Source organism: Vogesella facilis (assembly GCF_042648525.1).
GTDB classification, from domain to species: Bacteria; Pseudomonadota; Gammaproteobacteria; order Burkholderiales; family Chromobacteriaceae; genus Vogesella; species Vogesella facilis.
Genome location: NZ_JBHRXN010000032.1, coordinates 193,128 through 246,176 on the forward strand (window position 1 = coordinate 193,128; position 53,049 = coordinate 246,176).

Annotated in this window: 61 protein-coding genes and 1 tRNA gene (2 of these 62 running past the window's edge); 20 read left to right on the top strand and 42 right to left on the bottom strand. The window is 66.3% G+C overall.

Annotation, left to right across the window (positions count from 1 at the left end; translation table 11 throughout):
• The 3 genes from rluB to ACFOLG_RS14530 all read right to left on the bottom strand — a co-directional run.
• Positions 1 to 687 carry the 5' portion of a 23S rRNA pseudouridine(2605) synthase RluB gene (rluB, locus tag ACFOLG_RS14520; protein ID WP_386093072.1) on the bottom strand. 582 nt of this gene lie to the left of the window's left edge, so 687 of the gene's 1,269 nt are visible here — the first part of the coding sequence; the start codon lies at positions 685 to 687; its stop codon lies beyond the left edge, outside the window.
• 64 nt (positions 688 to 751) lie between these two features.
• Entirely contained in the window at positions 752 to 1,354 is a 603-nt protein-coding gene (scpB, locus tag ACFOLG_RS14525) for an SMC-Scp complex subunit ScpB (RefSeq protein ID WP_386093073.1), read from the bottom strand.
• 104 nt (positions 1,355 to 1,458) lie between these two features.
• On the bottom strand, positions 1,459 to 1,779 hold the full coding sequence (locus tag ACFOLG_RS14530; RefSeq protein WP_386093075.1) for a YnfA family protein: 321 nt from the start codon (positions 1,777 to 1,779) through the stop codon (positions 1,459 to 1,461).
• Positions 1,780 to 2,207: 428 nt separating this feature from the next.
• Between ACFOLG_RS14530 and ACFOLG_RS14535 the strand changes: the two genes are divergently transcribed.
• The gene (locus tag ACFOLG_RS14535; protein ID WP_386093077.1) at positions 2,208 to 2,924 is read left to right on the top strand and encodes an FRG domain-containing protein; all 717 of its coding nucleotides are present in this window, start codon (positions 2,208 to 2,210) and stop codon (positions 2,922 to 2,924) included.
• Between the two features lie 182 nt (positions 2,925 to 3,106).
• Here the strand turns inward: ACFOLG_RS14535 and ACFOLG_RS14540 are convergent, their stop codons facing one another.
• From ACFOLG_RS14540 to ACFOLG_RS14580, 9 genes are all read right to left on the bottom strand, one after another.
• A complete protein-coding gene (locus ACFOLG_RS14540; protein WP_386093079.1) occupies positions 3,107 to 3,928 on the bottom strand; it encodes a segregation and condensation protein A in 822 nt (273 codons plus the stop codon).
• 65 nt (positions 3,929 to 3,993) lie between these two features.
• Positions 3,994 to 5,190 carry a tryptophan--tRNA ligase gene (locus tag ACFOLG_RS14545; RefSeq protein ID WP_386093081.1) on the bottom strand — a complete coding sequence of 399 codons (1,197 nt, stop codon included), beginning with the start codon at positions 5,188 to 5,190 and terminating at the stop codon, positions 3,994 to 3,996.
• A gap of 27 nt (positions 5,191 to 5,217) precedes the next feature.
• Positions 5,218 to 5,856, bottom strand: coding sequence for a site-2 protease family protein (locus ACFOLG_RS14550; RefSeq protein WP_386093083.1), 639 nt, complete (start codon positions 5,854 to 5,856; stop codon positions 5,218 to 5,220).
• Positions 5,857 to 5,869: 13 nt separating this feature from the next.
• Positions 5,870 to 6,490 (bottom strand): L-threonylcarbamoyladenylate synthase, encoded by a 621-nt coding sequence (locus tag ACFOLG_RS14555; RefSeq protein WP_386093085.1) that lies wholly within the window; start codon positions 6,488 to 6,490, stop codon positions 5,870 to 5,872.
• 2 nt (positions 6,491 to 6,492) lie between these two features.
• Complete coding sequence (locus ACFOLG_RS14560) at positions 6,493 to 7,368, bottom strand: 3',5'-nucleoside bisphosphate phosphatase (RefSeq protein WP_386093087.1); 876 nt, start codon at positions 7,366 to 7,368, stop codon at positions 6,493 to 6,495.
• A 1-nt stretch (position 7,369) separates the two neighbouring features.
• Positions 7,370 to 7,573, bottom strand: a complete 204-nt coding sequence (locus tag ACFOLG_RS14565) for an oxidoreductase-like domain-containing protein (protein ID WP_386093089.1) — start codon at positions 7,571 to 7,573, stop codon at positions 7,370 to 7,372.
• Positions 7,570 to 7,788 carry an RNA-binding S4 domain-containing protein gene (locus ACFOLG_RS14570; protein ID WP_386093091.1) on the bottom strand — a complete coding sequence of 73 codons (219 nt, stop codon included), beginning with the start codon at positions 7,786 to 7,788 and terminating at the stop codon, positions 7,570 to 7,572. The genes ACFOLG_RS14565 and ACFOLG_RS14570 overlap by 4 nt, the downstream gene beginning before the upstream one ends.
• Positions 7,789 to 8,010: 222 nt before the next feature.
• Positions 8,011 to 8,568, bottom strand: coding sequence for an AAA family ATPase (locus tag ACFOLG_RS14575; protein ID WP_386093093.1), 558 nt, complete (start codon positions 8,566 to 8,568; stop codon positions 8,011 to 8,013).
• 273 nt (positions 8,569 to 8,841) lie between these two features.
• The gene (locus ACFOLG_RS14580; RefSeq protein WP_386093095.1) at positions 8,842 to 9,837 is read right to left on the bottom strand and encodes an asparaginase; all 996 of its coding nucleotides are present in this window, start codon (positions 9,835 to 9,837) and stop codon (positions 8,842 to 8,844) included.
• 261 nt (positions 9,838 to 10,098) lie between these two features.
• Between ACFOLG_RS14580 and ACFOLG_RS14585 the strand changes: the two genes are divergently transcribed.
• A tRNA-Gly gene (locus ACFOLG_RS14585) sits at positions 10,099 to 10,172 on the top strand.
• Between the two features lie 130 nt (positions 10,173 to 10,302).
• Positions 10,303 to 12,492, top strand: a complete 2,190-nt coding sequence (locus tag ACFOLG_RS14590) for an AsmA family protein (RefSeq protein WP_386093097.1) — start codon at positions 10,303 to 10,305, stop codon at positions 12,490 to 12,492.
• Between the two features lie 69 nt (positions 12,493 to 12,561).
• Here ACFOLG_RS14590 and ACFOLG_RS14595 read toward each other — a convergent pair whose 3' ends face one another.
• Positions 12,562 to 14,532 carry a cation:proton antiporter domain-containing protein gene (locus ACFOLG_RS14595; RefSeq protein WP_386093098.1) on the bottom strand — a complete coding sequence of 657 codons (1,971 nt, stop codon included), beginning with the start codon at positions 14,530 to 14,532 and terminating at the stop codon, positions 12,562 to 12,564.
• A 93-nt stretch (positions 14,533 to 14,625) separates the two neighbouring features.
• On the opposite strand from ACFOLG_RS14595, the gene ACFOLG_RS14600 reads away from it, so the two are divergent.
• The 15 genes from ACFOLG_RS14600 (at position 14,626) to ACFOLG_RS14670 (ending at position 26,016) form a co-directional block, all read left to right on the top strand.
• A complete protein-coding gene (locus ACFOLG_RS14600) occupies positions 14,626 to 15,606 on the top strand; it encodes a KpsF/GutQ family sugar-phosphate isomerase (protein WP_386093100.1) in 981 nt (326 codons plus the stop codon).
• A gap of 8 nt (positions 15,607 to 15,614) precedes the next feature.
• A complete protein-coding gene (gene kdsC, locus ACFOLG_RS14605) occupies positions 15,615 to 16,139 on the top strand; it encodes a 3-deoxy-manno-octulosonate-8-phosphatase KdsC (RefSeq protein ID WP_386093102.1) in 525 nt (174 codons plus the stop codon).
• Positions 16,136 to 16,702, top strand: a complete 567-nt coding sequence (gene lptC, locus ACFOLG_RS14610) for an LPS export ABC transporter periplasmic protein LptC (protein WP_386093104.1) — start codon at positions 16,136 to 16,138, stop codon at positions 16,700 to 16,702. The genes kdsC and lptC overlap by 4 nt, the downstream gene beginning before the upstream one ends.
• Positions 16,692 to 17,204 carry a lipopolysaccharide transport periplasmic protein LptA gene (lptA, locus tag ACFOLG_RS14615; protein ID WP_386093106.1) on the top strand — a complete coding sequence of 171 codons (513 nt, stop codon included), beginning with the start codon at positions 16,692 to 16,694 and terminating at the stop codon, positions 17,202 to 17,204. The genes lptC and lptA overlap by 11 nt, the downstream gene beginning before the upstream one ends.
• Positions 17,201 to 17,929 carry an LPS export ABC transporter ATP-binding protein gene (lptB, locus tag ACFOLG_RS14620; protein WP_386093108.1) on the top strand — a complete coding sequence of 243 codons (729 nt, stop codon included), beginning with the start codon at positions 17,201 to 17,203 and terminating at the stop codon, positions 17,927 to 17,929. Before lptA ends, lptB begins: the two co-directional genes overlap by 4 nt.
• Before the next feature lie 6 nt (positions 17,930 to 17,935).
• Positions 17,936 to 19,366, top strand: a complete 1,431-nt coding sequence (locus ACFOLG_RS14625) for an RNA polymerase factor sigma-54 (protein WP_386093110.1) — start codon at positions 17,936 to 17,938, stop codon at positions 19,364 to 19,366.
• A gap of 65 nt (positions 19,367 to 19,431) precedes the next feature.
• Complete coding sequence (gene hpf / locus ACFOLG_RS14630) at positions 19,432 to 19,761, top strand: ribosome hibernation-promoting factor, HPF/YfiA family (RefSeq protein WP_386093112.1); 330 nt, start codon at positions 19,432 to 19,434, stop codon at positions 19,759 to 19,761.
• Positions 19,762 to 19,892: 131 nt separating this feature from the next.
• A complete protein-coding gene (locus ACFOLG_RS14635) occupies positions 19,893 to 20,351 on the top strand; it encodes a PTS sugar transporter subunit IIA (protein ID WP_349589653.1) in 459 nt (152 codons plus the stop codon).
• Entirely contained in the window at positions 20,344 to 21,300 is a 957-nt protein-coding gene (gene hprK, locus ACFOLG_RS14640) for an HPr(Ser) kinase/phosphatase (RefSeq protein ID WP_386093114.1), read from the top strand. The genes ACFOLG_RS14635 and hprK overlap by 8 nt, the downstream gene beginning before the upstream one ends.
• Positions 21,281 to 22,138, top strand: coding sequence for an RNase adapter RapZ (rapZ, locus tag ACFOLG_RS14645; RefSeq protein WP_386093116.1), 858 nt, complete (start codon positions 21,281 to 21,283; stop codon positions 22,136 to 22,138). The genes hprK and rapZ overlap by 20 nt, the downstream gene beginning before the upstream one ends.
• Positions 22,135 to 22,512: a NusG domain II-containing protein gene (locus ACFOLG_RS14650; protein WP_386093118.1), complete on the top strand. Its 378-nt coding sequence runs from the start codon at positions 22,135 to 22,137 to the stop codon at positions 22,510 to 22,512. The genes rapZ and ACFOLG_RS14650 overlap by 4 nt, the downstream gene beginning before the upstream one ends.
• A complete protein-coding gene (locus ACFOLG_RS14655; RefSeq protein WP_386093120.1) occupies positions 22,493 to 23,026 on the top strand; it encodes a Gx transporter family protein in 534 nt (177 codons plus the stop codon). Before ACFOLG_RS14650 ends, ACFOLG_RS14655 begins: the two co-directional genes overlap by 20 nt.
• On the top strand, positions 23,016 to 23,630 hold the full coding sequence (locus ACFOLG_RS14660) for a flavin prenyltransferase UbiX (protein WP_386093122.1): 615 nt from the start codon (positions 23,016 to 23,018) through the stop codon (positions 23,628 to 23,630). Before ACFOLG_RS14655 ends, ACFOLG_RS14660 begins: the two co-directional genes overlap by 11 nt.
• Entirely contained in the window at positions 23,627 to 25,114 is a 1,488-nt protein-coding gene (locus ACFOLG_RS14665; RefSeq protein ID WP_386093123.1) for an NAD(P)H-hydrate dehydratase, read from the top strand. Before ACFOLG_RS14660 ends, ACFOLG_RS14665 begins: the two co-directional genes overlap by 4 nt.
• On the top strand, positions 25,111 to 26,016 hold the full coding sequence (locus ACFOLG_RS14670) for a DMT family transporter (protein WP_386093125.1): 906 nt from the start codon (positions 25,111 to 25,113) through the stop codon (positions 26,014 to 26,016). The genes ACFOLG_RS14665 and ACFOLG_RS14670 overlap by 4 nt, the downstream gene beginning before the upstream one ends.
• Before the next feature lie 72 nt (positions 26,017 to 26,088).
• Here the strand turns inward: ACFOLG_RS14670 and ispH are convergent, their stop codons facing one another.
• The 8 genes from ispH to ACFOLG_RS14710 all read right to left on the bottom strand — a co-directional run bounded on the left by ispH (position 26,089) and on the right by ACFOLG_RS14710 (position 35,250).
• Entirely contained in the window at positions 26,089 to 27,039 is a 951-nt protein-coding gene (ispH, locus tag ACFOLG_RS14675; protein ID WP_386093127.1) for a 4-hydroxy-3-methylbut-2-enyl diphosphate reductase, read from the bottom strand.
• A gap of 47 nt (positions 27,040 to 27,086) precedes the next feature.
• Positions 27,087 to 27,599, bottom strand: coding sequence for a signal peptidase II (gene lspA / locus ACFOLG_RS14680; protein WP_386093129.1), 513 nt, complete (start codon positions 27,597 to 27,599; stop codon positions 27,087 to 27,089).
• Positions 27,592 to 30,375 carry an isoleucine--tRNA ligase gene (gene ileS, locus ACFOLG_RS14685; protein WP_386093131.1) on the bottom strand — a complete coding sequence of 928 codons (2,784 nt, stop codon included), beginning with the start codon at positions 30,373 to 30,375 and terminating at the stop codon, positions 27,592 to 27,594. Before ileS ends, lspA begins: the two co-directional genes overlap by 8 nt.
• A complete protein-coding gene (locus ACFOLG_RS14690) occupies positions 30,372 to 31,307 on the bottom strand; it encodes a bifunctional riboflavin kinase/FAD synthetase (protein ID WP_386093133.1) in 936 nt (311 codons plus the stop codon). Before ACFOLG_RS14690 ends, ileS begins: the two co-directional genes overlap by 4 nt.
• 125 nt (positions 31,308 to 31,432) lie before the next feature.
• Positions 31,433 to 32,092, bottom strand: coding sequence for an OmpA family protein (locus ACFOLG_RS14695; RefSeq protein ID WP_386093135.1), 660 nt, complete (start codon positions 32,090 to 32,092; stop codon positions 31,433 to 31,435).
• A gap of 253 nt (positions 32,093 to 32,345) precedes the next feature.
• Positions 32,346 to 32,843, bottom strand: coding sequence for a DUF934 domain-containing protein (locus ACFOLG_RS14700; protein ID WP_386093137.1), 498 nt, complete (start codon positions 32,841 to 32,843; stop codon positions 32,346 to 32,348).
• Complete coding sequence (locus ACFOLG_RS14705; protein ID WP_386093139.1) at positions 32,827 to 34,485, bottom strand: nitrite/sulfite reductase; 1,659 nt, start codon at positions 34,483 to 34,485, stop codon at positions 32,827 to 32,829. Before ACFOLG_RS14705 ends, ACFOLG_RS14700 begins: the two co-directional genes overlap by 17 nt.
• 60 nt (positions 34,486 to 34,545) lie before the next feature.
• Positions 34,546 to 35,250: a phosphoadenylyl-sulfate reductase gene (locus ACFOLG_RS14710; RefSeq protein ID WP_386093141.1), complete on the bottom strand. Its 705-nt coding sequence runs from the start codon at positions 35,248 to 35,250 to the stop codon at positions 34,546 to 34,548.
• A 110-nt stretch (positions 35,251 to 35,360) separates the two neighbouring features.
• On the opposite strand from ACFOLG_RS14710, the gene cysB reads away from it, so the two are divergent.
• Positions 35,361 to 36,299, top strand: coding sequence for an HTH-type transcriptional regulator CysB (cysB, locus tag ACFOLG_RS14715; protein WP_386093143.1), 939 nt, complete (start codon positions 35,361 to 35,363; stop codon positions 36,297 to 36,299).
• Here cysB and ACFOLG_RS14720 read toward each other — a convergent pair whose 3' ends face one another.
• The 13 genes from ACFOLG_RS14720 to flgB form a co-directional block, all read right to left on the bottom strand.
• The gene (locus ACFOLG_RS14720) at positions 36,300 to 36,860 is read right to left on the bottom strand and encodes a hypothetical protein (protein WP_386093145.1); all 561 of its coding nucleotides are present in this window, start codon (positions 36,858 to 36,860) and stop codon (positions 36,300 to 36,302) included.
• Between the two features lie 17 nt (positions 36,861 to 36,877).
• A complete protein-coding gene (locus ACFOLG_RS14725; protein ID WP_386093146.1) occupies positions 36,878 to 37,903 on the bottom strand; it encodes a hypothetical protein in 1,026 nt (341 codons plus the stop codon).
• Between the two features lie 18 nt (positions 37,904 to 37,921).
• Positions 37,922 to 38,836: a flagellin N-terminal helical domain-containing protein gene (locus ACFOLG_RS14730; RefSeq protein ID WP_386093148.1), complete on the bottom strand. Its 915-nt coding sequence runs from the start codon at positions 38,834 to 38,836 to the stop codon at positions 37,922 to 37,924.
• A gap of 10 nt (positions 38,837 to 38,846) precedes the next feature.
• Positions 38,847 to 40,223 carry a flagellar hook-associated protein FlgK gene (gene flgK, locus ACFOLG_RS14735; RefSeq protein WP_386093150.1) on the bottom strand — a complete coding sequence of 459 codons (1,377 nt, stop codon included), beginning with the start codon at positions 40,221 to 40,223 and terminating at the stop codon, positions 38,847 to 38,849.
• Positions 40,224 to 40,287: 64 nt separating this feature from the next.
• Complete coding sequence (locus ACFOLG_RS14740; protein ID WP_386093152.1) at positions 40,288 to 40,629, bottom strand: rod-binding protein; 342 nt, start codon at positions 40,627 to 40,629, stop codon at positions 40,288 to 40,290.
• Entirely contained in the window at positions 40,629 to 41,735 is a 1,107-nt protein-coding gene (locus ACFOLG_RS14745) for a flagellar basal body P-ring protein FlgI (RefSeq protein ID WP_386093153.1), read from the bottom strand. The genes ACFOLG_RS14740 and ACFOLG_RS14745 overlap by 1 nt, the downstream gene beginning before the upstream one ends.
• Before the next feature lie 37 nt (positions 41,736 to 41,772).
• Complete coding sequence (gene flgH, locus ACFOLG_RS14750) at positions 41,773 to 42,426, bottom strand: flagellar basal body L-ring protein FlgH (protein ID WP_386093155.1); 654 nt, start codon at positions 42,424 to 42,426, stop codon at positions 41,773 to 41,775.
• Positions 42,423 to 43,211, bottom strand: a complete 789-nt coding sequence (gene flgG, locus ACFOLG_RS14755) for a flagellar basal-body rod protein FlgG (RefSeq protein WP_386093157.1) — start codon at positions 43,209 to 43,211, stop codon at positions 42,423 to 42,425. Before flgG ends, flgH begins: the two co-directional genes overlap by 4 nt.
• Before the next feature lie 9 nt (positions 43,212 to 43,220).
• A complete protein-coding gene (locus tag ACFOLG_RS14760) occupies positions 43,221 to 43,946 on the bottom strand; it encodes a flagellar basal body rod protein FlgF (protein ID WP_386093159.1) in 726 nt (241 codons plus the stop codon).
• A 3-nt stretch (positions 43,947 to 43,949) separates the two neighbouring features.
• Positions 43,950 to 45,137: a flagellar hook protein FlgE gene (locus ACFOLG_RS14765; protein WP_386093161.1), complete on the bottom strand. Its 1,188-nt coding sequence runs from the start codon at positions 45,135 to 45,137 to the stop codon at positions 43,950 to 43,952.
• Between the two features lie 11 nt (positions 45,138 to 45,148).
• Positions 45,149 to 45,817, bottom strand: a complete 669-nt coding sequence (locus ACFOLG_RS14770) for a flagellar hook capping FlgD N-terminal domain-containing protein (protein WP_386093163.1) — start codon at positions 45,815 to 45,817, stop codon at positions 45,149 to 45,151.
• A complete protein-coding gene (flgC, locus tag ACFOLG_RS14775) occupies positions 45,817 to 46,242 on the bottom strand; it encodes a flagellar basal body rod protein FlgC (RefSeq protein WP_349589724.1) in 426 nt (141 codons plus the stop codon). The genes ACFOLG_RS14770 and flgC overlap by 1 nt, the downstream gene beginning before the upstream one ends.
• Positions 46,243 to 46,257: 15 nt before the next feature.
• Complete coding sequence (gene flgB, locus ACFOLG_RS14780) at positions 46,258 to 46,626, bottom strand: flagellar basal body rod protein FlgB (RefSeq protein ID WP_386093165.1); 369 nt, start codon at positions 46,624 to 46,626, stop codon at positions 46,258 to 46,260.
• A 99-nt stretch (positions 46,627 to 46,725) separates the two neighbouring features.
• Here flgB and flgA point away from each other — a divergent pair, with 99 nt between their 5' ends.
• Positions 46,726 to 47,436, top strand: coding sequence for a flagellar basal body P-ring formation chaperone FlgA (gene flgA / locus ACFOLG_RS14785; protein ID WP_386093167.1), 711 nt, complete (start codon positions 46,726 to 46,728; stop codon positions 47,434 to 47,436).
• 11 nt (positions 47,437 to 47,447) lie between these two features.
• Here flgA and flgJ read toward each other — a convergent pair whose 3' ends face one another.
• From flgJ to ACFOLG_RS14825, 8 genes are all read right to left on the bottom strand, one after another.
• Entirely contained in the window at positions 47,448 to 48,146 is a 699-nt protein-coding gene (gene flgJ, locus ACFOLG_RS14790) for a flagellar assembly peptidoglycan hydrolase FlgJ (protein ID WP_386093169.1), read from the bottom strand.
• Positions 48,133 to 48,558 carry a flagellar export chaperone FlgN gene (flgN, locus tag ACFOLG_RS14795; RefSeq protein WP_386093171.1) on the bottom strand — a complete coding sequence of 142 codons (426 nt, stop codon included), beginning with the start codon at positions 48,556 to 48,558 and terminating at the stop codon, positions 48,133 to 48,135. Before flgN ends, flgJ begins: the two co-directional genes overlap by 14 nt.
• Positions 48,555 to 48,836, bottom strand: coding sequence for a flagellar biosynthesis anti-sigma factor FlgM (flgM, locus tag ACFOLG_RS14800; RefSeq protein ID WP_386093173.1), 282 nt, complete (start codon positions 48,834 to 48,836; stop codon positions 48,555 to 48,557). Before flgM ends, flgN begins: the two co-directional genes overlap by 4 nt.
• A 77-nt stretch (positions 48,837 to 48,913) precedes the next feature.
• Positions 48,914 to 49,888 (bottom strand): flagellar motor protein MotB, encoded by a 975-nt coding sequence (locus tag ACFOLG_RS14805; protein ID WP_386093175.1) that lies wholly within the window; start codon positions 49,886 to 49,888, stop codon positions 48,914 to 48,916.
• A 3-nt stretch (positions 49,889 to 49,891) separates the two neighbouring features.
• Entirely contained in the window at positions 49,892 to 50,755 is an 864-nt protein-coding gene (gene motA / locus ACFOLG_RS14810) for a flagellar motor stator protein MotA (RefSeq protein ID WP_386093177.1), read from the bottom strand.
• Between the two features lie 29 nt (positions 50,756 to 50,784).
• On the bottom strand, positions 50,785 to 51,492 hold the full coding sequence (gene fliA, locus ACFOLG_RS14815) for an RNA polymerase sigma factor FliA (protein ID WP_386093179.1): 708 nt from the start codon (positions 51,490 to 51,492) through the stop codon (positions 50,785 to 50,787).
• A gap of 3 nt (positions 51,493 to 51,495) precedes the next feature.
• The gene (locus tag ACFOLG_RS14820; protein ID WP_386093181.1) at positions 51,496 to 51,948 is read right to left on the bottom strand and encodes a flagellar basal body-associated FliL family protein; all 453 of its coding nucleotides are present in this window, start codon (positions 51,946 to 51,948) and stop codon (positions 51,496 to 51,498) included.
• Positions 51,949 to 51,980: 32 nt separating this feature from the next.
• Positions 51,981 to 53,049: the 3' portion of a flagellar hook-length control protein FliK gene (locus ACFOLG_RS14825; protein ID WP_386093183.1), read on the bottom strand. The gene runs 2 nt beyond the window's last position; the window shows 1,069 of its 1,071 coding nt (coding positions 3-1,071); only part of the start codon is in view: it crosses the right edge, with 1 base visible at position 53,049; it ends in the stop codon at positions 51,981 to 51,983.

Below are 53,049 nucleotides of genomic sequence, written 5' to 3' on the forward strand. Positions count from 1 at the left end.
CATGATCACGCGCGGCAGGCGGTCGGCCCACTTCAGCTTGATGTTGTCGCCCTTCACCATCACGCGGTCGCGCGGGCCGACCTTGTCGCCCAGGCTGGCCTTCTTGCCGTTGACGGTGACGAAGCCGGCCTCGATCCATTCTTCCATCTCGCGGCGCGAGCCCACGCCGGAGGCGGCCAGCGCCTTCTGCAGGCGTACCGGCTCGATATCGTCCATATCGACGCGGGTTTCGCGCAGACGCTGCGAGCGATCGACCACTTGCTGGTTCGGCGCGCGCAGCGCCAGTTTCTTGGCGCGCGGCACCTTGCCGCGCGGCTTGGCATTGCTCGGAGTATCGCCGGGGCTGCGACGAGCCTGGCCGAACTCGCGGCCCGGCTGTTCGCCGGCGGCGGCCGGCATGGCGGCATTCTTGTTGCCGAAACGGCGTTCGTGCTGCAGCGGAGCAGGCGCGGTGGCGCCATCGGCGCTGCGACGCTTGGCCGCCGGCGCGGCATTGCGGCGGCTATCGCCGTGGGCCGCAGCGCGGTCAACGTTGGCCGCAGGCTTGGCGCGCGGCGCGGCCGGGGCGTTCAACGAACTGAGACCACGCGGGCCACGCGGCGGCTGCGGATTGCGGGACTGGCCGGATTCCTGGCCACGGACACGCGCCAGCGGCTGGCGCGAATTGTTGCGTTGTCCTTTAGACATAATGCTTGCTTCTTCCTGATGTAGGGGGTGGCGCATGCCTGCGCGGCCAACCATAACGGGCCGCTCACTCCACCCGGGGCGCCTCATCCACGAGGGGCTCTTCTTCGTCCCTTGCTGCCGGCGCCTCGGCGATCACCAGCGTCGACAGTTCCGCCAGTGGCGGCAGGTCGCGCAGGGTGGCAAAGCCGAGGTCATCCAGAAACTTGTGCGTGGTCGCATACAGACCGGGACGTCCGGGCACATCCTTGTGCCCGATTACTTCGATCCAGCCCCGCTCCAGCAGGGTCTGCATCACACTGGTGGACACCGATACGCCACGAATGGCCTCGATGTCGCCGCGCGTTACCGGCTGTTTATAGGCAATGATGGCCAGCGTTTCCATCACTGCCCGCGAGTAACGCGGCGGTTTTTCCGGCGTCAGCCGGTTCAGGTAGGGGGTGAACTCGGCGCGCGCCCGAAAGCGCCAGCCGGAAGCCAGCTTCACCAGCTCGATACCCCTGCCCTTCCACGCCTGCTGCACTTCATCGAGGATGTCGTTGATCAACGCCGCCTTCACGTCCTCGGTGAACAGCTTCTTCAGCTGATGCACCGTCAGCGGCTCCTGCGCGGTCAGCAGCGCAGTTTCCAGCACGATCTTGAGATAGGCGAGGTCGGTAATGGTCGGCATGACAGCCCCGAAACGGGCACAGCAAAACGGAAGGCGCGGATTTTACACGATTTTTTGCCGGCCAGTACGGCTTTGCAGCTACGCCGCGGACGGTACAGCCACGCTCAGCTGCGCGGCGCCAGCATGATCACCGCCATGCCGGCCAGACACAGCCCGACGCCGGCCATATCCCACCACGTTGGCCGCACGCCATCCACCGCCCACAGCCACGCCAGCGCCACACTGACATACACCCCGCCATACGCCGCGTAGATACGGCCGGAGGCATCCGGATGCAGCGTCAGCAGCCAGGCAAACAACGCCAAGCTGGCCACCGCCGGCAGCAACAGCCACGGCGAACCGCCTTTCTTCAGCCACAGCCATGGCAGGTAGCAGCCGAGGATTTCGGCCAGCGCGGTCAGCACGAACAGGCCGAGAGTGTGCATAGGAAGCCTTTTACTTATTAGATATTTAGTGCGGGAGCGATAGCTAACATGGCGAGAGGTTTGCGGCCAAGTTTTCTCTGCCATCTATTTTATCCGCTGCGGACAAGATGATGCCAGGCGAGAAGGAGACTGATGTGAGGGCTAAAGCTGGCCGCTTACTAGCTGGTCACTCGGCCGGACACCATGAAAATTTAAATTAAGCCAATTTACTCATACAGCATTTTACATTATGATTTATGGATCATTCGCCTTCGGGATGGCTTGTCTCCATCGAATGCCATGCATTGCGGTAATTTTTCAAAAGCCACATGCAACATGCGATTGATGTTGCGTAGCAATACAAATGACATACCCATGTCTTGCACATTACCTACCCACAGTATTCATATTTGCTGTGAATATATTCCACGCTTGATTCTTGAGGTCACATGGACGCTTGGCTTGAATTTTACCGACAAATCTCAGCTGCTATCGAATCGGCCGGAGACATTATGTTTTTTCGTGGGCATCGCGATGCTTCGTGGAGTCTGCTGCCAACCCTAGCGAGGGTACAAGTTCAGAATTCTTCCGAGTTGGAAAAGGTAGTCTATTTTGACTTTCAGACACGAGCAGGGTCGCTGCTTCCTGCAAACAATTCGTGCTGGAATAATGCATTTGCCATGCAGCATCATGGCCTTCCGACTCGGCTTTTGGATTGGACTGAGAATTTTGCTACTGCCCTCTATTTCGCCCTGAAGGAAGCGACTGGCGAGTGCTGCGTATGGATGCTCGATCCCTTTGCATTAAACGCAGAAGCAATAAACCAAGCGGCTCTTCTTCGACCAGAAGACCTTAATGGAACTTACGACGATTACTTTATTTCCGACCGTAAAAAACTCGAAGCGCAGGCAATTGCTATTTCCCCACTACGACATCACCCAAGGGTATTTCATCAACGAGCTGGCTTTACTGTGCATGACGATCTGAAAGCATCACTAGATACGATATATCCAGATGCTTTCAAAAAATTTGTCATTCCTGAAGATGCTCATGATAGTGCACGTCAATTTTTGAAGTTAGTCGGAATATCTGAGTTCACGTTATTTCCTGATCTTGATGGACTAGGAAGAGAACTCAACTATGAACATTTCCGCAAACGAAGCTAACTCTATCGTCCCCTGAACGCTGTGCAATAAAACCGCGCAGATCGGTAGGTTCAATACGGTAGGCTGGATTGAATGAAATGAAACTCAACGTTTACCGCGTCTCCAGATATACACCACGTCCGATGCAATCGGCGATTGCTAGGTAAACATTAGGCTTCACCGGCTCACTCCAACCTACGTCGCTACACCAACGCTAACCTTACATAAATCGGCTGGAACGGCTCGTCCTGGCTGACGCGGATCATGCCCTCTTTCACCAGCTCCAGCACGGCGATGAAGTTCACCACCAGGTGCGCCACGCCCTTGTGCAGGTCGAACAGTTCCTCGAACGCCACGTAGTCGCGGCCGTCGAGGTAGCGCACGATCCAGCTCATCTGCTCGCGCACCGACAGCTCGTCCTTTTCCACCTTGTGATGGCGGTGGTGTTTGGCGCGCGACAGGATCGCCAGCCAGGCCTGGCGCAAGTCCAGCGCGCTGACTTCCGGCAGCCGCTGCTCCGCCGACTGCTCCACCAGCACCGCCAGCCAGGCGAAATCGCGGTCGGCCTGCGGCAGCTGGTCCAGCTCCAGCGCCGCCAGTTTCATCTGCTCGTATTCCAGCAGCCGGCGCACCAGCTCGGCGCGCGGGTCGTCCGGATCTTCCGCCCCGTCTTCCAGCGGCGGGCGCGGCAGCAGCAGCCGCGACTTGATCTCGATCAGCAGCGCCGCCATCAGCAGGTATTCCGCCGCCAGCTCCAGCCGCCCATCGCGCATGGCGTCGATATAGCCCATGTACTGCGCGGTGACCTCGGCCATCGGGATGTTGAGCACATCCAGGTTCTGCTTGCGGATCAGGTACAGCAGCAGATCGAGCGGGCCTTCGAAGCTCTCCAGGATCACCTGCAGCGCATCCGGCGGAATGAACAGATCCTGCGGCACTTCCAGCACCGGCTGGCCGAACACGTGCGCGATCGGCACACCGGCAGGCAGTTCGGGCGGAGTGAGCTGGAAGTCGGGATCGGTCATGGTGTCTCGATAAAAAAGGTTGGCCGCAGCGCATGCGGCCAACCCTGGTCAGGCAAGCAACCGGCTTAGTAGCCCAGCCCGATCGCTGCGCGCACGTCGTCCATGGTGGCGCGCGCCACTTTCTCGGCGCGGGCGTTGCCTTCGGCCAGGATGTCGCGCACCAGCTGCGGGTTGGTCAGGTACTTCTCGGCACGTTCGAACATCGGCTGCTGCTCGCGCACCACCGCCTCGATCACCGGTTGCTTGCAGTCCAGGCAGCCGATGCCGGCGCTGGTACAGCCGGCCTTCACCCATTGCTTGGTCTCGCCGTCGCTGTATACCTCGTGCAGCTGCCATACCGGGCATTTTTCCGGGTTGCCGGCGTCGGTGCGGCGCACGCGCGCCGGGTCGGTGGGCATGGCGCGGATTTTCTTCGACACCGCCTCCGGCGCTTCGCGCATGGTGATGGTGTTGCCGTAGGACTTGGACATCTTCTGGCCGTCGAGGCCCGGCATCTTGGAGGCGGCGGTGAGCTTGGCCTCGCACTCCGGCAGGATGGTCTTGCCCTTGTTTTCCAGCCAGCCCAGCAGCCGCTCGCGGTCGGCGGCGCCCAGGTTCTGGCTGGCGGCCAGGATCTCGTGCGCCTGTGCCAGTGCCTCGGCATTGCCGTCCTGCAGGTAGGCGGTGCGCAGCTGCTCGAACTGTTTGCCGGCCTTGCCGATCTTCTTCACCGCTGCCTTTGCCAGCTCCTCGAAGTTCGGCTCGCGGCCGAACATGTGGTTGAAGCGGCGTGCCACTTCGCGGGTCAGCTCGATGTGCGGTACCTGGTCTTCGCCCACCGGCACCAGGCCGGCCTTGTAGATCAGGATGTCGGCGGCCTGCAGCAGTGGGTAGCCGAGGAAGCCGTAGGTGGTCAGGTCCTTGTGGCTGAGCTTCTCCAGCTGGTCCTTGTAGGTGGGCACCCGTTCCAGCCAGCCCAGCGGGGTAACCATCGACAGCGCCAGGTGCAGCTCGGCGTGCTGCGGCACCTTGGACTGCACGAAGATGGTGGATTTTTCCGGGTCCACGCCGGAGGCCAGCCAGTCGATCACCATTTCGTTGATGGACTTGCCGATGATGGACACGTCGTCAAAGTTGGTGGTCAGCGCATGCCAGTCGGCCACCATGAAGAAGCATTCATGGCTGTGCTGCAGTTCTACCCAGTTCTTGATCACGCCGTGGTAGTGGCCAAGGTGCAGGCTGCCGGTGGGGCGCATGCCGGAGAGGATACGGTTGGCAAACATGAAGATGGTTCCGCTTGATGGTTGGTCTCAGAGCAGTTGCCCGAGCAGATTGAACACGAGATTGGTAAACGGCCGCAGGATCGGCGACAGCAGGCCGGTGAACACCAGCGCCAGCAGAATCCACATGCCGTAGGGCTCCAGCTTGGAAAAGCTGTAGGCCTGGCGCGGCGGCAGCAGGCTTTCCACGATGCGGCCGCCGTCCAGCGGCAGGATCGGCATCAGGTTGAGCACCATCAGCACCACGTTGATGCCGATGCCGGCCTGGCTCATCAGCGCCAGCGGCTCGCTGTAGCTGTTGTCCATCACGATGGCCAGCTTGAACAGCAGTACCCAGATGATGGCCATCAGCAGGTTGGCCGCAGGGCCGGCGGCGGCCACCAGGCGCATGCCGCTGCGCGGTTTGCGCAGGTTGCCGAAGCGTACCGGCACCGGCTTGGCCCAGCCGAACAGGAAGCCGCCCAGCACCAGGCTCAACAGCGGCAGCAGCACGGTACCCACCGGGTCGATGTGGCGCAGCGGGTTCAGCGACACGCGGCCCATGCGCTCGGCGGTGTCGTCGCCGCACAGCTTGGCCACGTAGCCGTGCGCCGCTTCGTGCAGGGTGATGGCGAACAGCACCGGCAGTGCGTACACCGAGATTTTCTGAATCAGGTTGAGGTCGTCCAAGTGAGTTTCCTTTTTACAGGCCAAGCAGGGCCGGGTCGCCCTTGCCACGGCGCAGCAGTTCCACGCCGTCGGTCATGTCGATCACGGTGGTGGGCTCGGTGCCGCACCAGCCTCCATCGATCACCAAGTCCACCTGTTGTTCCAGCCGCTCGCGGATTTCGTACGGGTCGGTCAGCGCTTCCGCGTCGCCCGGCAGCAGCAGGGTACAGGACAGGATCGGTTCGCCCAGCTCCGCCAGCAGCGCCAGCGTCACTGCGTGATCCGGCACGCGCAGGCCGATGGTGGCGCGCTTGGGGTGCAGGGTGCGCTTGGGCACTTCGCGGCTGGCTTCCAGGATGAAGGTGAAGCTGCCGGGGGTGGCTGCCTTCAGCTGGCGGAACTGCGCATTGTCGACGCGGGCGTAGGTGGCCAGCGACGACAGATCGGCGCACACCAGGGTCAGATGGTGCTTGAGGTCGATCTGGCGGATGGCCAGCAGCCGCTCCATCGCCTTCTTGTCGCCCAGGTGGCAGCCCAGCGCGTAGCAGGAGTCGGTGGGGTACACCACCACGCCGCCGTCGCGGATGATCTTGGCCGCTTCGCGGATCAGCCGCTGCTGCGGGTTGTCCGGGTGGATCATGAAAAACTGCGCCATGCTCAGTCTCCCGTGGCCGGTGCCGCCGGCTGCAGAATGCGCGCCGCCAACGGTTCCCAGATCGGTTTGCAGATCGGCGGCAGCGCCTCGGTATAGCCGACATCGCGGCCGCCCTCGCCCGGCGCGTGGAAGTCGCTGCCGGCGCTGGCGTACAGGCCGAACTTCTGCGCCACCAGCGCGAACTTCAGCATGTCGTCCAGGCTGTGGCTGCCGCTGGCCACTTCGATGCCCTCGCCGCCGGCGGCCTTGAACTCGGTCACCAGCCGCTCGATCAGCGTGCGGCCCATGTCGTAGCGCCCCGGGTGGGCGATCACCGCCATGCCGCCGGCGGCGCGGATCCACGCCACCGCGTCCGGCAGGCTGGCCCAGCGGTGCGGCACATAGCCGGGCTTGCCCTTGGCCAGATACTTGCGGAACACGCCCTTCACGTCCTTCACTACCCCGCTTTGCACCAGGAAACGGGCAAAGTGGGTGCGGCTGATCATCTCCGGGTTGGCCGCCAGCTGCATGGCGCCATCGAAAGCGCCGCTGATACCGACCTTTTCCAGCGCCGCGGACATCAGCCGCGCGCGCTCGATGCGGCCGTTGCGGATGGAGTGCAGGCCGGCGCTCAGCGTCGGATCGTCCGGGTCGATGCCCAGACCGACGATGTGCACGGTGTGGTTGTCGTTCCAGCTCACCGACACCTCCACCCCGGCCAGGAACGGCAGGCCGCAGGCCGCGGCGGTGGCCGCCGCCTGCGCGATGCCGGCGGTGCCGTCGTGGTCGGTCAGCGCCACCAGGCTGGCGCCGCGCTCGGCGGCGCGGCGGATCACCTCATCCGGCGGCAGGCCGCCATCGGAGGCGGTGGAATGAAAATGCAGATCAACGGTGGCCATGTCAGCCTTCCTGCCGCGCGTTACGCGCAGCCTCGCGCAGTTGCCAGTCCGCCAGCTTGCGGCGGTAGTCCTGCACCGCGGCGTTGTAGACGTCCCACACGCACGGGTCGCAGCCGCTGCCGCAGCACATGTCGTCGCTCGGCGCCTCCGGCGCTTCCGGCATCGGGTCGAAGTCGTCGTCGCCGACGATCAGCGCTTCGCTCACGCCGCCACCACGGTGATTTCGAAGCCGTCGCCGCTCACCAGCTGGCCGGCGCGGATCTTGTTGGTCTTGCGCAGCTCCTGCTGGCCATCCACCAGCACATTGCCGTCGGCAATGAAGTGCTTGGCCTGGCCGCCGGTGTCGCAGACGCCGCAGGTTTTTAGCAGATCGCACAGCGGAATGTAGTCGCCGTGCAGCGCGTAGGTTTCTTTAAGCATGGTTGTTCACATGGTTTCCAGGCTGCGGCCAACGTTTTTCACAACGTCTTTTGACAGCCTTGTGAGCCGCTTGTGGACAAGGCACACAAGCCGCTGATTCATCATCGTTTTTTTCGATTGCTCAAAAAACAGGCAACCGCGTTTTACTTTCCACATCCGGGCTGGACAGCCTTGTGAGCCGTCTGTGGACAAGTTGTCCAAGTACTTGAGACAACGGCACAATCAGCTCGTTGCACAAAAAACAGGCAATTGCGGCAGCAAACGGCGCAGCGCCGGCCAGGCTGCGGCCAACCTTTGCTGCCGGCTGCCGGCCAGCACGCAGTAATCCACCGCCGCCGCGTCCAGCGCCGCGCGATACAGGCCGAACAGCCAGTCGCGCTGCGCCGGGTGGCTGCGCAGCGGGTCGTACTGCCAGGGGATGTCCGCCGCCGCCAGCAAGGTCAGCGCGTAATCCTGCGGCCGGTTCAGCGCCAGCAGTGCCGGCTCGGCGACACCAAACGCCACCTCGGCCCAGATGCGGCAGGTCAGCACCGTGCTGTCGCACAGCAAGACCTGCGCCTGGCCCGCCAGCGCCGCCTCCGCCGCCAGCTGGCCGCGGGCGATGGCCAGCACGTCGGCCGGCGCGGGCAGGTATTCACGGTTGGCGTAGTAGTCGCGGGCGAATTCCGGCACCACCGCCACCGCCACGCCGTGCGCTTGCAGTGCGACGGCCAGATCGGCGGCCAGGGTGCTTTTGCCGCAGGATTCCGGGCCGACGATGGCAATGCGCAGGGCTGACATAGCCGCACATTATAGCGCGCGCAGCCTGCGCCACGGCGCTTGTCCACACCGGAAGGCAAAACGCCCACATCCTGTGGGTGCAAGGATGTGGGCGCGTTGTGGACAAGCGGGCTAAATGCTTGATCTGCAAGGGCGGCCAAACTGCTGCTTATTTTTTGCGCAGCGCGCGACAGATTATCCCGCCGCGTTTTGCATAGCACTGTGCGCCGCTTGTGGATAAGCGCGGCAAGTGGCTGACGCGGCAGGGCAAAACCGCTACCGCCTATTTTTTAATCAGTCGAGTGTGATTTCGCCCACCTGGTCGCGGGCAAACGCGGCGCGGATTTCGGCCGCGGCCAGGCCCTGCGACAGCAACAACAGCAGCTTGGCCTGCGCGGCCTCCGGCGTCATGTCGCCGGCGCTGACCGCACCGGCCTGCGCCAGCGGCTGGCTGGCAGCATAGGCGCCCACCTCCACCGCGCCGCGCGGGCACTGCGTCAGGTTCAGCACCACGCAGCCGGCGGCGCTGGCGGCGCGGATGCCGTCCAGCAGCGCCGGCTCGGCCGGGGTGTTGCCGTTGCCGTAGGAGAACAGCAGCGCGCCGTGCGGCACGTCGGCGGCCAACCAGCGGCCAAAGGCCGCCGCCATGCCGCCGGGCAGCAGGAAGCCGCTGCGGATGTCCAGTGCCTGCGGCAGCACGGCGCGGAATTCGCCGCTGCCGCGTCGCCACAGGCTGCGCTGCCAGTGCGCGGCAATGCCGAAGCGCGCCAGCGGCGCGGCATTCGGGCTGTCGAAGCCGGCGAAGCTGGTGGCGTCCACCTTGCGCGCCCGGCAGCCGCGCAGCAGCACGTTGTCGAAGGCGATCGCCACTTCGTGCAGCTCCGGCTGGCAGGCGGCCTCGATCGCCACGCCGACATTGCTCCAGCCGTCGCTGCGCGGATGCACCAGCGGCAGCTGCGAGCCGGTGACGATCACCGGTTTCTGCAGGTTCTGCAGCGCGAACGCCAGCACGCTGGCGGTATAGGCCATGGTGTCGGTGCCGTGGATCACCACGAAACCGTCGTAGCGGTCATAGGCGGCGGCGATGTCGGCCACCAGCTGGCGCCAGTGCGCGATGGTGATGGCGGAGGAATCGATCAGCTGCGGGTACTCCACCACGTCCCAGCTGACGCCGTCGCGCGCCAGCCGCGACAGCTGGCGCGGCAGGTAGCCGGGCACCGGCGCCAGGCCCTCCGGGGTATGGTTCATGCCGATGGTGCCACCGGTATACAGAATCAGCAGTTTGCTCATGCGTGCTCCAGGGTAAGGCCACAGACGCCACGAAACGGCAGCCAGCTACCGTTTCGTGGTGCGGGTGGCACTGCGGCGGTGCCGGCGGGCGACACTGCCGCAAGAAAATAAGGGGGACGTGCCGTGCGGCGTTGCGGCCAACCTTGACCGCGCGCCGCAGCAACACATTGCCGGCAATATACAATATTTGCCCGGCCGTTCCGTAGCGGCGGCCACGTTGCGCGCGCCCCCCGCCATGCGTATACTCGCGCTTCACCTGACGCGGGTGTAGCTCAATGGTAGAGCAGAAGCTTCCCAAGCTTACGACGAGGGTTCGATTCCCTTCACCCGCTCCACCCCGCCTTGCACGTCTATTCCGCCGCCAATACACCGCACCCCGCTGCGCGGTTTCTCCGTTGCACTTGCCGGTCGCGTCGTGCGCGGGCCAGACGCCATATGCATTCACACCGGGACGGACACTGCACAATGAAATGGAATTCCGGCCGCCTGTGGCTGAAAGTGTCGGTATACACCCTGTTGCTGCTGGGCAGCCTGCTGGTGCTGGCGCTGACGCTGTTCTTCCTGCGCTTTGACAGCCAGAGCGTGCGCACCAACCTGCAGCGTTCGCTGGCCGACACCCACCGCACCATCACCATCAACGGCTCGGTGTCGCCGATGCTGTTCCCGTCGCCGGGGCTGGCCCTGGGCGATGTCAGCGTCAGCGAGCCCGGCGGCCGCGACGAATTCGCCCGTGTCGGCGAAATCCAGGCGCGGCTGGCCTGGCTGCCGCTGCTGTTCGGCGACCTGGAAATCACCCACCTGTCGCTGCGCGACAGCACCGTCAAGGTGGTGCGCGCCAGCGACGGCAGCCTCAACTTTGCCGACCTGCTGCGCCGCCGCAAGCCCAGCCGCTTCAAACTCAACCTGGACACCATGGCGCTGCGCGGCAGCACCATCCTGCTGTCCGACCGCGTCAACGGCCGCAACAGCAAGCTGGAAGAAGGCAGCCTCGATGTCGAGGGCCTGCGCAGCGATGCCAGCCTGTCGTTCGGCGGCCGCCTGCTGGCCGGCAACCAGGTCGTCAGCCTGGCGATGCAGGCACCGTTCACCCGCCAGGACGACCAGGTCAATATCGAGCACCTGTCGGCGCTGGCGATCAGCAGCACCGACAAGCTGGGCGAGCTGCGGCTGAAGGCCGAGGGCAAGCTCAAGCTCAACTTCGGCACCCTGCTGGCCAGCGGCGAGAACATCAAGCTGACGCTGGACAGCTCGCTGCCCAAGAGCCATGCCGAGGCGCTGCTGCCGTCGGTCAGCGCCAGCCTGTCCGAGCTGACCACCCCGGCGGCCAGCGTCAACGGCCAGATGGACTACGCGCGCACCCAGTACCGCTTCAACAGCCAGCTGGCCGAGCTGCGCCTGAACCGCGACGGCGCCTTCGCCAGCCAGCTGCAGAGCCAGCTGTCCTGGCTGGTGGGCTCGCATTCACTGAATATGACGCTGCGCGCGCCGCTGAACCTGGCCGGCTACAACCTGCTGCGGCTGGAGCCGCTGACGCTGACCACCCAGCTGAAAACCCCGGCGCTGCCACGCGGCCAACTGCAGGCGTCGCTGAGCGGCGCGCTGGATGGCGACCTCAACGACAGCCGCCTCAACCTGCGCGTGGCCGGCCAGCTGGACGGCGCGGCGCTGTCCGCCACCGCCACCCAGTACGGTTTCCTGTCGCCGCGGCAGGAAGTCACCCTGTCGCTGGGCAAGCTGGACCTGAACCGCTACCTACCGGAAAACCAGGCGCAGCAAGCGGTGGCGCTGTTCCAGAACGGCACGCCGTTCCGCCTCGACTGGATGGACTTCCTCGACCTGGACGGCAAGCTGGCCATCGGCGAGCTGGCCGTCGGCCGCTTCCGCATCAAGGACATCGCCGCCGACGTGACCGCGCGGCCGGAAAGCCTGGCGCTGGACAACCTCAGCGCCGCCATCTACGGCGGCGCGCTGAAAGGCTCGCTGCACCTGCTGCGCGACAAGGAGCCGCGGCTGGAGCTGTCGCAGCAACTGCTGGGCATGCAGATCCGCCCGCTGATGCAGGATCTGTTCGACGTTGGCCGCGTGGAAGGCGCCGGCAATGGCTGGGTGCAGCTGACCGCGCACGGCAATTCGCTGGCGGCGCTGCGCAACACGCTGAACGGCAAGGTGGCGGTACGACTGGAAAAAGGCGCCCTCAACGGCATCGACCTGGTGTCGGCGCTGCGCGACCTGCCGGGCGAGCTGAAAGACTGGAACAGCAGCAGCATGCCGGCCAAACCGGACCAGAAAACCACCTTCTCGGCCATGGCCGCCGCCTTCGAGCTGCAGAACGGCGTGGCACGCAGCCAGGATCTGCAGCTGGCATCGTCGCTGGTGAACGTGAACGGCAGCGGCAAGGTGGATCTGGTGCAGAACATCGTCGATTACACGCTGAACGTGCGCGCCAACCCGAAAGCCTTCACCCGCCTGGGCGGCGTCAACATCCCGCTGAAGATTACCGGCCCGCTGAACCAGCCGGTGTATGCGCTGGACTTCAACTCCATCGTCAAGGGCAAGAAAACCGAAGGCGAGAAGCAGCAGGCGCTGAAGCAGGAACTGAAGAAGCAGATCACCACCATCCTGCCGCAGTCCGGGCTGCGCGAGCACGCCAAGTAAGCGGCGGCGCCATAAAACAGTACGGCCAGGCTGTCCGCAGCCTGGCCGTTCGTGTTACTGCCGACGCGCTCAGGCGCCCTGCAGCAACAGGCTCTCCGCCTGCGACAACGGCGCCGGTCTGCCCAGCAGCACCAGCACATCGTCCTCTTCCAGCTCGAAATCGCGCGTCAGCTCGGTGTAGCGGGCGCTGCCGCGCCGCAGCGCCTTGATCTGCACCCCCAGCTCCGCCAGCGGCAGGTTGCCCAGGTGCATGCCGATGGCGTTGGCGCCCGGCAGCAACTGCACGCTCAGCAACCGTTCCAGCTGCGCATCGTCGATGCCGTCCACCTCGTCGGAAGCGCCGCGGAAGAAGCCCTTGAACAGGTCGTAGCGCGCCTCGCGCACGGTGCGGATGCGGCGCAGCACACGGTTCAGCGGCACGCCCAGCACCATCAGCGCGTGCGAGGCCAGCATCAGGCTGCCCTCCATCACCTCGGACACCACCTCGTCGGCGCCGGCGGCGCGCAGCTGCGCCATGTCGGAGTCGTCGATGGTGCGCACGATCACCGGCAGGTCGCGCCGCTGCTGCCGCACCACGTCGATGATGCGCTCGGAGGCGTGGGTATCGGCAAAGGTGATCACCACCGCCTTGGCGCGCATCACCCCGGCCGCCATCAGCACCTCGCGCTTGCCGGCATCGCCGAACACCACCGAGTCGCCGGCCTCGCCGGCCTCGCGCACCCGCTCCGGGTCCAGGTCCAGCGCAAAGAACGGGATGTCCTCGCTTTCCAGCAGCCGCGCCAGGTACTGGCCGCTGCGGCCGTAGCCGCAGACGATGACGTGCTCGTTCTTCAGCATGCTCTGCACTAGGATCTGGTGCAGGTCCAGCGACTGCATGGTCCAGTCCTGCTTGAACAGCCGCGTGACAATCTTGTCGGCGTTCTGGATCAGGAACGGTGCGGCCAACATGGAGAGCAGGATGCCGGCGATGGCCGCCTGCTCCATCACCGGTGGCAGCAGCTGCAGGTTGCCGGACAGCGACAGCAGCACGAAACCGAACTCGCCGCCCTGCGCCAGCGCCAGCGCCGCCTTGAAAGCATCCTTGTTGCGCTGGCCGAAGGCGCGCGCCAGCAGCCAGACGATCAGCAGCTTCAGCGGAATCAGCAGGAACAGCATCAGCAGGATGCTGCCGGATTCGGCAAACAGCACGCCCACGTCCAGGCGCATGCCGACGGTGATGAAGAAGAAGCCGAGCAGGATGTCGCGGAACGGCTTGATGTCCTCTTCCACCTGGAAGCGGTACTCGGTTTCCGAGATCAGCATGCCGGCGACGAAGGCGCCCAGCGCCAGCGACAGCCCAGCCAGCTGGGTAATCAGCGCCACCCCCAGCGTCACCAGCAGCACGTTGATCATGAACAGCTCGCCGGAGCGCTGCCGCGCCACCAGGTGGAACCAGCGCCGCATCAGCTTCTGGCCGAACACCAGCAGGAGGCTGAGCACCAGCCCCACTTTCAGCAGCGCCAGGCCCAGGTCCTGCCACAGGCTGCTGGAGTTGGCCGCAAACGCCGGCAGCAGGATCAGCAGCGGCACCACGGCGATGTCCTGGAACAGCAGCACCCCCATCGCCAGCTGGCCATGAGCCTGCGGCAGCTCCAGCCGCTCCGACAGCAGCTTGCTGACGATGGCGGTGGACGACATCACCAGCGCGGCGGCCACGGCAAAGCCGCTCAGCGCGCTGCTGTTCATGATGCCGATCACGCCGCCCACCAGCAGCATGGTCAGCAGCACCTGCGCCAGCCCCAGGCCGAACACCAGGTGGCGCATCGCCTTGAGCTTGGCCAGCGAGAACTCTAGGCCGATGGAGAACATCATGAACACGATGCCGATTTCGCCGAGGAACTCGGTCTCCGGCCCTTCCGGCACCAGATGCATCACCCCGGGGCCGGCCAGAAAGCCCACCACCAGATAGCCCAGCATCGCGGGCACACGCAATTTTCGGCAGGCGGTGACGGCCAGCACGGCCACCAGCAACACCATTACAACGGGAAACAAGGAATGCATCGTGTCGGGAAACTCCTGGCGCTGTAACGCGCCCAAGCAAAAATTGCACCTGCGGGATTAGTGCCCGATTATAAGCTGATATAATTACCGGCTATGGATATTGCGCTCAAACAACAGCGTCTTGCGCTGGCACGCGAGGTGTTGCACACCGAAGCCGACGCCATCATCGCCCTGTCGGACCGACTCGGCGACGACTTTCTCGCCGCAGTGGAACTGGTGCTGCAGTGCCAGGGCCGCGTGGTGGTCACCGGCATCGGCAAGTCCGGCCATATCGGCAACAAGATTGCCGCCACGCTGGCCAGCACCGGCACGCCGTCGTTCTTCATGCACCCGGCCGAAGCCGCGCATGGCGACCTGGGCATGATCACCGAACGCGACATCATGCTGGCGCTGTCGAACTCCGGCGAAAGCGCGGAAGTGGTCGCGCTGCTGCCGGCGGTGAAACGCAAGGGCATCCCCATCATCTCGCTGACCGGCCGGCCTCAGTCCACGCTGGCGCGCGAATCCACCGTACACCTGGATGCCGCGGTGGAAAAAGAGGCCTGCACCCTGGGGCTGGCGCCCACCACCAGCACCACTGCCGCGCTGGCGCTGGGCGATGCGCTGGCGGTGACGCTGCTGGATGCGCGCAATTTCAAACCGGAAGACTTCGCGCTGTCGCACCCCGGCGGCAGCCTGGGGCGGCGCCTGCTGGTGCACATCAGCGACCTGATGCACAGCGGCGATGCGCTGCCGCGCGTCGCCAGCGGCACCTCGCTGAAAGACGCGCTGCTGGAGATGACGCGCAAGGGCCTGGGCATGACCGCGGTAGTGGACGCCGCCGGCAGCCTGCTCGGCATCTTTACCGATGGCGATCTACGCCGCACGCTGGATCGCACGCTGGATCTGGCCGGCCTCGCCATCGACGACGTGATGACCGCCAAGCCACGCACCATTGCGGCCAACCTGCTGGCGGTGGAGGCGGTGAAGGAAATGGAACAGCGCAAGATCAACGGCCTGCTGGTGGTAGACCAGCAGGGGCGCCTGGTGGGCGCACTCAACATGCACGACCTGCTGAAGGCAGGCGTGGTATAGGACTAGCCATGCAACCGATTACCGAACTGGCCAAACAGATCAAGCTGCTGATCATGGACGTGGACGGCGTGCTGACCGACGGCCGCATCTTCATCACCGCCAGCGGCGAAGAGCTGAAAGCCTTCAACACCCTGGACGGCCACGGCCTGAAGATGCTGCAGTCCACCGGCGTGCAGCTGGCCATCATCACCGGCCGCGCCGCCGCCGGCGTCGCCCACCGCGCCCGCGGCCTGGGCATCGACCATTACTACGAAGGCGTGCACGACAAGCGTGGCGTGTTCGCCGAGCTGCTGCAGAAAACCGGTCTGACCGCCAGCCAGTGCGCCTACATCGGCGACGACGTGGTGGACCTGCCGGTGATGTCGCGCGTCGGCTTCGCGGTGGCGGTGCCGGATGCGCCCAGCTTCGTGCGCCAGCACGCCCACTTCGTCACCGGCTGCCAGGGCGGCAGCGGCGCGGTGCGCGAGCTGTGCGAGCTGATCCTGCAGGCGCAGGGCAACTACGAACGGCTGATGGCGGCCTACCTGGCATGAAAACCCGTGCCGGCAAACTGTTCCCGCTGGGCCTGCTGCTGGGCATGGGCCTGATCGCGTCCTGGCTGAATGTGCTGACCCAATGGCAGCAGCCGGTGCAGCGCGAGCTCAACCCGGACAAGCCGGAATACACCATCGAGGAAGTCAGCGCCAAGCGCTTCGACGAACAGGGCCGCCCGTGGCAGCAGCTTACCGCCACCCAGATGTGGAAGCTGCCCAAGGTCAACACGGTGTACTTTACCGAGCCGGAGCTGCAGCAGTTCAGCCAGGGCCAGGTGGACTACCGCATTACCGCCGACAATGGCCGCTATAACAAACCACAGGACGTCGCCGATTTTTCCGGCCGCGTGCATCTGCAGCGCGCACCGCAGGCCGGCAAGCCGGCCATGCACCTGCAAACGCCGTCGCTGCGGCTGGACAACCGCAGCCAGACCGCCAGTAACCATGCGCCGTTCGTCATGGACTACGGCAGCTCGCAGATCCGTGCGGTGGGCTTTATCTACAATCACCAAGCCGGGCAGCTGAAACTGCTGTCCCAAGTAAGGATGCACTATGCGCCATAGCCTGATTGCACTGGCCCTGTGCTGTGCTGCGGCCAACGTTTACGCCGAAAAGGCCGACAGCAGCAAACCCATCGAACTGGCGGCGGACCGCGGCTCGCTGGACCAGAAACAGGGCATCAACATCCTGGAGGGCAATGTGGTCGCCACCCAGGGCACGCTCAGCATGCGTGCCGACAAGACCATCGTCACCCGCGACGCGCAGGGCAACCAGACGCTGCAGGCCTTCGGCAACCAGGCGCAGTTCCGCCAGAAGCTGGACGGCAAGAACGAGTACATCGAGGGCCAGGCCAACCGCGTCGACTACACCAGTGCCAGCAACCAGGTAGTGCTGACCGGCAAGGCGCGCGTGAAGCGCGGCGCCGACCTGGTGACCGGCGAGCAGATCACCTACAACACCGTGACCGAGATCTACCAGGTGCTGGGCGGCAGCCCGGCCGCCAGCGGTGGCAACAAGGGCCGCGTGACCGTGATCATCCAGCCCAAGCCGCAGGACAAGCCATGACGCAAAGCCGCCTGACCATCCAGCACCTGAAAAAGACCTTCAAGAAGCGCACCGTGGTGCAGGACGTGTCGATGGACATCGCCAGCGGCGAAGTCATCGGCCTGCTGGGCCCCAACGGCGCCGGCAAGACCACCAGCTTCTATATGGTGGTGGGCCTGATCGCCGCCGACGCCGGTGACATCACCCTCAACGGCGACACCATCACCCACCTGCCCATTCACAAGCGCGCGCGCCTGGGGCTGGGCTACCTGCCGCAGGAAGCCTCCATCTTCCGCAAGATGACGGTGGAGGAGAACATCCTGGCGGTGCTGGAAGTGGCCGGCTACCGCGGCGAACAGCTGGAAAACGAGCTGCAACTGCTGCTGGACGACCTGCATATCGACCACCTGCGCGACAGCAATGCCATGGCGCTGTCCGGTGGTGAGCGCCGCCGGGTGGAGATCGCCCGCGTCCTGGCCACCCGCCCGCGCTTCATCCTGCTGGACGAACCGTTTGCCGGCGTCGACCCGATCGCGGTGATCGACATCCAGAAGATCATTTCCTTCCTCAAGGAACGCGGCATCGGCGTGCTGATCACCGATCACAACGTGCGCGAAACCCTGCGCATCTGCGACCGCGCCTACATCATCTCCGAAGGGCGCGTGCTGGCTTCCGGCCTGCCCGCCGAGCTGGTCAGCAACGAGCAGGTGCGCCAGGTGTACCTTGGCGAGCACTTCCACCTGTAAAGCGGCATGAAACAGTCCCTGCAGCTCAAAGTCAGCCAGCACCTGACCCTGACCCCGCAATTGCAGCAGTCGATCAAGCTGCTGCAAATGTCCACGCTCGACCTCTCCACCGAGCTGGAGCGCTACCTGCTGGAAAACCCGCTGCTGGAGCGCGCCGACGGCGACAGCCAGGCCGAGCACGAGCCGATGGAGGCTCCCGGCAGCAGCGAGACGCCCGGTGACGTCCGCGAGGAAGCCCCGCAGGAACGCGAGCGCGAGCGCGACGAAATGGAGCTCGGCGACTGGGGCAGCGGCAGCGGTTCCGGCAGTGGCAGCCGCGATGACGACGACGAGTTCGACCCCATTCTCAACACCCCGTGCCGCCCCACCCTGCGCGAGCACCTGGCGGCGCAGATCGGCGAAATGCCGCTGAGCCGCCGCGACAGCGCGCTGCTGACGCTGCTGATCGAAGAGCTGGACGAAGACGGCTATCTCACCACGCCGCTGGACGAGTTTGCCGCCAGCCTGCCGCTGGAGCTGGAGGTCGAAACCGACGAGCTGGAATACCTGCGCAAGCTGCTGCTGCAGTTCGAACCGGTCGGCATCGGCAGCCTGCACCTGTCCGAGTTCCTGCAACGACAGTTGGCCGCACTGCCGGCGGCCACGCCGTCGCGCGAGCTGGCGCTCACCCTGGTGCGCGACCACCTGGCCCTACTGGGCAACCGCGATTTCGTGCGCCTGAAGAAGCTGCTGAACGTGGGCGAGGCCGAGCTGCGCGCCGCGCACCAGCTGATTTCCACCCTGCGGCCCCGTCCGACCAGCGGCTTCGACCAGGGCGAGACCCACTACGTGGTACCGGACATCCACGTCGTACGCCGCCGCGGCCGCTGGGTCGCCCAGCTCAACCGCGGGGTACTGCCGAAACTGCAGGTCAACCAGCTGTATGCCGGCATGCTGCAGCAACGCGACAGCAGCCATAATCTCAGCGGCCAATTGCAGGAGGCGCGCTGGCTGGTGAAAAACATCCAGCAGCGATTTGACACCATTCTGAAAGTGTCGGAAGCTATCGTTGACAGGCAACAGGCGTTCTTTGAACACGGTGAAGTGGCAATGCGGTCCCTGATTCTGCGTGACATCGCGGATGAACTGGGCCTGCATGAGTCGACAATTTCCAGGGTCACTACCCAGAAATACCTGCTGTGCAGCCGAGGCCTGTTCGAGCTCAAGTATTTCTTCGGCAATGCGCTGGAAACCGATAGCGGCGGCGAATGCTCCGCCACGGCAATCAAGGCGCATATCCGCCAGATTATCGACGGCGAAGACAGCAAGAAACCGCTATCCGACAGTGCCATCGCCGACCGCCTCACGGCACAGGGCATACAGGTTGCCAGGCGCACCGTAGCCAAGTATCGTGAAGCTATGCAGATACCGCCAGTTAACCTTCGCAAAGCACTTTAAAGAAAAGTGCGACGAAAACCCGGTACGGCCAGCCCGACCGTATCGTTAACAGAAGGAGTCAGGGTATGAACCTCAAAATTACCGGTCTACACCTCGAAGTTACCCCGTCCCTGCGCGAGTTCATCGAGAGCAAACTGGAACGCATCACCCGCCATGTCGATAACGTGATCGGCATCACCGTGACGCTGTCCGTGGATAAACTGGTACAAAAAGCGGAGGTCAATGTGCATCTGGCCGGCAAGGACATCCATGTCGAGGCAAACGATTCCGACATGTACGCCGCCATTGATTCCCTGATGGACAAGCTGGACCGTCAGGTACTGAAGTTCAAGGAAAAACAGGGGGAGCATCGTAGTATTGCGCCACAGGCGGACGCCGCCGACGCGGCACTGTAAACCAGTCGCCAGCACAAATAACAACGGGAGCCACAGGCTCCCGTTTTTGCTGGCTCTCGGATACGCTGTTGCTATGGAAAACGGCGGACTCAGCGTAGAATGGCCGACGTTTTTCCGCCCCTAAAGACATCATGAGCTTGATCGGCAAGATTCTTCCCCAGTCGCACGTACTGGCGGACCTGGAGATCTCCAGCAAGAAGCGCCTGTTCGAACAGATCGGCCTCTTGGTTGAAAACAGTTTCGGCATTGCGCGCAGCGACGTGTTCGACAGCCTGTTCGCCCGCGAAAAGCTGGGCTCCACCGGCCTGGGCCAGGGCGTGGCGATACCGCATGGCCGCATCAAGGGCCTGAAGGATGCCACCGGCTTCTTCGTGCGTCTGAAGACCCCGATTCCGTTCGAGGCGCCGGACGGCAAGCCGGTGAACCTGCTGTTCGTACTGCTGGTACCGGAACAGGCCACCGACCTGCACCTGCAGGTACTGTCGGAACTGGCGCAGCTGTTCTCCAGCCGCAGCCTGCGCGAGAAAATGTGCTGCGCCGACAACCTCACCCTGCACGCCCTGCTTTGCGAAGACAGCCACCATGCCTAATGTCAGTGTCCGCCGCCTGTTCCAGGACAATCAGCACAAACTCAATCTGAGCTGGATCGCCGGCAAGGCCGGTTCCGACAACCTGATTTCCAACGACGAACAGCGGCCGACGCAGGCGCTGGTCGGCCACCTCAACTTCATCCACCCCAACCGGGTGCAGGTGCTGGGTCTGGCCGAAGTGGAGTACCTGGACAAGCTGGAGCAGGCGGCGGCACGCACCGCGCTCGACCAGCTGTTCCACAAGACCATGGCGGTGGTGATCGTCGCCAACGCCCAGACCGTGCCCAAGCTGCTGCAGGACTACTGCCACAGCCACAGCGTACCCTTGATGAGCACGCCGCTGGAAAGCCCCTACCTGATGGACGTGCTGCGCATCTACCTGGCGCGCGCACTGGCGGTGTCCACCGTGATGCACGGCGTATTCCTCGACGTGCTGGAGATCGGCGTGCTGATCATGGGCGACTCGGCGATGGGCAAGAGCGAACTGGCACTGGAGCTGATTTCGCGCGGCCACGGTCTGGTGGCCGACGACGCGGTGGAGCTGTACCGCATCGGCCCGGAAACGCTGGAGGGGCGCTGCCCGCCGCTGTTGCGCGACTTCCTGGAAGTACGCGGCCTCGGCATCCTCAACATCCGCACCATCTTCGGTGAAACCGCGGTGCGGCCGAAGAAGGTACTGAAGCTGATCATCCAGCTGATCAAGGCCAACGACCAGGCGATGCAGGCGCTGGACCGCCTCAATATCCAGTCGGAAACCCAGGACATCCTCGGCGTCACCGTGCGCAAGGTGATCCTGCCGGTAGCCGCCGGCCGCAACCTGGCGGTGCTGGTAGAGGCCGCGGTGCGCAACTACATCCTGCAGCTGCGCGGCATCGACAGCACCCGCGAATTCATCGACCGCCACACCAACCTGCTCCGGGACCAGGAACATGCAGCTGATTCTGATTAGCGGCCTGTCCGGCTCCGGCAAGTCGGTGGCGCTGCGCGTGCTGGAAGACCTCGGCTACTACTGCGTGGACAACCTGCCGGCCACCATGCTAATGGACGCGCTCAAGCTGTACAGCCAGTTCGGCTACCAGCACATCGCCATCAGCGTCGACACCCGCTCCGCCCCAACGTTGGCCGCACTGCCGAAAGCCATCAGCGAGCTGAAAAGCTTCGTCTCCGACGTGCGGCTGATCTACCTGGAGGCCACCAGCGAAGTACTGGTGAAGCGCTTCTCCGAGACCCGCCGCCGCCACCCGCTGTCCGGCAACGCGCTGACGGTGGAAGAATGCATCCGGCTGGAGCGCGAAATGCTAGAACACGTGGTGGATCTGGGCCACCGCATCGACACCAGCAACCTGTCCGCCAACGCGCTGCGCAGCTACGTCAAGGTAATGGCCGAGGCCGACAGCAGCCGGCTGACGCTGGTATTCGAATCCTTCGGCTTCAAGCACGGCATTCCGCTGGACGCCGATTTCGTGTTCGACGTGCGCTGCCTGCCCAACCCCTATTACGACGAAACACTGCGCCCGCTCACCGGCCGCGACCAGCCCATCTGCGACTTTTTCGCCGGCGAGGCGGAGGTCGGCCAGATGCAGCAGGACATCGCCGGCTTCCTGCAGCGCTGGCTACCGCGCTTCAAGCAGGACAACCGCAGCTACGTCACCGTCGCCATCGGCTGTACCGGCGGCCAGCACCGCTCGGTGTTCCTGGCCGAGCAGCTGGCCGCAGGCTTTGCCGACGAACAGGTACTGCTGCGCCACCGCCAGCTGGACGGCCGCAGCGGCGACAGCCACAAATGAGCGGCCGCTGGCCACGCTTGCTGGCCGGCGACTGGCTGCTGCTGTTGCTGTTGCTACTGGCTTGTGGCGCCAGCTTTCGCTGGCTATGGTGGCAACAGGGTGATGCCGGCGAACTGGTGCTGAGCGCCGGCGGCCAGGTTGTTAGCCGCTGGCCGCTGCGGCTGGATCAGCGCTTTGAACTCCCCGGCCCCTTGGGCATCACCGTGGTGGAAGTCCGCGCCGGCCGTGCCCGCATCGCCAGCGATCCCAGCCCGCGCCAGTATTGCGTGCAACAAGGCTGGCTGAGCCGCGCCGGCGAAATCGCACTGTGCCTGCCCAACCGCACCGCCATCAGCATCGGCGGTCAGCGCCAAGATGACTCACTGGCATTCTGACTCCCGCCAGCTGAGCGCTGGCAGCCACGACCACCAGCTGGCCCGCCTGGCAGCCTGCGGCATCGTGCTGGCGCTGCTGGATGCGGCGCTGCCCAGCCCCTTGCCCGGCATCAAGCCCGGCCTGGCCAATATCGTCACACTGTATGCGCTGGCCACCCTGGGCTGGCACGCCGCGGTCTGGGTCAGCCTGCTGCGCATCGCCGGCGCCGGCCTGCTGCTGGGCAGCCTGTTTACCCCCGGCTTCTGGCTGAGCCTGGCCGGCGGCGGCGGCGCCCTGCTGCTGTTGGCCGCCGCGCAGCTGCTGCCCGCACGCTGCTTCAGCGTGGTCAGCCGCAGCCTGCTGGCGGCCGGCGGCCATCTTGCCGGACAATTGCTGCTGGCGCGCGGCTGGCTGATTCCGCACGACGGCGTGTGGCTGCTGCTGCCGCCGCTGCTCACCGCCGCCACCGTCACCGGCCTCGCCAACGGCCTGTTTACCCTGAAACTGCTGGAGTCCGCCAAGGATGAAACCTGACACCGTTACCGTCGCCCTCACCGGCGCCTCCGGCCTGCCCTACGGCCTGCGCCTGATCGACTGCCTGCTCGCCGCCGGCGTGCGGGTGTGGGTGCTGTACTCGCAGGCAGCGCAAGTGGTGGCGCAGCAGGAGATGAACCTCACCCTGCCGTCGCGCCCGGCCGAACTGCAACAATGGTTGGCCGCACGCTACCAGCCGGCGGATGGCCAGCTGCGGGTGTTCGGCCGCGAGGAATGGTTCGCGCCGCCGGCCTCCGGCTCCAACCCGGCGGACGCCATGGTGATCTGCCCATGCTCGATGGGCACGCTGGCGGCGGTGGCGCAGGGCATGAGCGACAACCTGATCGAACGCGCCGCCGACGTAACGATCAAGGAAGGCCGCAAGCTGGTGCTGGTGCCGCGTGAAACCCCGCTGTCCGCCATCCACCTGGAAAACATGCTCAAGCTGGCACGCCTCGGCGTGTGCATCCTGCCGCCCTCGCCCGGTTTCTACACCCACCCGCAAACGGTGCAGGACATGGTGGATTTCGTGGTCGCCCGCATTCTCGACCAGCTGCGCGTGCCACAGCAGCTGCTGCCGCGCTGGGGCGAGCAACGCGCATGAACCCGCACACCGACATCCTCGACCTGCCCGCCCTGCGCCAGCTGGAGCTGGCCGCCGACGCCGCCGGTCTGGCGCTGATGCAGCGCGCCGCCGACAGCATCGCTACCTGGGTGAGCAAACACTACCCGCCGGCCAGCCGCATCCTGGCGGCGGTCGGCCCCGGCAACAACGGCGGCGACGCGCTGTTCGCCGCCTGCCGCCTGCGCCGCGCCGGTTACGCAGTGGAGGTGCTGCTGCCGGCGCCCGGCAACGCCGCGGTACAGGCGGCACTGGCCGAGTGGCAGGCACTGGGCGGCAGCGTGCGGCCAACCTTGCCCGCCAGCAGCCGCGCCCAGTCGCCGGAACTGCTGCTGGACGGGCTGTTCGGCGTCGGGCTGAGCCGCCCGCTGCAGGACGACTGGCGCGAGCTGGTGGCAGCGCTGGACCGCCTGCCCTGCCGCAAGCTGGCCATCGACGTGCCCAGCGGGCTGGACGCCTACAGCGGCCAGCCGCAGGGCGCGGCGCTGCATGCCGACGTGACGCTGAGCCTGCTGTGCCCCAAGCCCGGCCTGTACACCGCCGCCGGGCCAGACCACTGCGGTGAAGTGCTCATCGACGAACTGGGCTGCCCGGCCACGCTGTACCCGCCGGCCGCCGGCACCCTGGCGCTGCCGGATGCCGCCCCGCTGCGCCGCCGCCGCGACTCGCACAAGGGCAGCCACGGCGTGCTCAGCATCATCGGCGGCGCCGCCGGCATGACCGGCGCCGCGCTGCTGGCCGGCCGCGCCGCGCTGGCGATGGGCGCCGGCAAGATCTTCGTGCATCCGCTGGATCGCGCGCTGACGCTGGACCCGCTGTGCCCGGAGCTGATGCTGCGCCCGTGGCAGCACAATCTGCGGATTCCGGAGCAGCACCAGCTGGTGGTGGGGCCGGGGCTGGGGCTGAGCGACCAGGCGCACGCCGCGCTGGCGCGCGCACTGCAGCACCCCGGCGCCCTGCTGCTGGATGCCGACGGCCTCAATCTGCTGGCCGCCGACCATGCGCTGCAGCAGCTGCTATTGCAGCGCAGCGGCGCCACCATTCTCACCCCGCACCCCACCGAGGCCGCGCGGCTGCTGGACAGCGACACCGCCAGCGTGCAGGCCGACCGCGTCGGCGCGGTGCGCGAGCTGTCGCAACGCTTCGGCTGCGTGGTGCTGCTCAAGGGTTGTGGTACCCTGCTGGCCCGTTACGGCCAACCCTACCGTCTGCTGCAGCGCGGCAGCCCGTCGCTGGCGGTGGCCGGCCAGGGCGATGTGCTGGCCGGCGCCATTGCCGCACTGCTGGCACAGGGTCTGGCGCCGCTGGATGCCGCCCACCTGGCCGCCGACGTGCACGCCAGCGCCGGCGAGCACTACAGCACCCAGGCCGGCGGCCCGATCGGCCTTACCAGCCATACCCTACTGCCGCTGATGACGCAGGAGCTGAATCGCCGCGTTTCGAATTCCGGAGTTCCACCGTTTTGAAGCAACAAAGTAAAGCCTATCTGTTTGGCCTGTCTGCCGTTCTGGCCTGGTCCACCATCGCCACCGCGTTCAAAATCAGCCTGCAGCACCTGAGCCCGGCACAGCTGCTGCTGTATGCCAGCGTGTTCTCGCTGCTGTCTCTGCTCACCATCCTCGGCTGGCAGCGCCGGCTGGGCGCGCTGCTGCCGGCACTGCGCCAGCACTGGCGCCGCTCGCTGCTGCTGGGGGCGGTGAATCCCTTCGTCTACTACCTGATCCTGTTCCAGGCCTATGCGCTGCTGCCGGCGCAGGAGGCGCAGGCGCTGAACTACACCTGGGCGCTGACCATGACGCTGCTGGCGGTGCCGGTGCTGGGCCAGCGCCTGCGCGCGCAGGACGCCCTCGCCGCCGTGGTGTGCTACGGCGGCGTGCTCACCATTGCCACCCGCGGCGCGCCGTTCGCGCTGCAGTTCAGCAACCTGCCCGGCGTCGGCTTCGCGCTGCTGTCCACCCTGCTGTGGGCCGGCTACTGGCTGTGCAATACCCGCGATGAGCGCGAGCCGGTGATCGGCCTCACCCTCAACTTCCTGCTGTCGCTGCCGCTGACCCTGCTGTGGTGCGCACTCACCGGCGAGCTGCATGCCGTGGCCTGGCAGGGCATCGCCGGCGCCGCCTATGTCGGCATGCTGGAGATGGGTTTCACCTTCGTGCTGTGGCTGTCGGCGATGAAGCTGACGCTGAGCACCGCGCGCATCGCCAACCTGATCTTCCTGTCGCCGATGCTGTCGCTGTTCCTGATCAACCTGCTGCTGGGCGAGCCGATCCGGCCCAGCACGCTGGCCGGGCTGGGGCTGATCCTCGGCGGCCTGCTGCTGCAGAAGCTGCCCGCCAGGCGCCTGCTGGCAGCCGCCAGCAGCGACTGAAGCAAGTGCCAAAACGCCTGCGGCCAACCTTGAGCACTCAAGGTTGGCCGCATGTCATTCTGGCGGGCGAAATCAGGCGGCGTTGCCGCCCTTGGGGTCGCGCAGGCCCGGCGGCAGGGCGAAGGTGATGCTCTCCTCCACCCCGTCCAGCTCGCTGACCTTATCGGCGCCGTAGGCCTTGATCTGCTCGATCACCGCCTGCACCAGCACCTCCGGTGCGCTGGCACCGGCAGTCACCCCCACCTGGCGCTTGCCGGCGAACCACTCCGCCTGCAGCAGGCTGGCGTTGTCCACCATATAGGCATCCACGCCGCGCAGCGCCGCCACTTCACGCAGGCGGTTGGAGTTGGAACTGTTGGGCGAGCCCACCACGATGACGATGTCGCATTGGTCGGCCAGTACCTTTACCGCATCCTGGCGGTTCTGCGTGGCGTAGCAGATGTCGTCCTTCTTCGGGCTGTGAATGGCCGGGAAGCGCGCCTTCAGCGCGGCGATGATGTCGCGGGTCTCGTCCACCGACAGCGTGGTCTGGCTGACGTAGGACAGCGCCTCCGGGCGCTGTACCTGCAGCTTGGCTACATCGTCCACGGTTTCCACCAGGTACATGTGGTCGCCCACCTGGCCCATGGTGCCTTCCACTTCCGGGTGGCCGGCGTGGCCGATCATGATGATCTCCATGCCGGCCTGGTGCATGCGCTTCACTTCCACGTGCACCTTGGTCACCAGCGGACAGGTGGCGTCGTACACCGTCAGCCCCAGCGCCTCGGCCTCCTGCCGTACCGACAACGGCACGCCGTGGGCGGAGTAGATCAGCGTGCTACCGGCCGGCACGTCCTTCAGTTCCTCGATGAACACCGCGCCCTTGGCGCGCAGGTTCTCCACCACGAAACGGTTGTGCACCACTTCGTGCCGCACGTAGATCGGCGCGCCATACAGCTCCAGCGCGCGCTCGACGATGGCGATGGCACGGTCCACACCGGCGCAGAAGCCGCGCGGGTTGGCCAGCATGATGGTTTTCGTCATCGGAATGTCCTTGCAAGAAAAAGGTTGGCCGCAGGCGGCCAACGCGGTCAGTGCTGCGGCTTGCGCAGGCTGTCGATCACCATCAGCGCCGCGCCGACGCAGATGAAGCTGTCGGCCACGTTGAACGCCGGGTAGTACCAGCTCTGCTGCCAGTGCACCTGGATGAAGTCGATGACATGGCCGTGGAGCATGCGGTCGATCACATTGCCCAGCGCGCCGCCGATGATGAACGACGCCGCCAGATTCATCAGGCAGCCAAAATGGCCGCGTACGATGTTCCAGCCCAGCCAGCCGGACACGCCGAACGCCAGCAGCGTGAAGAAATACTTCTGCCAGCCGCCGGCGCCGGCGAGAAAGCTGAACGCCGCGCCGGGGTTGTACAGCAGGGTGAAGTTGAGCACGCCCGGGATCACCTCGCGCTGTTCGCCGTACTGGTAGCTGCCGTTGAAGTAGATCTTGGTCAGCTGATCCAGCACGATCACCAGCAGCGCCAGGGCGAACCAGCACAGGCTGCGCTTGGCGGCCGATTCACCGGCCGCCACAGAACACGCCTTAAGCATGAACACGCGCCTCGCCTGCACCGTCGATGTTGTCCACGCAGCGGCCGCACACGGTGGCGTGGCCGGCATGCGCGCCGACGTCGGCGCGGTAGTGCCAGCACCGATCGCACTTGGCATGCGCCGACGGCGCTACCGCGATGCGGGTCTCGGTACCCTGGCTCAGCTTCACGCTGGACACGATCAGCACGAACTTGAGGTCGTCGCCCAGGCTCTGCAGCTGCTGGTACAGCTCGCTAGCGGCCACCACCTCCAGCTCGGCCTGCAGCGAGGAACCCAGCTGCTCGGCGCTGCGCAGCGCCTCGATCTGCTTGTTCACCTCGGCGCGGAAGCCGCGGATCGCCTGCCACTTGGCCACCAGCGCGGCCTCGCTGCCGGCGGCCGGGTTCGGGAACTCGTGCCATACGTGGAACAGCGGGGTTTCTTCCTCGCTGCCCAGCAGCACCTGCCAGGCTTCGTCGGCGGTGAAGCACAGCACCGGCGACAGCAGCAGCAGCAGGCTGCGGGTGATGTGGTACAGCGCGGTCTGCGCGCTGCGGCGGGCGTGGCTGTCGGCCTTGGTGGTGTACAGGCGGTCTTTCAGCACGTCCAGGTAGAAGGCGCCCAGGTCTTCCGAGCAGTAGTTCACGATCTCCTGCATGGCGTGGTGGAAGGCGTAACGCGGGTACAGCTCGCCGGTTACCTTCTCCTGCATTTCCTTGGCCATCATCAGCGCGTAGCGGTCGATCTCGGCCAGACGGTCGTACGGCACGGCGTTTTCCATCGGATCGTAGTCCGACAGGTTGGCCAGCAGGAAGCGGATGGTGTTGCGCAGGCGGCGGTAGCTCTCGGTTACGCGCTTGAGGATCTCGTCGGAGATCGCCAGCTCGCCGGAGTAGTCGGTGGAGGCCACCCACAGGCGCAGGATGTCGGCGCCCAGGGTGTCGTTCACCTTCTGCGGCGCCACCACGTTGCCCTTGGACTTGGACATCTTCATGCCCTTGCCGTCCACCACGAAGCCGTGAGTCAGCAGCTGCTGGTACGGCGCGCGGCCGATGGTGGCGCAGCCGGTGAGCAGCGAGGACTGGAACCAGCCGCGGTGCTGGTCGGAGCCTTCCAGGTACAGGTCGGCCGGCCAGGCCAGTTCCGGGCGCTGCTTCAGCACCGCGAAGTGGGTGGAGCCGGAGTCGAACCACACGTCCAGGGTGTCGCTGAGCTTGCGGTAGTTGGCCGCATCGTCACCCAGCAGTTCGGCGGCATCCAGGCTGAACCAGGCTTCTATGCCCTGCTGTTCGATGCGCAGCGCCACCTGTTCCAGCAGCGCGGCGGAATCCGGGTGCAGCTCGCCGCTTTCCTTGTGCACGAAGAAGGTCATCGGCACGCCCCAGTTGCGCTGGCGCGATACACACCAGTCCGGGCGGTTGCCGATCATCGCTTCCAGGCGGGCACGGCCCCAGGCCGGGAAGAATTCGGTGCTGTCCACCGCCTGGCGGGCGCGCTCGCGCAGCACCTGACTGTCGTTGCCGGCCTTGTCCATGCCGATGAACCACTGCGCGGTGGCGCGGAAGATGATCGGGGTCTTGTGGCGCCAGCAGTGCGGGTAGCTGTGCAGCAGCTTGTCCTGCTGGATCAGCGTGCCTTTTGCGGCCAACGTTTCGATCACTTGCGGGTTGGCTTCCCACACCGACAGGCCGGCGAACAGCTCGGTATTGCTCTTGTAGCGGCCGTTGTCGGCCACCGGGTTTTCCACCGGCAGGCCGTACTGCTGGCCGACCTGGAAGTCTTCCAGGCCGTGTGCCGGCGCGGTGTGCACCAGGCCGGTACCGGCATCGGTGGTCACATGATCGCCGCAGATGATCGGCACTTCGCGGCTGTAGAACGGATGTTGCAGGCGGATCAGGTCCAGCTGCTCGCCCACGGTTTCGCCCAGTACCGGCGCGCCTTCAAAGCCGTAGCGCTTCAGCGCCGACTCGGCCAGCTCCTTGACCAGGATCAGCTTGCCCTTGGGGGTGTCGATCAGCTGGTAGGTAAGGCTGGCGCTGACGGCTACCGCCTGGTTGGCCGGCAGGGTCCACGGCGTGGTGGTCCAGATCACCGCGTAGGCGTCATCCACGCTGCCCGGCAGGCCGAAGGCCGCGGCCAGCTTGTCGCCTTCCAGCACGCGGAAGCCCACGTCGATGGCCGGCGAGGTCTTGTCTTCGTATTCCACCTCGGCCTCGGCCAGCGCGGAGCCGCACTCGATACACCAGTGCACCGGCTTCTCGCCCTTCATCAGGTAGCCGTTCTGGTAGATGGTGCCGAGGGTCCGCACAATGTCGGCCTCGGTCTTGAATGCCATGGTCAGGTAGGGGTTGTCCCAGTCGCCCAGCACGCCCAGACGGATGAAGTCCTTCTTCTGGCGAGCGATCTGCTCGTTGGCGTACTCGCGGCACAGTTCGCGGAACTTGGCGGCCGGAATCTCCTTGCCGTGCAGCTTCTCCACCATCAGCTCGATCGGCAGGCCGTGACAGTCCCAGCCCGGCACATAGGGGGCGTCGAAACCGGATTGGGTCTTGGAGCGGACGATGATGTCCTTCAGCACCTTGTTGACGGCGTGGCCGATGTGGATGTCGCCGTTGGCGTACGGCGGGCCGTCGTGCAAGATGAACTTGGGACGACCGGCCGCAATCTGGCGCAGCTTCTGGTAGCGCTGCTGCTCCTGCCAGCTCTTCAGCCAGGCGGGTTCACGTTTGGCCAGATCACCGCGCATGGGAAACGGGGTGTCCAGCAGGTTCACGGTCTTGCGGTAGTCGATGCTCATGCCTGATCTCGTTGCAAACTGTTCAAATAGGTTCTGGCGCTGGCGGCGTCGTGTTCGATCTGCGCCACCAGCTCGTTCAAATCGTTGAAGCGCTGTTCGTCCCGCAGCTTGTGCAGAAAATGCACGGTAAGGCGCTGGCCATACAGCTCGCCCTGGTAGTCGAACAGGTAGACCTCCAGCTTGTAGTGCTGGCTGTCGGTCACGGTCGGGTTCTTGCCCAGGCTGGCCACCCCGCCCAGCCGGCCGACCGGGGTGTCCACCTGCACCACGAACACGCCTTCCAGCGGCGGGCGGCGGTGCGGCAGGTGCACGTTGGCAGTGGGAAAACCGATGGTGCGCCCCAGCTTCTGGCCGTGCATCACCTTGCCGGACACCTGGTAGGGGCGGCCCAGCAGGCGCGCGGCGCTGTCCAGGTCGCCTGCGGCCAACCTTTCGCGCACCAGGGTGCTGGAGGCGCGCTCACCGGCCACCAGCACCGACGGCATCGCCGCGGTGACGAAATCGCCGCAGCCCTGCAGCAGTTCGAAATTGCCCTTGCGGTCGGCGCCGAACTGGAAGTCGTCGCCGATCAGCAGGTAGCGGGTTTTCAGCTCCTGCAGCAGCACCTGTTGCACGAAGTCCTCCGCCGCCATGCGCGAAAAGGCATGGTTGAAGCGGTAGATGAAGACGTAATCGACCAGATTGCCCTGGGCGAGGAACTGCAGCTTGTCGCGCAGCACGGCCAAGCGCGCCGGCGGCTGGCCCTTGGCGAAGAATTCGCGCGGATGCGGCTCGAAGGTCAGCAGAGCCGTGGGCAGGCCACGGGCATCCGCCTCTTCGCGCAGCCGTGCCAGCATGCGTTGGTGCCCCAGGTGCACGCCATCGAAGTTGCCTATGGTCAAGGCACAGGGCGGCAGGTCGAAACGGCAGGGGCTTCCCAAAAACGCACGCATGGTTGCACGAAAACAAGGTAAAGGGCGATTTTAACCAGCCAACCCTCACAACGCCAGCAAAACCCCCAAACAAAAAGCCCCGGGAATCCCGGGGCTTTTGCAATGAAGATCAGCGATTTAGCCGATTACTTCACCATTTCTTCCTTGGCGGTTTCAACGGTCACGTCGAAACGACGGTCGCCGGCCAGGCAAGCGATCAGGTCAGCACGCTTCTTGAACTTCTTGGCGGTGCATTCTGCGGTCAGCTTGGCTTCGGATTCACCCTTGCCAACTGCGGATACCTTGTCGGCAGCGATGCCGGCAGCCACGAAGTAGTCCTTCACGGCGTTAGCACGCTTCTCGGACAGGGTCTGGTTGTATTTCTCGGAACCCAGGTAGTCGGTGTGGCCGGTGATGGCAACGGACTTCAGCTGGCTGTCGGCCTTCAGGCTGCCAACCAGGTCGTTCAGCTGCTGGTTGCCTTCGATGATCTTGGCGCTGTTGAATTCGAACAGGCCTTCAGCGGACAGGCTAACGCTCTTGGTTACATACTTCGGCGCAGCCGGAGCAACCGGAGCCGGAGCAACCGGAGCAGCAGCAACTACCGGAGCGCGATCACCACACTCAACCAGGCCGTCACGGGCCTTGTCGTAGGTGGTCGGCAGGCGCCAGCATTCGCCGTAGGCGTTCTTGATGACATTGGTCACTTGACCGTCAACAGAATAACCTTGGTTCGGCGCAGCCAGCGCAGCAGCGGAAACCAGCAGGGAGGCAAGCAGGGCGCTCAGTTTGATCGAATTTTTCATGTGAGATCCTCTAAGTTGATGCAAGCATCACGGTGTGACTGCCTGCTCTTTAAAAAGCGCATTTTAAAGATAACAGGCTGAATCCAGTTATCACGCTCGCGTCTGGTTAAGTAAAACAAACGCATCTTTCGTGACTATAGAAAACCGGCAAACCACATGTCAACGTCGCATCTTTAAACAGTCGTGAAAAAAGCAACACTTTGGCATGCAGTTTTGACAACGCACGCCAAAATAGTTGCTGTTTTGCCACACATTAATTTGAAACACGCCGTTTAAGCAGCGGCACCGGCTTGAGCACGGTGCCCTGGTACTGCTCGCTGAAATCGGCCAACCCTTCCAGCGCTTCCGCCGCCGGGCGATCTTCGCGAATGGCGAAGGAATCAAAGCCGACCTGCGCCAGGTACGACAACTGGTCGCGCAGCACATCGCCGACGGCGCGCAGTTCGCCGCGATAGGCCAGGCGTTCGCGCAGCAGGCGGGCAATGCTGTAGCCACGGCCATCGGCAAAGGCCGGGAAGTCGATGGCGATCAGCGTCAGGGCCGCCAGATGCGGCTGCAGTGCCAGCGGGTCGCTGTCCGGCGCCAGCAGCACCGCCAGGCCGCCCTGGTGGTCGCCGGCAGCGCTCAGCTGCAGGAAGCGCTCCAGCGGCACGATCACGTCGGCATCGGCGGCAAACGCCGCCTCGGCTTCGCGCAGCAGCTGCCAGCTGTCCTCGTTGGCGATCACGCCCTGCTTAATCAAGTTTTGCATACACACGCTCCTTGAACGGGACCAGGCCGATACGGCGCACGGTCTCGATAAAACGCTCACCTGCGAGACGTTGCTCAAGGTAAAGCTGCATGATTTTCTCGAACGCCAGCGGCACGTCGGCCTGGGCGAACGACGGTCCGATCACCTTGCCGATGGCGGAATCATTGCCCTGGCTGCCGCCGAGGGTGATCTGGTACCACTCCTCGCCGTTCTTGTCGACGCCGAGGATGCCGATGTTACCGATGTGGTGGTGACCACAGGCGTTCATGCAACCGGAGAAGTTGCAATCGATGTCGCCCAGGTCGAACAGGTAGTCGAGGTCGTCGAACCTGCGCTGGATCGCCTCGGCCACCGGAATGGAGCGGGCATTGGCCAGCGCGCAGAAGTCGCCGCCCGGACAGCACACGATGTCGGTCAGCAGGCCGATGTTCGGCGTGGCAAAGCCGTGCGCCTTGGCCTGCAGCCATACCTGGTACAGGTCGCTTTCCTTCACGTCGGCCAGGATCAGGTTCTGCTCGTGCGCCACGCGCAGTTCGCCAAAGCTGTAGCGGTCGGCCAGGTCGGCCGCCACGTCCATCTGCGCCGCAGTGATGTCGCCCGGCGGCACGCCGGTCTTCTTCAGCGACAGCACCACCGAGCGGTAGCCCGGCTGCTTGTGGGCGTGGGTATTACGCGCCAGCCAGCGGGCAAACGCCGGCTCGCTGGCCTGCTGGGCCTGCAGCTCGGCCGGGTTGGCCGCCAGCGTCTCGTAGCTGGGGTCGGTGAAGAACGCGGCGTAGTAGGCCACGTCGGCGTCGCTGAGGGTGGCCGGACCATCCTGCAGGTGCAGCCATTCGTCTTCCACCTTGGCGGCGAAGGCTTCCACCGTCATCGCCTGCACCAGAATCTTGATGCGCGCCTTGTACTTGTTGTCGCGACGGCCGAAGCGGTTGTACACGCGCAGCACCGCGTCCAGGTAGGTCAGCAGATGGCGGGTCGGCAGGAACTCGCGCACCACCTTGCCCACCATCGGGGTACGGCCCAGGCCGCCACCGACGATGACGCGGAAGCCGATCTCGCCGGTCTCGCTACGCACCACGTGCAGGCCGATATCGTGCACCCAGGTGGCGGCACGGTCTTCCAGGCTGCCGGACACCGCGATCTTGAACTTGCGCGGCAGGTAGGCGAACTCGGGGTGCAGCGTGCTCCACTGGCGGATGATCTCGCAGTACGGGCGCGGGTCGATCAGCTCGTCGGCGGCCACGCCGGCGAAGGCGTCGGTGGTGGTGTTGCGCACGCAGTTGCCGGAGGTCTGGATGGCATGCATTTCCACCTCGGCCAGCTCGGCCAGGATGTCGGGCACGGTTTCCAGCGCCGGCCAGTTGAACTGCATGTTCTGGCGGGTGGTGAAGTGGCCGTAGTCCTTGTCGTAAGTGCGGGCGATGTGCGCCAGCTTGCGCAGCTGGGTGCTGTTCAGGTGGCCGTAGGGAATGGCCACGCGCAGCATCGGCGCATGGCGCTGAACATACAGGCCGTTCATCAGGCGCAGCGGACGGAACTCGTCCTCGCTCAGCTCGCCCGCCAGGAAACGCCGGGTCTGGTCGCGGAACTGGGCAACCCGTTCGCGCACCAGCCGGTGGTCCACTTCATCGTACTTGTACATGCAGAAACTCTCTTTATCGGGCCGGCCGCCGGATGCGGCCAACCTTTGGTTATTGCGGGCTTACTCTGGGCGCTTGAGCGGGCTGGCCTTCACGTGCAGGCCGCATTCCTTGCTGTCCGGGTTTTCCCACCACCAGCGGCCGGCGCGGATGTCCTCACCCACGGCGATGGGGCGGGTACAGGGCGCACAGCCGATGGACGGCACGTGCTTGTCATGCAGGCTGTTGTACGGCACGTCGTTGGCGCGGATGTATTCCCACACCTCTTTCTCGGTCCAGTCCAACAGCGGGTTGTACTTCATCAGGCCGTTGTCGGCATCGAACTCGGCTTCCGGCAGATCGACGCGGGTCAGCGACTGCTGGCGGCGCAGGCCGGTGATCCAGCCCTCCAGCCCGGACAGCGCGCGCTTGAGCGGCTCGATCTTGCGGATGTGGCAACAGGACTTGCGCAGCTCGACACTGTTATAGAAGGCATTGATGCCGTTCTGGTTGACATAGGCTTCCAGCGCGCTGGCATCCGGGTAGTACACGCGGATCGGGTACGCCGGGTAGCGCTCACCCACCTGCTGCATCAGGGTATAGGTTTCCACCGGCAGGCGGCCGGTATCCAGGCTGAAAATGCCGATCGGCAGCTTCAGGGTGGCGATCAGGTGCGTCAGCACCATGTCTTCGGCGCCAAAGCTGTTGGCCAGCGCCACCTTGCCATGCTTGGCGGCGATGTCTTTCAGCAGCGCTTCGGTACGGGCGAGCTTGTCGGCAAGGCTCATCGGGTGCCTCCGGGGCATACGTTCAGAGCTTGCGATAGTAGCCAAAGCCTTTAAGTCCGAAAAGAATATTGTGTTAGTATTTAATTACTAACGGTTTTAAGAGCGCACCGATGAAACTCCAGCAATTGCGTTATCTGGTCGAAGTTGCCAAACAGGGCTTGAACGTCTCCGAGGCGGCGGAAAAGCTGCATACCTCGCAGCCCGGCATTTCCAAACAGATTCGCCTGCTGGAAGACGAACTGGGCATCCAGGTGTTCATCCGCAACGGCAAGCGCGTGGTGGCGGTGTCGGAGCCGGGCAAGGAAGTGCTGCGCATCTCCGAACGCATCCTGCGCGAGGCGCAGAACCTCAAGCGCGTCGGCGAGGAGTTCTCGCGCGAGGCCGAGGGCGCGCTGACCATCGCCACCACCCACACCCAGGCGCGCTATGCGCTGCCGGCGGTGATCGCCGAATTCGTGCAGCGCTACCCCAAGGTGCGGCTGTCGATCAAACAGGGCAGCCCGACGCAGATCTGCGACATGGTGGTGTCCGGCGAGGCGGATCTCGCCATCGCCACCGAGGGCATCTCGCTGTACAAGGAACTGGCGATGCTGCCCTGCTACGAGTGGAACCGCAGCGTGGTGGCGCCCAAGGGCCACCCGCTGCTGGCGCTGGAGCGGCCGATGACGCTGGCCGACATCGCCGCCTACCCGATCATCACCTACGATTTCGCCTTTGCCGGCCGCTCCAAGATCAACCAGTCGTTCCACAACGCCGGCCTCACCCCCAACGTGGTACTCACCGCCATCGACACCGATGTGATCAAGACCTATGTGCGGCTGGGGCTGGGCATCGGCATCATCGCCAGCATGGCGTTCGAGCCGGAACAGGATCAGGGGCTGGATGCGCGCGAGGCCGGCCACCTGTTCGAGCCGTCCACCACCAAGATCGGCATTCGCAAGGATGCCTACCTGCGCGGCTACGCCTACACCTTCGTGGAACTGTTCGCCCCGCACCTGAGCCGCAAGGCGGTGGACAATGCGCTGCACCACGGCGACGAAGACGAATAACTAGCGGTACAGCGGCAGCCAGCCCTGCGAGCGTGAGCGGTAGAACGGCACCCGCATATTGCGCTCCTCCAGCAACTCCCCTTTTTCGGTATCCGGGCGGAAACCATAGGCGCGGGCGGCATAGATCGCCAGCTGCAGATACGCCAGCTTGTCCTGATAGGCCGTCGCCGAGTCCGCCTGCAGATACTGGCTGAAGCTGTGCGGCAGCCGCTCCGGCGCCAGCGTGTCGGCCGCCGCCGTGCCCTGCAGCAGCCGGCCGAGCTTGCCATGCAGCTGCGGCGGATAATAATGCTGCGGCTTGGCATCGATCAGATCGACCAGCTTCAGCACCGCGCTTTCGAAATCGCTCTCGGCGCGCACCTCATAGGCAAAGTACAGGATGTAACGCTTGTCGCCGATCGCCTCCATCCGCGCCAGGCGGAAGCTGTCGGCGCGCGCCACACCGGCAATGTCCTCGTACTGGCTGATGTGCTGGATGGCGAGCTGCTCGTCCGGCTGCGCGGCACAGCCAGCCAATGCGGCCAACATCAGCAGCAACAGCCAGACGGCACGTAGCGACATGAGCGGGCGCGGCAGCATTACAGCGCCAACAGCGACACCACCCGGTAGCGGCTGATGCCGATCAACGCCGGGGCGACATTGCTCAGCAGCGTATAACTGCCACCCTGCTGCAGCGTCTGGTTGAAATCATCGGTAAACGCCTGCGCCCAGTCGCCGTCGCCGCTGTCGCGCGCCGCCTCGATCATGCGCGCGGCGCGTTCCAGCGCCAGCTTGACCCGTTCGCGCGCCTGCTCCACCTGGGCGATGGCGCTGACAATCTGCTGCAGCGCGCGGCGCAGGCCGGCGATGTCGTTGCCCTGCCAGCCGGCCGGCTCGATCGCCTCGCCCTGCGCCTCGGCGCGCACGCGGTGCGCCTGGCCGCCGGGAAAGCGGATGCCGTCGCCCTTCAGCTGCAGGTTGCCCGCCAGCGCCTCCCACTCCGTCTCCGCCACGCTCAGGCTCAGCTCGCCGTCCTCGGCCAGCCGGGCACGGATGCCGGCGGCAGCCAGCCCCTTGTTGAAGCGCTGCACCACCTGCTCCGCCGACATGCCGGCTTCGATCAGCACCGACTGCGCCGGCTTGCCGACGCCGCCCGGGTAAAAACTGAGCGTTTCCGCCCCGCCCTGCTGCAGCGCCTGCAGATCCAGGCCGCGCAGGCGGAACTCGCGCCGCGCCTCGCCCGGCGCCACCAGCCCCAGGCGGGCATCCAGGCTGCCGGCGGTCTCCTGGCTGCGCCGCGACCAGCTGGCGGCAAACGCCTCCAGCCGCTGCGCCAGCGCCGCCGGATCGCCCGGGCGCCCGGCCAGGCGCGCGCCCACCTCCTGCTTCAGCGCCTGCAGTCGGCTGGCGGTCTGGTCAAGAAAGCCCAGCGCCTGCTGCGCCGCGGTCACCTGGGCATTGAGTCCGCGTTCATTGTTCAGCGGAGCATTGCGCGGTGGCGTCGTGGCGACCGCGCTGGCCATGCGGCCAACGTCGCGCGCGGCCGGCTGGCGGCCGGTGGCATGAATGCCACCACTGCCGGCCAGGGCGCTGGTGCTGTCGGCAAACGCGGGCTGTAGCTTCATCTGGCTGCGTCCCCCGCCTTAGAGCGCATCGAACAGCGACAGCTGGCTGACGCGGCCATACACCTTCTGCGTCGCCTGCACCGCGGTGGTGTAACCGTTCAGCGCCACCGCCGCCTTGCCGTAGTCCAGCTGCCCCAGCGTCAGCGCCGCCTGCTGATTGGACAGGCTGACATTGGCGTGGCTGTCGTCCAGCGTCTGCAGCGTGTTCTGTGCCCCGCCCTGCTGCGCGATCTTGCCGGCCACCACGCTCAGGCTGCTGTCCACCTGATCGAGGCTGGCCTTGATGCTGGCCTGCGTCGCCGGGTTGAGGATGTCCAGCCCCGGCGCCTGCAGCACGGCGATGCTACTATCGAGCTGGTTCAGCAGCGTGGCCATGTCGTCCAGGCTAACGTTGGCCGCCTGCGTCACGCCATTGCCCACCATCACCAGCTGCGGGCTGGTATTGCCACCGAAGGCGTAACGGCCGCCGGCCGCCGCGGCGGCGTTGAAGCTCACCGTGGCCTGGTTGCTGGCGGTGCCGGAAAACAGGTAGTGGCCCTCGTCGTCGCGGCTGTTGGCGCTGTAGTACAGGCTGTCGCGCAGCGCCGCCAGCGAGTCGGCCATCGCCGCCACGTCGGCATTGCTGTTGCCGCCGTTGTCCGACGCCCACACCAGCAGGTCGCGCGCCTGCTGCATGTCCTTGACCATGCCGTCCATCAGCGCCTCGTTCTTGGTCAGCCGGGTGCGCAGCGCGCCGATATTGTCGCGGTACTGGCCGAGCGCGGCGTCTTCGCGCTCCAGCCGCGCCAGCCGCACGCTGGTCACCGGCTCGTCCGATGGCCGCAGGATGCGCTGGCCGCTGGCCATCTGCTGCATCAGGTCCGCCATCTGGCTGTTGGCAAGCTGCAGGGCGTGATTCATGGTGGCGCTGTACTGGGTGCTGGCAATACGCATCTACGGCTCCTTAACCCATCATCGCCATGGTGCTGTCGAACAGCTGGTTGGCCACGGCGATGACTTTCATGTTGGCCTGGTACATCTGCTGGTACTGCACCAGGTTGGTGGCTTCTTCGTCCTGGCTGACGCCGCTGGTGGATTTCCAGCTTTCCTCGGCCTGGGTACGCACGGTTTGCGCGGTGGTCAGCGCGGTCTGGTTCTGCTGGCTCTGGGTGCCCAGCCGGCCCAGCAGCTGGGTGTAGGCATCGCCCAGCGTCACCGCGCCCAGGCCGCTGATGCTCAGCGCCTGGCCGCGCAGGCCGATGATCTGCAGCAGATTGCTGCTGTCGCCCGGGGTGGCGGCATTGCCGGAAAACGCCAGATCCTGCGCCTGCAGTCCGGCTACCACCGCCAGCGGGCTGCTGCTACCGGCGGTGTAGCTGAACAGCGGCCCGCCGGCGGCGCCGGCCGGGGTAAAGCCGGCCGCCAGCTGCGCGTTGACGCCGCCGGCCACGCCGGACGCCATATCCGCCAGCGATTGCTGCAGCGGCACCAGCACCTGCTGTTCCAGCTGCCCCAGCCCGCCCAGCTGGCCGCCCATCTGCGCGTCGCTGAGGGTGAAGCTCTCCTTGGCGAACTGCAGGCTCAGCACCTGCGCGCCGCTGGCGGTGCCCTGTACCGCCAGCGTGGCGGCCAGACCGTCGGCCACCAGCGGCGGGCCGCTGAGCAGCGCCACATTACGCGCGCCGTTGGGCTGGTCCATCACCTGCACCCCCACCAGCTTGGCCAGCTCGTCGATGGACAGGTCGCGCTGGTCGATCAGGCCGGAGGCATTGATGCCGCGCGCCTGCGCCGCGGTGATCTCCTGATTGAGCCTGGCCACCGCGCTGCTCAGCGAGTTGATCTGCGTCACCATGCTGCCGCGCTGCGCCGCCACCGCGGTGCGCTGGTTCACCAGCACCTGCGACAGGCTGTTGAAGCTCTGCGCCAGCGCGCCGGCCGAGGTCAGCACCTGCTGCCGCAGCGGGCCGGAGGACGGGTCGACGCTGGCGGCGTTCAGCGCCTTGAAGAAGCCGTCGAGGCCAACGTTGATGCTGGCGGTGCCGCTGTTCATCACCTGTTCCAGCTGCGTCAGATACGGCTGCATGGTGTCGTGCGCGCCCAGCTGCGAGTTGGCCGCCCACAGCTGCTGGCTCTTGTAGCTGTCGGCAAAGCGCAGCAGCGAGGTGACCTGCACGCCGCTGCCGGCGCTGACCGCACCGGCCATCAGCGGCTGCTGCGCCGCCAGCAGCACACCCTGGCGCGTGTAACCGGGCGTCATCACGTTGGCGATGTTCTGGCTGCTGGCATTCAGCGCCGCCTGCGAGGCCACCGCGCCGGACAGCGCGATATTGATCATGCTCATGGGGAATACCGTTCAGGTGTTTTGCTGTCAGGGCGACCAGGCGGCGCCCGAACTTAAATCGGTCTCAGCCGTCCTTGCCGCTCGGCGCCGGCGGCAGCATCTGCCGCACGATCATGTCGGCGATGCCGAAGGCGCGCTGGCTGGCCAGGCTGTCGGCCACCTGCTTGTCGGCGAAATCCAGCATGTCGCGCTCGCGGCGGTTGTTGAAGATGCTGTCCTCGGCGCTGAACGCCTCGCCGCCCTTGCGCATCTCCTGCAGCAGCTGCTGGATGAACATGCCCTCGAACTTCACCGCCGCACTTTCCAGCCGCTGGCGATACTCGGGGTTGGCCGCCGCCGGCGAAGCCTCGTCGCCGGCGGGCAGCTGCTCGTTGGCGGCCAGGCCGCCGGGAAAAGTCGTGTTCATCAGATCACCACCAGTTCGCCGTCGATGGCGCCGGCTTCGTCCAGCGCCTGCAGAATCGCCATGATGTCGTCCGGCGTGGCGCCGGTGCTGTTGACGGTATCGATGATGGTCTGCAGCCCGACGCCGGACGGCCACTTGAACATGCGGCCAACCCCTTGCTCCACCTGGATGCTGGACGACGGCGTCACCGTGGTGTCGCCGCGGCCGAAGGCATTCGGCTGGCTGACGTTGTAGCCTTCCGAGATCACCACCTTCAGCACGCCGTGCGACACCGCCGCCGGCCGCACCCGCACCCCCTCGCCCACCACCACGGTGCCGGTGCGGGTGTTGAAGATCACCTTCGGCACCTCGCTGCCCACCTCCACGTTGAGCGCGTTCAGCCGCGCCACGAAGGCCACGCGCTGGGTCGGGTCGGCCGGCGCCTGCACCTCCACCGAGGTGGCGTCGCGGCTGCTGGCGATGCGGCCGAACTGGCGGTTCACGGTGTTGACGATATTGCTGGCAGTCTGGAAGTTGGGCCGTTTCAGGCTCAGCTTCACCGTCGGCTTGCTGTCGAAATCGGTGGCGATCTCGCGTTCGATGCTGGCGCCGCGCGGAATGCGCCCGGCGGTCGGCAGGTTGACGGTAACGCTGGAGCCACTGTTGCCCACCGCCGCCACCGCCGGCACCACCAGGTTGCCCTGCGCCAGCGCGTACACCTCGCCGTCGGCGCCGCGCAGCGGCGTCAGCAGCAGCGTGCCGCCGCGCAGGCTCTTGGCATCGCCCAGCGACGACACGGTGACGTCGATCACCTGGCCGCGGCTGTAGCCGGACGGAAACACCGCGCTGACCATCACCGCGGCGGTGTTCTTGGCCGTCGGCGAGGTACCCGGCGGCAGCTTGAGGCCGAACTGCTGCAGCAGGTTGTTCACCGACTGGCCGACATACTTGGCCTGGCTGCCGTCGCCGCTGCCGGCCAGCCCCACCACCAGGCCGTAGCCCAGCAGCTGGTTGTCGCGGATGCCTTCCACGCTCACCAGGTTGCGCAGCGGCTGCGCCACGGCTAGCGGCGCCAGCAGCAGGCCGGCCAGCAGCAGGCCGCCGCCGTTCAGGAAATGACTGTTCATCACGCGCTCACGCATTCATTAAAGGTTGGCCGCAACATCAGAACGGCATCCACGGGCTGTTGAAGAAGCGCGTCAGCCAGCCGGGGTTGCCGGCATCGGCCAGCGCGCCCTTGCCGAAGTACTGGATGCGGGCATTGGCCACCCGCAGCGACGACACCTGGTTGCTGCTGTCGATATCGCCGGCGCGCACATAGCCGGACAGGCGGATCAGCTCCTCGCCCTGGTTCAGCGTCAGGCTCTTCTCGCCCTTCACCAGCAGCAGGCCGTTGGCCTGCACCTGCTGCACGATCACCGTCACCGCGCCCTGCAGCGTGTTCTGCTGCGTGCTGGTGCCCTTGCCGTCGAAACTGCGCTGCGCGTCCAGCGAGGCATCCAGCTTCACGCTGCTGCCCAGCACCACCGCCGGCTGCACCGCCACGCTGCTGTTCTTGTCCAGCGTGGTACCGGTGGACTTGCTGGCCTGGGTGGTTTCCTGCAGCAGCACGGTAAGCACGTCGCCGACGCGGTAGGCGCGCTGATCGGCCACCAGCGACCAGCCGCCGGCCGGGGTGTACAGCCCGCCGGACTGGCCGCGCGCTGCGGCCAACTGTGGCGCCGGCGGGTCGTAGCTGCCGTCCGGCGGCGGCGGCAACAGCCCGCTGCAGGCGGCCAGCAGCAGCGGCAGTAGTAAGGCGGGCAGCAGCGTCTTCATCGTGCCGCTTGCGCCAGGTACTGCAGCATGTTGTCGGAGGCGGACAGCACCTTGGTGTTCATCTCGTACACGCGCTGCGCGGCGATCATGTCCACCATCTCCTCCACCACCTGCACGTTGGAGCCTTCCAGCGCGCCCTGCTTGAGCTTGCCGATGGCGCCCTCGCCCGGGGTGCCCACGGTAGGCGTGCCGCTGGCCACGGTTTCCTTGAACAGGTTGTCGCCCATCGCCAAGAGGCCGGTGGGGTTGACGAAATGCGCCAGCTGCAGCTTGCCCACTTCGCTGGGCGCGGTGCTGCCCGGCAGCGTTACCGCCACCGTGCCGTCGTCGCCGATGGTGATGCTGGTGGCGTTGGCCGGAATGGTGATGTCCGGCTGCAACGGCAGGCCCTGCGCATTCACCAGCCGGCCGTCGGCGTTCAGCTGCAGCTGGCCGGCGCGGGTGTAGCCGGTGTCGCCATCGGCCATTTCCACCTGCAGGAAACCGTTGCCGACGATGGCCACGTCCAGCGGCTGGCTGGTGGTCTGCAGATTGCCGGTGGTGAAGATCTTCTGGGTGCCGACCAGGCGGGTGCCGTTGCCCAGCTGGGTGCCGGACGGCGAGCTGTTGTTGGCGCCGTTCTGCGCGCCCGGCTGCTGGTCCACCTGGTAGAACAGGTCCTCGAACACCATGCGGTCGCGCTTGAAGCCGACGGTGTTGACGTTGGCCAGGTTGTTGGCGATGGCCTGCAGGCGGGCGTCTTCCGCCTGGATGCCGGTCTTGCTGATCCACATTGCCGGATTCATGTTGCCTCCTTAGGAACGAATGAGACGGTTGCCGCTGTCGGCCATACCGTCGGCGGCCTTGAACAGCCGCATCTGCAGTTCGAAATCGCGGTTCAGGCCCATGGTCTGCAGCATCTCTTCCACTGCCGACACATTGCTGCGCTCCAGATGGCCGCCCTGTACCCGCACGCTGTCGTCCGCCTCCAGCGTCTGGCCGCTGCGCGGCACGATCAGGCCGGCCTCGTTCTTCACCACGCCGGCCGCTGGCGGGTTCACCAGCTTCAGCCGGTCCACCGCCTGCGCCTCGCTGCCGCCGGGCGGCACGATGCTGATCATGCCGTCCTGGCCGATGCTCAGCCGCTCGTACGGCGGCAGCACGATGGCGCCGCCGTCGCCCAGCACCGGGCGGCCGTTCAGGCTCAGCGCGCCGTCGGCATCCACCTCGAAATTGCCGCCACGGGTATAGGCTTCGCCGCCGTGGTAACCGACGGTGAAGTAGCCGGGGCCGCGCAGCGCCACGTCCAGCTCGCGGCCGGTCTGCACCAGCGTGCCGCTGGCGGCGTTGACGGCATTGGCCTGCAGCGTCGCCAGATGGCGGTCGTCGTAGCCGTAGCCGGCCACCTGCTGCGACTGCGCCACCTCCAGGTCGGCGCGGAAACCGCTGGTTTCCACGTTGGCGATGTTGTTGGCATGCACCTGCTGCGCGTGCAGCGCGCGGCTGGCACCGCTCATTACCGTGTAGATCAAGGCATCCATGGCTTACACCGCCTGCATCAGCGCTTGCACCATGGCGTTCTCGGTGGAGATCACCTTGCTGTTGGCCTGGTAGTTGCGCTGCGCGGTCATCAGCCCCACCAGCTGGCCGGTCACGTCGACGTTGGACTGCTCCAGCGCGCCGGTGGCCAGCTTGCCGGCCATGCCGCTGCCCGGGGTGAACAGCAAGGCATTGCCGGAGGTGGCGGACGCCACCCAGGCGGTGTCACTGACCGCGGTCAGCGCGTCCTCATTGGGGAAGGTGGCCAGCGCCAGGGTGCCGGCGCTCTGCTTCTGACCGTTGCTATACTGCGCCAGCAGCGTGCCGTCCTCGGCCAGCGACACCCCGGTCAGGGTGCCGGAGGCATAGCCGTTGGTGCTGTTCACCGTGGTGGTGGCCTGGCCGGCGAACTGGGTGCTGCCGGCATAGCTGAGGTTCACCGTCAGCGCGGCGGCGCCGGCCGGGGTGCCCAGGTTCAGCGCCACCGGCGCCGCCGGCGCGGTGAGCTGGCCGGCGGTGTCGAAGGTCAGCGCGGTGGTGGTGCCCAGCGCGGCGCCGTCGAAGGCGTAGTGCACGTCGATGCCGGCGCCGGTCTTCACGAAGTACTGCGTCACCGTGTGCTGCGCGCCCAGCGAGTCGTACACCGTGGACACCGCCGAGCTGTTGAACGACAGCGGGTCGCTGCTGCTGAACACCGCCGACGACGGCGCGGTCCAGTCGGCGGACAGGTTGCCGACATACTGCAGCGTGTCGCTGGCCTTGGCCGCCACCTGGCCGGTGGGCACGCTCAGGTCGCCGTAGGCGCCCAGCGCGCTGGAGCCGGCGATCGCGGCATAGCCCTGCGCGCGCTTGCCGTAGCTGTCGGTCAGGAAGCCGTCCTTGTCGACGCTGAAAATGCCGACCCGGCTGTACTGGGTGCTGCCGCTGCCGGCATCGCGGGTAACGAAGAAACCGCGGCCCTGGATGGCGGCATCCAGCGAGCGGCCGGTGGAGATGATGCTGCCGCCGACGCCGATGGACTGCGTCAGCGAGCCGATCTGTACCCCGGTCGGCTGGGTGCCGGCGTAGGCGGAGGCAAAGTTGGCGCGCGAGGACTTGAAGCCATAGGTGCCGGAGTTGGCGATGTTGTTGCTGATGCTATCGAGCTGGTCGTTGATGGCGTTGATGCCGGACAGGGCGATTTCAAAGCTCATGGCGTTTCCTTTCAGCTGGCCAGGTTGGCCGCTTGGCCGTTGAACTGGGTAATGGCAGAGGCGTCGACGGCGCCGACACCGGACACGGTCAGCACGGCATTGCCGCTGCTGCCCAGGCGTACGCTTTGCAGGCGGCCGGCCACTTCCACCGCCGGCAGCACGCCAGTGTCGGTCTGCACCGCCACCGCGTAATTACCGGCCGGCAGGCCGTGCTGCGCCGGGTCGATGCTGAAACTCACATCGCCGGCCGGCTGCGCGCCCAGCGCCAGCGGGTACTGGCTGCCGTCGCTGCCGGTCAGCAGCAGCGTCACCTTGGCCGAGCTGGCCGGCAGGGTGATGCGGCCGGCGATCGGCTCACTGCCCAGTTGCAAGGACGAGGTGCTCACCATCAGGCTGCTGCCCACTTCGCGGCCCAGGGTCAGCACCTGCAGGCCCTGCAGCGAGCTGTTGCTGGCCACCGACTGGCTGGCCATCTTCTGCAGCGCCTCCACCTGGCTCAGCTGGGTCAGCTGGCTGACGAACTGGCTGGGGTCGGTCGGCTGCAGCGGGTCCTGGTTCTGGATCTGCGCCACCAGCAGCTTGGTGAACATGTCCGACAGCCCGCTGGCGTCGCCATTGCCGCCCACCGCGCTGCTGCTGCCGGCGCTGGTGGCTGTGTTGTTGTTGAGCGTGGCCTGCATCAGCCTTCTCCCAGTTTCAGCAGGTCCTGCTGCATGCCCTTCACCCGGGCCAGCACTTCCACATTGGTTTCGAATGCCCGCGACGCGGACAGCATGTCGGTCATTTCTTCCACCGGGTTCACGTTCGGGTAGAACACCATGCCGTCGGCGTTGGCCAGCGGATTGTCCGGTTCGTACGACTTGCGCAGCGGGCTGCTGCTCTGCACCACGTCCAGCACCTGCACCTTGGCGGCAGAACCGCGGTCGGCGAAGTCCTGCCCCGGCAGGAACACGCTGGCAAACACCGGCTTGCGCGCGTGGTAGGTGGCGTTTTCGCTGCCGGCGGCGCTCTGCGCGTTGGCCAGGTTGCTGGCGATGGTGTTGAGGCGGATGCTCTGCGCGGTCATCGCGGAACCGGCGATCTGGGCGATATCACGGAAACTCATGCTTGCTCTCTATGCTCAGGAAGTGCCGTTGATGGCCTTGGCCAGGCCCTTGAGCTTCATGTTCAGAAACGCAAGGCTGGTCTGGAAATCGGCGGTGTTTTGCGAAAAAGCGGCCTGCTCCACCCCCAGCTCGACGGTGTTGCCGTCCTGGCTGGGCTGGTTCGGCCGGCGGTAGCCCAGCGCCGCGCCGTCGGACAGCGCCAGCATGCCGTCCTCGTCGCCGCTGGCCAGCTGCTCCATGCTGGCGCGGAAATCCATGTCGCGCGCCTGGAAGCCCGGCGTGCTGACGTTGGCAATGTTCGATGCCAGCACCTTGCTGCGCTCGGCGCGCAGTCGCAGGGCATCGGCATGCAGGCCCAGCGCCTGCTCGAATTGAATCCCCATCTGTGTTTCCTCACTGCCTGCTGCTGTTTCGCCTCCCCGGCAGTTGCCGGGGCCGTATAATTTGCGGCCCTGCCTTGCGGCCCGACCGATACCCACACCATGTCCGTATTCGCCCACTGCCTGCGCGCCGCACTCCTGCTGCCGGCCGCCACCACGTTGGCCGCCACGCCGTCCGCCAGCCAGCAGGTGGAACAGGCCGCCTACCGCTACCTGGCCGACTACGCCGCCGCGCACCAGCTGGCCGACGCCCGCATCACGCTGCAGGCGCTGCCGCCGCAGCGCAGCCTGCCGCCCTGCGCCGCGCCGTACAGCATCAGCGCCGCCGACACCCGCTTCTGGCAGCGGCTGCGCTTTACCCTGCGCTGCCCCGGCGCCGGCGATGCAGCCGACATCGTGGTGCGCGCCGAGCTGAGCGCCAGCGTGCTGGTGGCGCAGCGCGACATCCCGGCCGGCCAGGCCATCGACGCCGCCAGCGTCGGCGCGGAACCGCGCAGCCTGTCCGCCACTCCCGACGCGCTGGCCAATCTGGCGCTGGCCGCCGGCTACAGCACCCGGCGGCCGATCCACGCCGGCCAGGTGCTGCAGCTGCGCTTCCTGCAGCCGCAGCTGCTGGTGCAGCGCGGCCAGGCGGTGCAGATCGTCGCCCGCCAGGACGGCATCGAGGTCAGCGTGCCGGGCGAAGCGCTGCAAAGCGGCGCCCGCAACGAGCTGATCCGGGTACGCAACCTGGCCAGCAAGCGCATCATCAGCGCCGTGGTGCTGGACGCCGGCAGCGTGGCGCCGGCCGATGCGGCCAAGCCCGCGCCGTAATTCCCCCTGCTTCAGCGTTGCGCCAACAGCCGCGACGCCACCTGCTGCAGCTTGTCGGCATAGGCCGGGTCGGTGGCGTAGCCGCCGCGCGCCAGCGCCGCGGCGAACGCCCGCGCATCGCCGCCCACGCCCTGCACCGCCGCGTAACGCGGGTTGCCCTGCAACAGCTGCACGTAATCGTTGAAGGCGCTGCGGTAGTCCGGGTAGGCGCGAAAGCGCTCCACCGTCTTCACCGCCTCGCCGTTCACATGCTCGGTGGTCAGCACGTCCGCCACCGCGCCCTGCCAGCCGCGGCCGGCCTTGATGCTGAACAGGTTGTGGCTGTCGCCGCCGTCGCCGCTGATCGGCCGCTGCCCCCAGCCGGATTCCAGCGCCGCGTGCGCCACGATCAGCTCCGGCGCCACCCCCAGCCGCGCCGCCGCCTCGCCGGCCCACGGCGTCATCTCGGCGACGAAGCGCTGCTGCGCGGCATCGCCCTGCGGCTGCGCCAGGTTGGCCGCAGCCTGGGTGCGCAGCCGCCAGGCCTGTGCCGCGGCGCTCAGCCCCGGCGCCGTCGCGCTGTCGAAACCGTTGGCCACCGTGGCGGCGATGTCGCGCTGGGCATCGCCCACCAGGCGGCCGAAATCCACGCCCTGGCCGCGGCCGCCCAGCGGCAGCGCCACGTTGTCGGCGGCATAGGCGGCCGCGCCGCCGGCTTCAATCCGCCACATAGGTATCGCTCTCGCCGTGCAGCACGCGCTGCATGATTTCCTGCTGGCTGCTCATCAGCCGGCCGTTGCGCGCGTTCAGTTCCTTGCAGTGGCGCACCGCCTGCTGCAGCTCCGCCCACCAGCCGGCCAGCGCCGCCGCCGGGGTGGCCGGCAGCAAGGCGATCACCTCGTCCATGCTCCCGCCGCGGGTGACGCCCAGCAGCCGTGCGGCCAACGTTGGCCGCAACCGGCGGTGTTCATCCAGCCGCGCCAGCAGCGGCTCGATGCGCTGGTTGATGGCGTCGATGGCGGCGGCGTCATGCCGCAGCGCGGCGGCGAACTGCTGTTCCAGCAGCTGCGCCAGCACGCGGTAGTCGTTGCGGTCGCTGGCCACGTCGGCCAGCAGCGTCTTGGCGGCGTCGCGCGTATTCATCCGCGCCCGCCGTGGTAGCGACGGATCAGCCCGGCCAGCTTGCCGGCGTCGAAATTGATCTTGCCGTCGGCCAGCGCCGCCTTGATCTCGGCCACGCGCGCGGCGTCGATGTCCGGCAGCGCCGCCAATGCGTCCTGCGCCGGCTGCAGCACTGCCGACTGCAGCGGCGCGGCGGCGGCAACGGGGGCCGCCGGGCGCGGCGCCACATTGCCGGCCGGGCCGTTGCTGGCGGCGGTGTCGCGGATTTCCGGTATGCCGGTACTGGTGCTGATCTTCATCTGTTGGTCCTTGGCTGTGCGTTAACTGTGTCGTGGCGACACAGCGACGCAAACGCCGCAATTCTTAAATGGCCGCCTCACGGCGCCGTGCCCTGCAGCTGCTGCTGCAGCGCCTGCAATGCCTTGCCGTTGGGCGCCACCGTGTCCACGCCGCGGGTCAGCGGCACCACCTGCTGCGGCACGCCGTACATGGCGGCGATCAGCCGGGCCTGCGCCGGGGTCAGCACCAAGAGCTCGATGCGGCGGTTGATGGCGGCCAGCGGTTGCGCCGCGTCCAGCGGCGCGCGCTCGGCCATGCCCACCACCTGCAGCACCTTGCCGGCCGGCAGGCCGCCCTGCAGCAGGTTGCCGCGCGCGCTCATGGCGCGGCCGCTGGACAGGCTCCAGTTGGAGAACGCGGCATTGCCCTGGCCGCGGTACTGCGCGGCATCGGTGTGGCCGACGATCACCAGCTGGTTGTCGATGCGCGCGAACATCGGCGCGATGCGCAGCAGCAGCGCGCGGAACGGGTCGCTCGGCACCGCGCTGCCGCGCTGGAACATGCCCTGCTTGTCGGTGTCGTGCAGCAGCACCCGCAGGCCGTACGGCGTGATCATGGTCTGCAGGTTGCCGGCCAGGCCGGCCTGCTCGCTCAGCTCGGCCAGCACCTGCGCCAGCTCCTGCATGTCGGCGGCGCTGTCGAAGCGGGTCTTGCTCAGGTGGATGTCGCCGTTGTCGGTGTCGCCGGCGCTGTGCTTGCCCGGCGCCTTGGCCTCGGCGGCCTGGCCCGGCACCGGCTCGCGCGGGATCAGGCTGCCCGGCGGGTAGCTGATGTGATCCAGCAGGCTGTTGTTGCCCTCGGCGATCACGCTGCCGCCGTTGGTGTTCATCACCGCTTCCAGCGCTTCCTGGTTGCGGGCGGCCAACACCCACAGCACCAGGAACAGGCACATCAGCGCCAGGCAGAAGTCGGCGAACGCCACCTTCCACGCGCCGCCGTGCTCGTCCTCCTCGTGCCCGCGCGACACGCGCTTGACGATGGCTTCTTCGTCGTGCTTGTCTTTGATGGCCATGGCTTAGGCGGCTTCCAGCGTGTTGATCCAGGTTTCCAGCTGCGCGAAGCTGGGCTTGATGTTCAGCTGTACCAGGCGGCGGCCGGCGTCGATGGCCAGCAGCGCCGGCTTGCCGGACACGTGGGTGACCAGCACCACCTTCACGCATTCGAAATCGGACAGCTCGGTGTTCACCAGCTGCTTCATCACGTTGGAGATCGGGTCCAGCACGCCGTAGCAGAAGAAGATGCCGATGAAGGTACCCACCATCGCCGCGGCCACCCGCTCGCTGATCTCGGCGGCGGAGGCGCCGGAGCTGACGGTGTTCATCGCCATCACGATGCCCAGTACCGCGGCCAGGATGCCGAAGCCCGGCATCGCCTCGGCGATCTTGTGCAGCGACTTGGACGGCTGCACCAGCTGTTCGTGGATCGCCTCCAGCTCCTGCTCCAGCACGCCTTCCAGCTCGTGGGCGCTGATCTTGCCCATCGCCATCAGCCGGAAGTTGTCGACGATGAAGGCCAGCAGCTTGGGATGCTGCAACACCAGCGGGTAGCGGCGGAACAGCGCGCTGTCGCGCGGCGCCTCCACGTGCTCGTCCAGCGCCTTCAGGCCGCGGCTGGCGGTCTGCAGCAGTTCGTACATCAGCAGCAGCAGCTGGCGCTGGAACTCGGAATCGCGCTTGCGGTGGGTAATGATCTTGCGCAGCTGGCTCAGCATTTCCACCAGCACGTGCTTGGGGTTGCCCAGCACGATGGCGCCCAGCGCCGCGCCGACGATGATGATGATTTCCACCGGCTGCCAGATCACGTGGAAGCTGCCGCCCATGAACACGAAACCGCCGAACACGCAGGCCAGTACGATGAAAACGCCGAATATCTGCTGCATCTGTGCTTACTCTGTGTAGTGTTTCCGTTTCAGGCGTCCGCCAGGACCGCCCGCATTTTCTTCAGCGCCGCCTTGTTGATCTGGCACACCCGTGCCTCGGTCAACTCCAGCACCGCCGCGATTTCCTTCAGGCTCAGCTCGAACTCGTAATACAGCTGGATCACCCGCTGCTCGCGCGCGTCCAGCACGGTCAGCGCCTGCTCCAGGCTGCGGCGGTTCAGGTACTGTGCCTCCACGCTGCCGGTGACCTGCTGCGCCGCCTCGTCGTGCATCAGCTCGTCGAAGCTGGCCAGCGTCTCGGCGTTTTCCGCCAGCAGGTAGTCCTGGTAGCCGGCGGCGTCCACGCCCAGCGCCGCGCTGGCCTCGGCCTCGCTCGGCTCGCGGCCCAGCTGGCGGGCCAGCTCGCGCAGCGCGTCGCGGCTACGGTGCGCTTCCTGCCGCACCGTGCGCGGCCGCCAGTCCTGGCGCCGCAATTCGTCCAGGATCGCGCCACGCACCCGCACCGCGGCGTAGGCGCCAAAGCGTTCGTCCGGCACCCCGCCGTAGCGGCGCAGCGCATCCAGCAAGCCCATCAGCCCGATCTGCTGCATGTCCTCGCGCTCCAGCGCGCCGCCCACCTGCGACGACAGCTGCCGCACCACCCGCTTCACCAGCGGCGCGTAGTCGCTGAGCACCTGCCGCTCGGCCAGCTGGCCGTCCAGCGGCGCCAGCGCCGCGTATTCCATTACCAGCGCCATCGCCTACTCGATGATCAGCTTGCCGATCATCGCCTCGCTGAACGGCCGCGGCCGTCCCTCGCGGGCGTAGGCGCTGTTGAACGCCTTGTTCACCACCGCCGAGAACTGGTCGATGCTCATCAGCCGCGCCTGCTCCATCGGGTAGGCCGACAGCGCGCGCAGCGCGATGCTGCGCAGCAGCGGCAGGTGTTCCTTGGCGGTGGCCTCGTCTTCCAGCGTGGTCTTGAACACCAGATCCACCGCCAGGTAGTGGCTCAGCGGCGCGCCGGCGTGGTCGCGCAGCATCACGATCACCTTGTCCAGGCTCACGTACTTGTATTCCTTCACCTCCGCCGGCTCGGCCGCGGCCAAGGTTGGCGCCTTGCCCTGCGCCTGCAACAGGAACCAGCTGCCGCCGGCACCGGCCAGCAGCGCGGTCAGCGCCATCACCACCATGAATACCCACTTCTTCGCCATGCTTTGCTCACTGCCTGTTGGATGATCGGTGCTCAGGCCAGCGTAAACGCCGCCTGCTCATTGCCCTGCCCTGCCTCGTACAGCGCCTGGCCGGGGCGCTGCTCGCGCGGCGCGCCCTGGCGCTGCTGCCCGCCGTGGCCGGCCTGCTGCTGGCGGCTGTCCGCCACCCACACCGCCACCTCGCCGTACTGGCGGTTGCCCAGCCCCTGGCGCAGGTTGTCGCTGATGGCGTGCAGCTGGCGCAGCAGCTCGCCGTTGCCGGCGGACAGCTGCACCTGCAGGCTGCCGGCCTCGTGGCGGATGGCGATTTCCAGGCTGCCCAGGTGCGGCGGGTCGAGGCGGATCACCGCCTGCTCGATGCCGTTGCCGGCCTGTACCCGCAGCCGTTCGCCCAGCGCCTGCTGCAGCGGCTGTGCCCATTGCGCCGGCTGGCCGGCCGGCAGTTTCAGCGGCGCCCACTGCGCCGGCGCCGGCGCCGGGTTGCCCAGCGGCAACGCCGTGGCCACCGGCAGGCTGCTGGCAACCGGCTGCGCGCCGTCGCCGGCGTTATCCGCTTGGCTGCCAGTGGCGGCCAGCACCGCTGCCGCCAGCGCCTGGCCGGCGGCGTGCGGCGCGCTGGCGTCGGCGCCGCGCGCGGCGGCAAGGTTGGCCGCAGCGTAGTGGCTGGCGGCGCTATCGGCGGCGCTGCCTGCCGTGACGGCGGGCAAGGCGCTCAGCAGCTGCGGCGGCAGCGTCGCCGCCGGGCGCGTGGCCGGCAGTGCCGCGGCGTGCTTGTCGTCGCTGCTGCCGGCAGCGCTGTCATGCTCGGCCGGCAACGGCGCGGTCGGCAGCGCCAGCGGCAGCAGCCCGGCGCCCAGCAGCACCAGGTTGGCCGCAGGGTTGCCGGCCGCTGCGGTGGCGTCCGCCAGCGGCGCGGCCGTCTCATCCAGTGCGGCGGCGCCGTCGTCCATGGCGCTAGCGTCGTCCAGGTCGGCGGCAGCGCCGGCCGGCAGCAGCTCGGCAAAGACGCTGCCGGCCGCTGGCGGCTGCGCCGCCGGCAGGGTGTCGTCGCTGCCCGGCGCTTGGCGCGGTTCGTTGCTCGCGGGCGGAAGGGTGCTCAGC

What these genes read in the sequence shown, in the direction of transcription:
- scpB (WP_386093073.1), bottom strand. Translation starts at nt 1,354, where the DNA reads ATGCCGACCATTACCGACCTCGCCTATCTCAAGATCGTGCTGGAAACT.
- ACFOLG_RS14530 (WP_386093075.1), bottom strand. Translation starts at nt 1,779, where the DNA reads ATGCACACTCTCGGCCTGTTCGTGCTGACCGCGCTGGCCGAAATCCTC.
- ACFOLG_RS14535 (WP_386093077.1), top strand. Translation starts at nt 2,208, where the DNA reads ATGGACGCTTGGCTTGAATTTTACCGACAAATCTCAGCTGCTATCGAA.
- ACFOLG_RS14540 (WP_386093079.1), bottom strand. Translation starts at nt 3,928, where the DNA reads ATGACCGATCCCGACTTCCAGCTCACTCCGCCCGAACTGCCTGCCGGT.
- ACFOLG_RS14545 (WP_386093081.1), bottom strand. Translation starts at nt 5,190, where the DNA reads ATGTTTGCCAACCGTATCCTCTCCGGCATGCGCCCCACCGGCAGCCTG.
- ACFOLG_RS14555 (WP_386093085.1), bottom strand. Translation starts at nt 6,490, where the DNA reads ATGGCGCAGTTTTTCATGATCCACCCGGACAACCCGCAGCAGCGGCTG.
- ACFOLG_RS14560 (WP_386093087.1), bottom strand. Translation starts at nt 7,368, where the DNA reads ATGGCCACCGTTGATCTGCATTTTCATTCCACCGCCTCCGATGGCGGC.
- ACFOLG_RS14570 (WP_386093091.1), bottom strand. Translation starts at nt 7,788, where the DNA reads ATGCTTAAAGAAACCTACGCGCTGCACGGCGACTACATTCCGCTGTGC.
- ACFOLG_RS14575 (WP_386093093.1), bottom strand. Translation starts at nt 8,568, where the DNA reads ATGTCAGCCCTGCGCATTGCCATCGTCGGCCCGGAATCCTGCGGCAAA.
- ACFOLG_RS14580 (WP_386093095.1), bottom strand. Translation starts at nt 9,837, where the DNA reads ATGAGCAAACTGCTGATTCTGTATACCGGTGGCACCATCGGCATGAAC.
- ACFOLG_RS14590 (WP_386093097.1), top strand. Translation starts at nt 10,303, where the DNA reads ATGAAATGGAATTCCGGCCGCCTGTGGCTGAAAGTGTCGGTATACACC.
- ACFOLG_RS14595 (WP_386093098.1), bottom strand. Translation starts at nt 14,532, where the DNA reads ATGCATTCCTTGTTTCCCGTTGTAATGGTGTTGCTGGTGGCCGTGCTG.
- ACFOLG_RS14600 (WP_386093100.1), top strand. Translation starts at nt 14,626, where the DNA reads ATGGATATTGCGCTCAAACAACAGCGTCTTGCGCTGGCACGCGAGGTG.
- kdsC (WP_386093102.1), top strand. Translation starts at nt 15,615, where the DNA reads ATGCAACCGATTACCGAACTGGCCAAACAGATCAAGCTGCTGATCATG.
- lptC (WP_386093104.1), top strand. Translation starts at nt 16,136, where the DNA reads ATGAAAACCCGTGCCGGCAAACTGTTCCCGCTGGGCCTGCTGCTGGGC.
- lptA (WP_386093106.1), top strand. Translation starts at nt 16,692, where the DNA reads ATGCGCCATAGCCTGATTGCACTGGCCCTGTGCTGTGCTGCGGCCAAC.
- lptB (WP_386093108.1), top strand. Translation starts at nt 17,201, where the DNA reads ATGACGCAAAGCCGCCTGACCATCCAGCACCTGAAAAAGACCTTCAAG.
- ACFOLG_RS14625 (WP_386093110.1), top strand. Translation starts at nt 17,936, where the DNA reads ATGAAACAGTCCCTGCAGCTCAAAGTCAGCCAGCACCTGACCCTGACC.
- hpf (WP_386093112.1), top strand. Translation starts at nt 19,432, where the DNA reads ATGAACCTCAAAATTACCGGTCTACACCTCGAAGTTACCCCGTCCCTG.
- ACFOLG_RS14635 (WP_349589653.1), top strand. Translation starts at nt 19,893, where the DNA reads ATGAGCTTGATCGGCAAGATTCTTCCCCAGTCGCACGTACTGGCGGAC.
- hprK (WP_386093114.1), top strand. Translation starts at nt 20,344, where the DNA reads ATGCCTAATGTCAGTGTCCGCCGCCTGTTCCAGGACAATCAGCACAAA.
- rapZ (WP_386093116.1), top strand. Translation starts at nt 21,281, where the DNA reads ATGCAGCTGATTCTGATTAGCGGCCTGTCCGGCTCCGGCAAGTCGGTG.
- ACFOLG_RS14650 (WP_386093118.1), top strand. Translation starts at nt 22,135, where the DNA reads ATGAGCGGCCGCTGGCCACGCTTGCTGGCCGGCGACTGGCTGCTGCTG.
- ACFOLG_RS14655 (WP_386093120.1), top strand. Translation starts at nt 22,493, where the DNA reads ATGACTCACTGGCATTCTGACTCCCGCCAGCTGAGCGCTGGCAGCCAC.
- ACFOLG_RS14660 (WP_386093122.1), top strand. Translation starts at nt 23,016, where the DNA reads ATGAAACCTGACACCGTTACCGTCGCCCTCACCGGCGCCTCCGGCCTG.
- ACFOLG_RS14665 (WP_386093123.1), top strand. Translation starts at nt 23,627, where the DNA reads ATGAACCCGCACACCGACATCCTCGACCTGCCCGCCCTGCGCCAGCTG.
- ispH (WP_386093127.1), bottom strand. Translation starts at nt 27,039, where the DNA reads ATGACGAAAACCATCATGCTGGCCAACCCGCGCGGCTTCTGCGCCGGT.
- lspA (WP_386093129.1), bottom strand. Translation starts at nt 27,599, where the DNA reads ATGCTTAAGGCGTGTTCTGTGGCGGCCGGTGAATCGGCCGCCAAGCGC.
- ileS (WP_386093131.1), bottom strand. Translation starts at nt 30,375, where the DNA reads ATGAGCATCGACTACCGCAAGACCGTGAACCTGCTGGACACCCCGTTT.
- ACFOLG_RS14690 (WP_386093133.1), bottom strand. Translation starts at nt 31,307, where the DNA reads ATGCGTGCGTTTTTGGGAAGCCCCTGCCGTTTCGACCTGCCGCCCTGT.
- ACFOLG_RS14695 (WP_386093135.1), bottom strand. Translation starts at nt 32,092, where the DNA reads ATGAAAAATTCGATCAAACTGAGCGCCCTGCTTGCCTCCCTGCTGGTT.
- ACFOLG_RS14700 (WP_386093137.1), bottom strand. Translation starts at nt 32,843, where the DNA reads ATGCAAAACTTGATTAAGCAGGGCGTGATCGCCAACGAGGACAGCTGG.
- ACFOLG_RS14705 (WP_386093139.1), bottom strand. Translation starts at nt 34,485, where the DNA reads ATGTACAAGTACGATGAAGTGGACCACCGGCTGGTGCGCGAACGGGTT.
- ACFOLG_RS14710 (WP_386093141.1), bottom strand. Translation starts at nt 35,250, where the DNA reads ATGAGCCTTGCCGACAAGCTCGCCCGTACCGAAGCGCTGCTGAAAGAC.
- cysB (WP_386093143.1), top strand. Translation starts at nt 35,361, where the DNA reads ATGAAACTCCAGCAATTGCGTTATCTGGTCGAAGTTGCCAAACAGGGC.
- ACFOLG_RS14720 (WP_386093145.1), bottom strand. Translation starts at nt 36,860, where the DNA reads ATGTCGCTACGTGCCGTCTGGCTGTTGCTGCTGATGTTGGCCGCATTG.
- ACFOLG_RS14725 (WP_386093146.1), bottom strand. Translation starts at nt 37,903, where the DNA reads ATGAAGCTACAGCCCGCGTTTGCCGACAGCACCAGCGCCCTGGCCGGC.
- ACFOLG_RS14730 (WP_386093148.1), bottom strand. Translation starts at nt 38,836, where the DNA reads ATGCGTATTGCCAGCACCCAGTACAGCGCCACCATGAATCACGCCCTG.
- flgK (WP_386093150.1), bottom strand. Translation starts at nt 40,223, where the DNA reads ATGAGCATGATCAATATCGCGCTGTCCGGCGCGGTGGCCTCGCAGGCG.
- ACFOLG_RS14740 (WP_386093152.1), bottom strand. Translation starts at nt 40,629, where the DNA reads ATGAACACGACTTTTCCCGGCGGCCTGGCCGCCAACGAGCAGCTGCCC.
- ACFOLG_RS14745 (WP_386093153.1), bottom strand. Translation starts at nt 41,735, where the DNA reads ATGAACAGTCATTTCCTGAACGGCGGCGGCCTGCTGCTGGCCGGCCTG.
- flgH (WP_386093155.1), bottom strand. Translation starts at nt 42,426, where the DNA reads ATGAAGACGCTGCTGCCCGCCTTACTACTGCCGCTGCTGCTGGCCGCC.
- flgG (WP_386093157.1), bottom strand. Translation starts at nt 43,211, where the DNA reads ATGAATCCGGCAATGTGGATCAGCAAGACCGGCATCCAGGCGGAAGAC.
- ACFOLG_RS14760 (WP_386093159.1), bottom strand. Translation starts at nt 43,946, where the DNA reads ATGGATGCCTTGATCTACACGGTAATGAGCGGTGCCAGCCGCGCGCTG.
- ACFOLG_RS14765 (WP_386093161.1), bottom strand. Translation starts at nt 45,137, where the DNA reads ATGAGCTTTGAAATCGCCCTGTCCGGCATCAACGCCATCAACGACCAG.
- ACFOLG_RS14770 (WP_386093163.1), bottom strand. Translation starts at nt 45,817, where the DNA reads ATGCAGGCCACGCTCAACAACAACACAGCCACCAGCGCCGGCAGCAGC.
- flgC (WP_349589724.1), bottom strand. Translation starts at nt 46,242, where the DNA reads ATGAGTTTCCGTGATATCGCCCAGATCGCCGGTTCCGCGATGACCGCG.
- flgB (WP_386093165.1), bottom strand. Translation starts at nt 46,626, where the DNA reads ATGGGGATTCAATTCGAGCAGGCGCTGGGCCTGCATGCCGATGCCCTG.
- flgA (WP_386093167.1), top strand. Translation starts at nt 46,726, where the DNA reads ATGTCCGTATTCGCCCACTGCCTGCGCGCCGCACTCCTGCTGCCGGCC.
- flgJ (WP_386093169.1), bottom strand. Translation starts at nt 48,146, where the DNA reads ATGTGGCGGATTGAAGCCGGCGGCGCGGCCGCCTATGCCGCCGACAAC.
- flgN (WP_386093171.1), bottom strand. Translation starts at nt 48,558, where the DNA reads ATGAATACGCGCGACGCCGCCAAGACGCTGCTGGCCGACGTGGCCAGC.
- flgM (WP_386093173.1), bottom strand. Translation starts at nt 48,836, where the DNA reads ATGAAGATCAGCACCAGTACCGGCATACCGGAAATCCGCGACACCGCC.
- ACFOLG_RS14805 (WP_386093175.1), bottom strand. Translation starts at nt 49,888, where the DNA reads ATGGCCATCAAAGACAAGCACGACGAAGAAGCCATCGTCAAGCGCGTG.
- motA (WP_386093177.1), bottom strand. Translation starts at nt 50,755, where the DNA reads ATGCAGCAGATATTCGGCGTTTTCATCGTACTGGCCTGCGTGTTCGGC.
- fliA (WP_386093179.1), bottom strand. Translation starts at nt 51,492, where the DNA reads ATGGCGCTGGTAATGGAATACGCGGCGCTGGCGCCGCTGGACGGCCAG.
- ACFOLG_RS14820 (WP_386093181.1), bottom strand. Translation starts at nt 51,948, where the DNA reads ATGGCGAAGAAGTGGGTATTCATGGTGGTGATGGCGCTGACCGCGCTG.